At 41.0% G+C, this 57,671-nt stretch carries 47 protein-coding genes and 1 tRNA gene (2 of these 48 cut by a window edge); 20 read left to right on the top strand and 28 right to left on the bottom strand.

Translation table 11 applies throughout. The features are described 5' to 3' along the window. The 15 genes from PR809_RS07160 to PR809_RS07230 all read right to left on the bottom strand — a co-directional run. Positions 1-1,895: the 5' portion of a fimbria/pilus outer membrane usher protein gene (locus tag PR809_RS07160; protein ID WP_206276008.1), read on the bottom strand. The gene continues 616 nt to the left of window position 1, outside the view; only the first 1,895 of its 2,511 coding nucleotides appear in the window; it begins with the start codon at positions 1,893-1,895; its stop codon lies off the left edge, out of view. 26 nt (positions 1,896-1,921) lie between these two features. Next, positions 1,922-2,590: a fimbrial biogenesis chaperone gene (locus PR809_RS07165; RefSeq protein ID WP_206276007.1), complete on the bottom strand. Its 669-nt coding sequence runs from the start codon at positions 2,588-2,590 to the stop codon at positions 1,922-1,924. 59 nt (positions 2,591-2,649) lie between these two features. Then, on the bottom strand, positions 2,650-3,174 hold the full coding sequence (locus PR809_RS07170; RefSeq protein ID WP_102138834.1) for a fimbrial protein: 525 nt from the start codon (positions 3,172-3,174) through the stop codon (positions 2,650-2,652). Positions 3,175-3,748: 574 nt separating this feature from the next. Next, positions 3,749-4,069, bottom strand: a complete 321-nt coding sequence (locus tag PR809_RS07175; RefSeq protein WP_195698052.1) for a helix-turn-helix domain-containing protein — start codon at positions 4,067-4,069, stop codon at positions 3,749-3,751. 31 nt (positions 4,070-4,100) lie between these two features. Continuing rightward, positions 4,101-4,379, bottom strand: a complete 279-nt coding sequence (locus PR809_RS07180) for a helix-turn-helix domain-containing protein (RefSeq protein WP_195698053.1) — start codon at positions 4,377-4,379, stop codon at positions 4,101-4,103. A gap of 162 nt (positions 4,380-4,541) precedes the next feature. Next, positions 4,542-5,039, bottom strand: a complete 498-nt coding sequence (locus PR809_RS07185) for a fimbrial protein (RefSeq protein WP_102138837.1) — start codon at positions 5,037-5,039, stop codon at positions 4,542-4,544. A gap of 15 nt (positions 5,040-5,054) precedes the next feature. Continuing rightward, positions 5,055-5,570: a fimbrial protein gene (locus PR809_RS07190; protein ID WP_166265975.1), complete on the bottom strand. Its 516-nt coding sequence runs from the start codon at positions 5,568-5,570 to the stop codon at positions 5,055-5,057. Positions 5,571-5,578: 8 nt separating this feature from the next. Further along, positions 5,579-6,619 (bottom strand): fimbrial protein, encoded by a 1,041-nt coding sequence (locus PR809_RS07195; protein WP_229597507.1) that lies wholly within the window; start codon positions 6,617-6,619, stop codon positions 5,579-5,581. 14 nt (positions 6,620-6,633) lie between these two features. Further along, the gene (locus tag PR809_RS07200; protein ID WP_166265972.1) at positions 6,634-9,156 is read right to left on the bottom strand and encodes a fimbria/pilus outer membrane usher protein; all 2,523 of its coding nucleotides are present in this window, start codon (positions 9,154-9,156) and stop codon (positions 6,634-6,636) included. A gap of 25 nt (positions 9,157-9,181) precedes the next feature. Further along, positions 9,182-9,850 carry a fimbrial biogenesis chaperone gene (locus PR809_RS07205; RefSeq protein WP_102138840.1) on the bottom strand — a complete coding sequence of 223 codons (669 nt, stop codon included), beginning with the start codon at positions 9,848-9,850 and terminating at the stop codon, positions 9,182-9,184. A gap of 57 nt (positions 9,851-9,907) precedes the next feature. Continuing rightward, positions 9,908-10,438 carry a fimbrial protein gene (locus PR809_RS07210; protein ID WP_102138841.1) on the bottom strand — a complete coding sequence of 177 codons (531 nt, stop codon included), beginning with the start codon at positions 10,436-10,438 and terminating at the stop codon, positions 9,908-9,910. 551 nt (positions 10,439-10,989) lie between these two features. Then, a complete protein-coding gene (glnG, locus tag PR809_RS07215) occupies positions 10,990-12,462 on the bottom strand; it encodes a nitrogen regulation protein NR(I) (protein WP_102138842.1) in 1,473 nt (490 codons plus the stop codon). 9 nt (positions 12,463-12,471) lie between these two features. After that, a complete protein-coding gene (gene glnL, locus PR809_RS07220; protein WP_102138843.1) occupies positions 12,472-13,521 on the bottom strand; it encodes a nitrogen regulation protein NR(II) in 1,050 nt (349 codons plus the stop codon). A 156-nt stretch (positions 13,522-13,677) separates the two neighbouring features. After that, positions 13,678-15,087: a glutamate--ammonia ligase gene (gene glnA, locus PR809_RS07225; RefSeq protein ID WP_004262716.1), complete on the bottom strand. Its 1,410-nt coding sequence runs from the start codon at positions 15,085-15,087 to the stop codon at positions 13,678-13,680. Between the two features lie 381 nt (positions 15,088-15,468). Continuing rightward, a complete protein-coding gene (locus PR809_RS07230; RefSeq protein WP_231068102.1) occupies positions 15,469-16,293 on the bottom strand; it encodes a PadR family transcriptional regulator in 825 nt (274 codons plus the stop codon). Between the two features lie 432 nt (positions 16,294-16,725). Here PR809_RS07230 and typA point away from each other — a divergent pair, with 432 nt between their 5' ends. Beyond that, positions 16,726-18,549 (top strand): ribosome-dependent GTPase TypA, encoded by a 1,824-nt coding sequence (typA, locus tag PR809_RS07235; protein WP_102138844.1) that lies wholly within the window; start codon positions 16,726-16,728, stop codon positions 18,547-18,549. Between the two features lie 85 nt (positions 18,550-18,634). Here the strand turns inward: typA and PR809_RS07240 are convergent, their stop codons facing one another. Next, positions 18,635-19,237, bottom strand: coding sequence for a hypothetical protein (locus PR809_RS07240; RefSeq protein ID WP_102138845.1), 603 nt, complete (start codon positions 19,235-19,237; stop codon positions 18,635-18,637). Between the two features lie 351 nt (positions 19,238-19,588). On the opposite strand from PR809_RS07240, the gene yihX reads away from it, so the two are divergent. The 3 genes from yihX (at position 19,589) to fabY (ending at position 21,640) form a co-directional block, all read left to right on the top strand. Next, positions 19,589-20,203: a glucose-1-phosphatase gene (yihX, locus tag PR809_RS07245; RefSeq protein ID WP_004266093.1), complete on the top strand. Its 615-nt coding sequence runs from the start codon at positions 19,589-19,591 to the stop codon at positions 20,201-20,203. A gap of 61 nt (positions 20,204-20,264) precedes the next feature. Then, complete coding sequence (dtd, locus tag PR809_RS07250; RefSeq protein WP_166265963.1) at positions 20,265-20,702, top strand: D-aminoacyl-tRNA deacylase; 438 nt, start codon at positions 20,265-20,267, stop codon at positions 20,700-20,702. A gap of 23 nt (positions 20,703-20,725) precedes the next feature. Continuing rightward, positions 20,726-21,640: a fatty acid biosynthesis protein FabY gene (gene fabY / locus PR809_RS07255; protein ID WP_181490012.1), complete on the top strand. Its 915-nt coding sequence runs from the start codon at positions 20,726-20,728 to the stop codon at positions 21,638-21,640. A 110-nt stretch (positions 21,641-21,750) separates the two neighbouring features. Here the strand turns inward: fabY and PR809_RS07260 are convergent, their stop codons facing one another. Together PR809_RS07260 and PR809_RS07265 are read right to left on the bottom strand one after the other, a co-directional pair. Next, complete coding sequence (locus PR809_RS07260; protein ID WP_206276536.1) at positions 21,751-23,508, bottom strand: AsmA family protein; 1,758 nt, start codon at positions 23,506-23,508, stop codon at positions 21,751-21,753. Between the two features lie 125 nt (positions 23,509-23,633). Next, the gene (locus PR809_RS07265) at positions 23,634-25,022 is read right to left on the bottom strand and encodes a uracil-xanthine permease family protein (RefSeq protein WP_096863580.1); all 1,389 of its coding nucleotides are present in this window, start codon (positions 25,020-25,022) and stop codon (positions 23,634-23,636) included. A gap of 235 nt (positions 25,023-25,257) precedes the next feature. Here PR809_RS07265 and gltS point away from each other — a divergent pair, with 235 nt between their 5' ends. Next, complete coding sequence (gltS, locus tag PR809_RS07270) at positions 25,258-26,472, top strand: sodium/glutamate symporter (protein WP_102138849.1); 1,215 nt, start codon at positions 25,258-25,260, stop codon at positions 26,470-26,472. A 97-nt stretch (positions 26,473-26,569) separates the two neighbouring features. On the opposite strand, the gene recG is transcribed toward gltS, so the two are convergent. Genes recG through gmk form a run of 5 tightly spaced genes read right to left on the bottom strand, consistent with a single transcriptional unit; the run spans position 26,570 to position 32,495 of the window. Then, positions 26,570-28,651 (bottom strand): ATP-dependent DNA helicase RecG, encoded by a 2,082-nt coding sequence (recG, locus tag PR809_RS07275; protein WP_195698063.1) that lies wholly within the window; start codon positions 28,649-28,651, stop codon positions 26,570-26,572. Between the two features lie 15 nt (positions 28,652-28,666). Then, positions 28,667-29,380: a tRNA (guanosine(18)-2'-O)-methyltransferase TrmH gene (trmH, locus tag PR809_RS07280; RefSeq protein WP_206276537.1), complete on the bottom strand. Its 714-nt coding sequence runs from the start codon at positions 29,378-29,380 to the stop codon at positions 28,667-28,669. A 22-nt stretch (positions 29,381-29,402) separates the two neighbouring features. Then, positions 29,403-31,520 carry a bifunctional GTP diphosphokinase/guanosine-3',5'-bis pyrophosphate 3'-pyrophosphohydrolase gene (gene spoT / locus PR809_RS07285; RefSeq protein WP_102138852.1) on the bottom strand — a complete coding sequence of 706 codons (2,118 nt, stop codon included), beginning with the start codon at positions 31,518-31,520 and terminating at the stop codon, positions 29,403-29,405. Between the two features lie 19 nt (positions 31,521-31,539). Next, positions 31,540-31,815, bottom strand: coding sequence for a DNA-directed RNA polymerase subunit omega (gene rpoZ, locus PR809_RS07290; protein ID WP_102138853.1), 276 nt, complete (start codon positions 31,813-31,815; stop codon positions 31,540-31,542). Between the two features lie 56 nt (positions 31,816-31,871). Beyond that, positions 31,872-32,495, bottom strand: coding sequence for a guanylate kinase (gene gmk / locus PR809_RS07295; protein WP_102138854.1), 624 nt, complete (start codon positions 32,493-32,495; stop codon positions 31,872-31,874). Between the two features lie 316 nt (positions 32,496-32,811). Between gmk and ligB the strand changes: the two genes are divergently transcribed. After that, positions 32,812-34,536 carry an NAD-dependent DNA ligase LigB gene (ligB, locus tag PR809_RS07300; RefSeq protein WP_206276538.1) on the top strand — a complete coding sequence of 575 codons (1,725 nt, stop codon included), beginning with the start codon at positions 32,812-32,814 and terminating at the stop codon, positions 34,534-34,536. 27 nt (positions 34,537-34,563) lie between these two features. Here the strand turns inward: ligB and PR809_RS07305 are convergent, their stop codons facing one another. Continuing rightward, positions 34,564-35,178 (bottom strand): trimeric intracellular cation channel family protein, encoded by a 615-nt coding sequence (locus PR809_RS07305; protein ID WP_206276539.1) that lies wholly within the window; start codon positions 35,176-35,178, stop codon positions 34,564-34,566. A 122-nt stretch (positions 35,179-35,300) separates the two neighbouring features. Here PR809_RS07305 and PR809_RS07310 point away from each other — a divergent pair, with 122 nt between their 5' ends. Further along, positions 35,301-36,629 carry a DUF3748 domain-containing protein gene (locus tag PR809_RS07310; RefSeq protein WP_181490014.1) on the top strand — a complete coding sequence of 443 codons (1,329 nt, stop codon included), beginning with the start codon at positions 35,301-35,303 and terminating at the stop codon, positions 36,627-36,629. Positions 36,630-36,936: 307 nt separating this feature from the next. On the opposite strand, the gene PR809_RS07315 is transcribed toward PR809_RS07310, so the two are convergent. After that, positions 36,937-37,251 (bottom strand): YceK/YidQ family lipoprotein, encoded by a 315-nt coding sequence (locus PR809_RS07315; RefSeq protein WP_102138857.1) that lies wholly within the window; start codon positions 37,249-37,251, stop codon positions 36,937-36,939. A gap of 390 nt (positions 37,252-37,641) precedes the next feature. Between PR809_RS07315 and PR809_RS07320 the strand changes: the two genes are divergently transcribed. Beyond that, a complete protein-coding gene (locus tag PR809_RS07320) occupies positions 37,642-39,300 on the top strand; it encodes a putative transporter (protein ID WP_102138858.1) in 1,659 nt (552 codons plus the stop codon). A 320-nt stretch (positions 39,301-39,620) separates the two neighbouring features. Here PR809_RS07320 and PR809_RS07325 read toward each other — a convergent pair whose 3' ends face one another. Both PR809_RS07325 and PR809_RS07330 read right to left on the bottom strand, forming a co-directional pair. Beyond that, positions 39,621-40,877 carry a valine--pyruvate transaminase gene (locus PR809_RS07325; RefSeq protein ID WP_102138859.1) on the bottom strand — a complete coding sequence of 419 codons (1,257 nt, stop codon included), beginning with the start codon at positions 40,875-40,877 and terminating at the stop codon, positions 39,621-39,623. Positions 40,878-41,082: 205 nt separating this feature from the next. Further along, entirely contained in the window at positions 41,083-41,646 is a 564-nt protein-coding gene (locus PR809_RS07330; protein ID WP_206276275.1) for a DNA-3-methyladenine glycosylase I, read from the bottom strand. 202 nt (positions 41,647-41,848) lie between these two features. Here PR809_RS07330 and glyQ point away from each other — a divergent pair, with 202 nt between their 5' ends. From glyQ to PR809_RS07385, 11 genes are all read left to right on the top strand, one after another. After that, positions 41,849-42,757, top strand: coding sequence for a glycine--tRNA ligase subunit alpha (gene glyQ / locus PR809_RS07335; RefSeq protein ID WP_166265937.1), 909 nt, complete (start codon positions 41,849-41,851; stop codon positions 42,755-42,757). A 9-nt stretch (positions 42,758-42,766) separates the two neighbouring features. Beyond that, positions 42,767-44,836, top strand: coding sequence for a glycine--tRNA ligase subunit beta (gene glyS / locus PR809_RS07340; protein WP_206276276.1), 2,070 nt, complete (start codon positions 42,767-42,769; stop codon positions 44,834-44,836). Positions 44,837-45,056: 220 nt separating this feature from the next. After that, positions 45,057-45,133: transfer RNA gene (locus tag PR809_RS07345), tRNA-Pro, on the top strand. A 177-nt stretch (positions 45,134-45,310) separates the two neighbouring features. Continuing rightward, positions 45,311-46,903, top strand: coding sequence for a ShlB/FhaC/HecB family hemolysin secretion/activation protein (locus PR809_RS07350; RefSeq protein WP_206276277.1), 1,593 nt, complete (start codon positions 45,311-45,313; stop codon positions 46,901-46,903). Positions 46,904-47,521: 618 nt separating this feature from the next. Further along, complete coding sequence (gene dppA / locus PR809_RS07355) at positions 47,522-49,129, top strand: dipeptide ABC transporter periplasmic-binding protein DppA (protein WP_102138864.1); 1,608 nt, start codon at positions 47,522-47,524, stop codon at positions 49,127-49,129. 168 nt (positions 49,130-49,297) lie between these two features. Next, entirely contained in the window at positions 49,298-50,317 is a 1,020-nt protein-coding gene (gene dppB, locus PR809_RS07360) for a dipeptide ABC transporter permease DppB (protein WP_102138865.1), read from the top strand. 10 nt (positions 50,318-50,327) lie between these two features. Beyond that, positions 50,328-51,230 carry a dipeptide ABC transporter permease DppC gene (gene dppC / locus PR809_RS07365; RefSeq protein ID WP_102138866.1) on the top strand — a complete coding sequence of 301 codons (903 nt, stop codon included), beginning with the start codon at positions 50,328-50,330 and terminating at the stop codon, positions 51,228-51,230. Positions 51,231-51,242: 12 nt separating this feature from the next. After that, a complete protein-coding gene (dppD, locus tag PR809_RS07370) occupies positions 51,243-52,223 on the top strand; it encodes a dipeptide ABC transporter ATP-binding protein (RefSeq protein ID WP_102138867.1) in 981 nt (326 codons plus the stop codon). After that, positions 52,220-53,224 carry a dipeptide ABC transporter ATP-binding subunit DppF gene (gene dppF / locus PR809_RS07375; RefSeq protein ID WP_206276278.1) on the top strand — a complete coding sequence of 335 codons (1,005 nt, stop codon included), beginning with the start codon at positions 52,220-52,222 and terminating at the stop codon, positions 53,222-53,224. Before dppD ends, dppF begins: the two co-directional genes overlap by 4 nt. 195 nt (positions 53,225-53,419) lie before the next feature. Next, positions 53,420-54,118 (top strand): HAMP domain-containing protein, encoded by a 699-nt coding sequence (locus PR809_RS07380; protein ID WP_102138869.1) that lies wholly within the window; start codon positions 53,420-53,422, stop codon positions 54,116-54,118. A 169-nt stretch (positions 54,119-54,287) separates the two neighbouring features. Continuing rightward, positions 54,288-55,784, top strand: a complete 1,497-nt coding sequence (locus PR809_RS07385) for an insulinase family protein (RefSeq protein WP_102138870.1) — start codon at positions 54,288-54,290, stop codon at positions 55,782-55,784. Positions 55,785-55,832: 48 nt separating this feature from the next. On the opposite strand, the gene PR809_RS07390 is transcribed toward PR809_RS07385, so the two are convergent. Further along, a complete protein-coding gene (locus tag PR809_RS07390) occupies positions 55,833-56,849 on the bottom strand; it encodes a serine hydrolase domain-containing protein (RefSeq protein WP_206276279.1) in 1,017 nt (338 codons plus the stop codon). Positions 56,850-57,059: 210 nt separating this feature from the next. On the opposite strand from PR809_RS07390, the gene PR809_RS07395 reads away from it, so the two are divergent. Further along, a protein-coding gene (locus tag PR809_RS07395) for an NAD(P)H-dependent flavin oxidoreductase (RefSeq protein ID WP_206276280.1) crosses the window boundary here: on the top strand, positions 57,060-57,671 show its 5' portion. 456 nt of this gene lie beyond the right edge of the window; only the first 612 of its 1,068 coding nucleotides appear in the window; the start codon lies at positions 57,060-57,062; its stop codon lies beyond the right edge, outside the window.

A 57,671-nucleotide genomic window follows, 5' to 3' on the forward strand; every position in this document is an offset into this window, starting at 1 on the left:
TTATAAGAGGCGTTCATATTGCCGCTCGTACCTTGTTCTTGAGTGGTGAAACCCTGCTGCATGCTCCAATTCAAGCGATTATTGAGTTGTGAAGCAGAAAGCCCAATACTGCCTGTGCTTGGGCCGTTACTGCTGCTGTTACTGTTAAAGTTGTAATAGAAGGTGTTATCAAACACAGTAAACGGCACACTGACCGAGAACGCTAATTGATGGTCATCTTCACTTTTCGTGCGACTGCCGGAGCTATAGGAGTAGCTATTGGTATTTTTGTTATAGGTATAATTCAAGCTATAACTAATGCCTTGCCAACTGTTGTTGTAACCCACGGTGGCAGATTGTGTTTTACGGTCACTATTCCAGTAGTCTTCATTGATATAGCCCACGGAAATTGAACCAAAGTTATCCCCTAAGTTTTGGCTGAGCGTAATTTCACCACGATTACGGCGGCGTTCAATTTCTGGAGCATAGTTTGTATTTCTATAACCATCAAAGACTTCTGCTAAACTGTAAAAGCCTTTAGTAGAGTAACGGTAACCAGCTAATGCGATATTAGTACCAATATCGTTGATATTTTTGTTATAGCGGAAACGATATGACTGGCCTTTTTCCTTAACGTCATTACTCAGCGTTGAATTTGCATGAGTAACGTCAATGGATAATGCACCAAACCGTCCAAGGTTTTGGCCTGTACCGATGGAGTAAGATTGGTAATGCTCACTCACTTGGCTACCACCATAAGCGGTAATACCATACGGTAAACCATAGATTAAGGTGAACTGACCAAATTTTGTTTTATCAATGCTACTGTCATAAGCGCGGTATTCACCGCCCGTTACGCTATAAGAAAAATATCCTTCACGCTGCAATACGGGTAATGAGGCAAAAGGAACGATCTGATATTGCTCGCTACCATTGGATTCTTTTATTGTGACATGTAAATCACCACTTCCCCCTGTTGGGTATAAGTCATTGATTTCGAAAGGGCCTGCAGCAACCTCGGTTTGGTATATAATGTAACCATTTTGGCGGATCGTCACCTGTGCGTTACTGCGGGCAATCCCACGAACGACGGGGGCGTAGCCGCGTAAACTCTCAGGGGACATATCATCATCTGTCGCAAGCTGGGCACCACGGAATGGCACGCTGTCAAAAACCATCGAAGGTGAAACACTATCCCCCAAGGTTAACTGACTTTTGATGCTATTAATGCCACGTGATGCGTAGGTATAGATAGTATCCCATTTACCGGATTGGTCAGTGCTACTTGACCATGTTGTGTAATTGCGTAACCGCCACGCTCCAATATTTAAGCCGGGTCTTAAATTTACATAATGAGATGTATTATCCGAACCACTACTTTTGCGATCGTAATTTTTAGAGCCGTTATAGCTGTAATTTAATAGCAGTGCGTTGATCCCATTATCGATATTGGCTAAGTCAACGTAACCCCTTGGGTTTCTATCCAATGCGATTTGGGGGATGCTTAAATATAAACGTTGAGAATCGAATTCAAAATTACTTGTGGCATCAGGAATAGCTGCAAGGTTTACACAGTGACTGCCTGCGGTTTGCAATTCAGGGTATTCCGCTGTTTTGATACCAAATTCTTTAATATCAGCCAGTGATAAACACGGAACTAATTGGTTATGGTTATTTTTTTCAAATTTAAGATTTTTAGCACCAATTAAGTTAGTGTTGACATAAATATCAACATAGTAGGCACCAGCTAGTTGTTCATTATTCTCAAACTGCGACAAATCAACCGAATCTTTATTTGGTAACTCTAAAAAGTCAGGGTCAAAGTAGACATTATTTTCTGTTTTTTCTTCAGCATATAGCGATGCGGTATAGCCTAAATATAATAGTAGGCCTAGAGATATTTTATTTATTTTCATGATAAAGCCCAACTTATTTTATAATTTTATATTTTCTTTTCGAGTGCTTCTGGTGCTGCACCATAATCATTAATAACTTCCCATTTAATTGTTCCATTAGTAGTTGAGTTATTAACGTCAAAAGTTGCACTTGAGAAAGGTGCCGCATAAGAAACATCATTAGCTTTTGTTCCGTTAAAGCTGATGCTCTGGAAATTCATAAAATACGGCGTTGGGTTTTTAACCGTAATTTTATTTCCAGATTTAGACCACACTAATTTTTTTTGCTCTTCAATAAAATTAATCTCTTTTAATGCTTTAGGGCGATAAATTAATTTCATTTGCGTTTTAAAGGCAATTTGTAGTGAGTTTTCTGTTCTTTCTGTTGCTGGGATCGTTTTTATATTTAACCAGAACAATGATTCTCTATCATTAGGTAATTTATTTTCTGTTAAAAATATTCTAAGTGCATTAGTTCTATCTGCATTTAGTCTAAATAATGGTGGTGTAATAGAGAAATCAGACTGCTTTTTTTCATCTATATTATCTATCCAAGATTGAATCAAATAAGGGATTTTATCTGGATTTTCTACACTGATGCTGACATCTTTGTTTCCCTCGTTATAAATAACACGGGTTCCACCAATAATAACACCAGCATTCGCAGTGTTTATTAGTGCTAATAAGGAAATGAAAATATAGATAATAGATTTCATAATACCACCATTGATTATTATTAGATAAGGCTTAAGTCCTTTTAAACCTTATTTATTACTTAGTTATAATTGATTGTGAAAGTTGCTGTCGCATTTGCAGGACCAGGAGTCACTGTGTCAGACTTAGCAATATAACGCGCTCTGAAATCTAAATTATTTTCCACATTTTGTTGTAATGGATATGCTTTAGAGGCAGTAAATAATGGAACAATTTTATTCGTATCATCAGTAATTTGAATACCAACGCCAGTTGCAACACCCGTTTCTTCTTTTAATTTAATAACTTCATCATCACCAATATAAGAATCAGCATCAAATTTCACTGAAGCTGTTGTTACTGTAGCAGGGCAATTAATTAATTTAATTGTAAATTTAGTTGCTGCCGCTGTACTTCCTGCGTTTGGCAATGCTTTTTTAGATACTTGTCCTAAGTTTACTTTTAGTGCATCAGAGCCAGCTGCTAATTCGCATGCTTGGTCAATGATTTCACCTGTAAAGTCGATAGTACCATCTGCTGCTAATGCATTATTAACAGCAACGATTGAGGTTGCAGCAATTAATGATGCAAGTAAGTTCTTTTTCATTTGTTTTTCTCCAAAAGATAATTATTTATTTTTCATTGAGTATATAAAAGCAATAGTTACTCAATTGAAGAGTATTTTGGGACTATTTTTTAAAATAAACAAGTTTTGTTAAAATTGGAAATATATAATCAAATATTAATGAGTTTAAGTTTTTTAATTGAGTTAACACGCTATAAGAGAGGGATTGATATACTATATTGAACTAAGTCAAATATAATTTTCAATGGTTTTTTGACTAAAGTTAAATAACGATATAAAACCAAGAATAATTATAAGGAGGGATATAAGTTTAATTTATCTCTCATATGGTGATTATTTGGGGTTATACGGTTTTGACATATTAGACCACATACAGTGGATGTTGTATTTTTACTATCGAAAAATGAAATAATAGTATAGTTATCGGATTTGGTAGGTCTAAATGTGCTATATTTTGTTTTTATTGGTTAGATAAGACTAGATGTGTAGTCTTAATTTGATATGATTGAATTAAGACTACATGAGCGAAGATTATTTTTAATTGGTAAAAAAGAGCAATAGCCTAACGATATGCTATATTATTTTATTGTTAACACTATTTGTATAAATTGAAATTATGTTCTGGCGATAATAGGCTTTCAGCTTGCAATATTTTTCTTCTATTCTGTTTACTATCCATTTTGCTAACTGGTATTGGGATGGCAAAATCAATAATTAATTCCTGAATATCAAGTTCTAATATTTGAGAAATAGAATAAAGAGTATCAACATGAATTCGTATTTCTCCAAGTTCATGGCGGGATTGATGCTGTTGGCTGATCCCGAGCAATGTACTGAGTTGCTGAATACTCATGTTTTGATCTTTTCTGAGTGAGCGGATCCGTGCTCCGACAATTTTAGATGTGTTTTTTTTCATACTAATAACCAATAATGATTAAGTAAAAATACTATAAGGGGAATGATTTTTTAATTTCATTACCATTTTTAATTTTTATTTTTTCATCTTCATTAAATGAAAAAAAATAACTAATATTGACATCAAAATAATTGGAATACTGCTTTAGTCTGTCTATTGATATTCGGTTATTTCCCCGTTCATAGCGTAATTGCTGTTGTTCACTAATGCCAATGTTTTTAGCAAGGGCTATAAGAGATAGCCCTTTATCTTTACGCAATGATTTTATTTTATGGCCAATAACCGCAGAGACAGGGTAATAATTGCTCATTATTCAACCTCATTGATTTTTTATTCTTAATAAGTAAAAGAATGCCTTGTACCTTCAAGATATATCTATCAGGTATTATGGTTTCTATCTTGATTTAAATCACACGCATTCGAACTATACAGTTTTTATTTGGATATTAGTCAAGATAATAGCCAGACTTTGTTAATGATAAACAAATGTAAAATCAAGATGGCTATTAAATGAACCACTTGTCATGCCTGAGCCATAGCCTGCCATTCTCGCTGATAGCGGAATATCAACTTTGCGGGTTTGTTCATTAACGGGCACCATAATTTTTTCACCGTTTTTTATCGTGGCTTTATTTGCATGGTGGGCTAAGTTTAATGCGACGTTTTTAGCACTACCGGTATTAACAAAATAATCCGTTGTGGTTGAATCTGGTGTGCCTTTAATCTCCATAATGGCTTCCTTGGTACCCATAGGGCAATTTTTCAATTTAATTGAGAAATCAACCCACGGTGAAGTTTGTGTATCCCGAATATTCCAAGCATTGACTTTTTTCAGGTCAATGACATGATTGATGGTTTCTAATTCGCAGGGCATAACTGCGACATAACCATGTACATTGATATTAATTTGTTGGTCTGCTGCCAATGCGGGGCTGGAAGCAAGACAGAATAAAAGCACCATTTTTTTCATATTATAAGCTCCAGTTTATAAATAGGTGATGGTAGCGGTGACATTGGCTGAAATAGATCCAGCCACGACATTACCTGCCATGCTAAAAGCCCGCGCACGCAGTGGAATAGCGATATCAGATTGCCCATTTAAGGGCACTTGTAATATTTTTTGATTGCCTAACGGTGTGGCACCATCACCACTTTGTAATTGCACAGCTATATTTTGAGCAGTACCTAGGTTTTTATATAAGCTAGTCGTATCAGCCGTGTCCGCAGTACCTGCAAATGTCAGTTTGATTTGGTTGATAAATGACGAACAGTTATTTAAATGAATATCAAAATTTCTCCAGTCGGATCCTGTCTGCGCGCCATTAAATATATCAATCGGTAAACGTTTTAAGTCAATATCAATATTGTTGCCGCCAGAGATATTACAGGTAGCGGCTTTGATATTGCCTGTGAAATTTAGTGTTACAGTATCAGCTGCATTAACCAATAAGGGTTGATAAAAAATATTTATAGTTAATAGTGTGAATATTATTTTTTTCATGAAAGCCTCTATTCGTAGCGAATATTAACGGTGGCTGTTGCATTCGCACTTCCGGGAGTAATTTTGTCTGCTGTTTTAATATAGCGAGCTTTCCAGCCAAAAATATAGTCGCTTTCAGGCACATTATTTTGTTGTGTCCACTGAGTATTTAGAGGGATGGGGTTACTTGCGTTATCTAATAATTGTACTGCAACGCCTGTAGCTTTATTCGAACCACGTAAACTTAATTTACCTGTTGGTGCATTATCTATCGCGTCAGATGTGACATTGACTTTAATATTAGTGCCTGCAGCACAAGATAATTTAATTGGAATATCTATATTGCTGCTGGTATCACCGACTTTTTTAAACTGGGTATCATACCAATCACCTAGATTAATATTGTAGGTACCCTGTTTTAAAGAACAGTTAAGCACATTGATATAGATAGAGTTTGGTCTAATTGCCAAGGTTGCCGTTTTATAAAAAGTAGATCCCGCGGCTTCATTGCGATTGGATTTTGTCGCTATTATTCCACTATCTATATATCCAGATTTAGTTACCGGCCCTGTTTTGACTAGTGTGAGGGTAAAGTGACCAGCTAATCCAGCGTTAAACGCACCAAATTTAGCATTTTTGCTAATATAGTTATAGGCTGTCCGTGGAAACTGTATACTGGCAGGACATGAAGGGCAACTATCAGCCACAAATCTTACATATTGAGATATTCCATGCACATTTGTAACGAGAGGGGTTTGAGATGTTTGCCTATTAGCATAAGCATATTGGTAGTAGACCGGACCAATATTTGAGTTGTAAGAATCTAAACCGTTACACTGAGGATTGAAGTCTTTGCCTATATTATTAACATACATATCTAATGGAGCACTAGAATTTGCAATAATTGTTTTTAAGTCCCCTGTAAATGTATTGTCAAATGGAATGTTAATAATATGCTTGCCATCTATAAACGCTTCTCTAACAGGTTGACCGATAAAACAGTTGTAAGCTGCATTAGCTTTACCTGCTATTAAAATAATAGTTGTGGTGAATAACACTATAAATTTCATTACGTATTTCCCTCTTATCGGCATACCGCAGTAGTTTTATATAACCCCATATAATCCGAAACACCGGCTAAGTTATAATTAACCTGACACTGTTGTTTCTCGTTATATTGAATAATAAAGTTCCCACTCTCAGTTAAACCGGATAAATAAACTTCGCCATTATTACCCACTAGATTATTTAATTGTGGGTTATCTTTAAATATGGCTTGTGCGCCGAATGGTACGGGCTTCCCATCTGCAAAATTCAATACCATAATGGCGCGATAACCGACATTGGCAGTGAAACTGGATTTCACTAGCGCTCCACGGCTTGGGGAGACAGACTGGCTAGTGAGTTCCATTTCTGTGTTGTCAGGTAACGCCGAGGTATCAATATCGATGGTATTTTTGCGGTAAGCGGTGACGTACGGCACTAACGCATAACCTTGGTTATTGGTTACTACACCCGCTTGGTTTAATATGGGAACATTCCCTGCATCAGGCACTTCTACCAGCGCAGCAGTCTCACCCAGTTGTTGCCCTAACACTAACCCGCCCGGGTGAGCGACAAGGCTGCCGTTAGTTCCGTAGTACAGGTTATAGTTATCTTTGCTATAGCTAGCACCACCAGAAATTTCACCATACCTGCCTTTATAGGTGGAGTTCGCATTACCAGAACTGCCTTGCCCCTGATCGGCTAAACTTTGTTGCATGCTCCAATTTAAACGGTTGTTCAGGTGAGATGCTGATACACCGATGCTACTCGAACTGGAGTCTCGGCTACTGTGGTTACTGGCAAAGTTAATGTAGGCGGTATCTTCAAACAAACTGAACGGAATATTGACCGAAAAAGTAAATAAATGGTCTTCATCACTGTATTTTTTTGCCCCAGCACTCTGCGAATAGCTGCTGGTATTCTTGTTATAGGTGTAATTCAGCCCGTAACTGATCCCTTGCCAGCTATTGTTATAGCCAAGGGTTGCTGACTGTGTTTTGCGGTCACTATTCCAATAATCCTCATTAACATAACCCATTGAAATAGAACCGTAAGCATCTCCTAGGTTTTGGCTGAGGGTGATTTCACCGCGATTACGGCGGCGTTCGATTTCAGGGGTGTAAGTGGTATCACGGAAGGTATCAAACACCTCGGATAAACTGTAATACCCTTGGGTCGAATAGCGGTAGCCTGCCAAAGCAATATTGGTGCCGATATCATTGAGGTTTTTGTTATATCTAAAGCGGTAAGACTGCCCACGTTCTTTGCTGTCATCACGCATTTTGGCGTGAGATTGGGTAATATCAATAGACAGTGCCCCGAAACGCCCCAAGTTTTGCCCAGCACCTATCGAATAAGATTGGTATTTTTCACTAAACTGACTCCCTCCGAACATAGTGATGCCATAGGGTAAACCGTAAACCAAAGTGAACTGACCAAATTTGGTTTTATCTACATGGCTATCATATGAACGGTATTCACCTGCGGTGGTGCTATAAGATAAATAACCCTCACGCTGTAGTACAGGGAGTGAGGCAAAAGGCACAATTTGCACTTGTTCGCTGCCGTTTGATTCTTTTATCGTCACATGTAAGTCACCGCTGCTGCCCGTTGGGTAGAGATCATTGATTTCAAAGGGGCCTGCTGCCACATCGGTTTGGTAGATGGTGTAACCGTTTTGGCGAATGGTGACCTGTGCGTTGCTGCGGGCTATCCCACGTACAACTGGCGCATAGCCGCGCAAACTTTCAGGGTACATATCGTCATCGGTAGCGAGCTGCGCCCCACGAAATGGCACACTGTCAAACACCTCTGACGGAGAAACGCTATCCCCCAAGGTTAGCTGGCTTTTTATGCGGTTGATCCCACGGGAGGCGTAAGTATAAATAGTATCCCACTTATTGGACTGCCCTGTGCTGTTGGACCACGTGGTATAGTTGCGCAGACGCCATGCCCCAATATTTAAGCCGGGGCGTAAATTGACGTAGTTTGAGGTGGTGTCTTCTCCACCTTTACGATCGGTATTTTTAGAACCGCTATAGCTGTAATTCAGTAATAGAGCGGTAATACCGTTATCGATATCTGCAAGGTCAACATAACCCCTCGGGTTTTTCGCCAGCGCGATTTGCGGAATACTGAGGTATAACCGCTGTGAATCAAATTCAAATTGGCTTGTTGCGTCAGGAATGATTGCTAAATTGACGCAGCCTGTTTGGCTATTTTGTAGCTCAGGATAATCTGCAATTTTAATGTCGAAGCTTTTTAAATCATCCAGTGTTAAACAGGGAACAAGTTTATTCTCGGTATTTTTATCAAACTTTAAACTTTTTGCTCCGATTAAGTTGGTATTGACATAAATATCAACGTAATAATTACCAGCCAATTGTTGGTTATTTTCAAATTGGCTTAAATCGACCGCATCTTTATTGGGTAACTCTAAGAAATCAGGATCAAAATAGATATTTCCCTCTGTTGTATTATTGCCGATGGCATTTTCAGCGTATAAAGGTACCGTATAGCCTAAATAAATAAGTAGGCTAAAGCATATTTTATTTATTCTCATTTTAACAACCTAAATCAATTTTGGGCTATATTTTCGCTTCAGCCAGTTCAGATGCAGAGCCGTAGTCATTAATGACTTCCCATTTCACCGTGCCATGAGTGGCAGCATCGTTAATCTCAAAAGAAGTGCTAGAAAACGGTGCAGCATAAGAGACGTCATTCGCCTTTTTACCGTTAAAGGTTATGCTTTGGAAATTCATAAAATACGGCGTCGGGTTTTTTACCGTAATCATATTGCCTGTTTTTGACCAAGTTAATTTTTTTTGTTCTTCAACAAAATCAACGTTTTTAATTGCAGAAGGACGATAAATTAATTTCATTTGTGTTTTAAAGGCAATTTGTAATGAATTTTCCGTGCGCTCTGTTGCTGGGATCGTTTTTATATTTAACCAAAATAATGATTCTTTATCTGTCGGTAAGGTATTCTCGGTTAAAAATATTCTTAACGCATTGGTTTTATCTGCATTTAATCTAAATAATGGTGGTGTAATGGTAAATGCGGATTGCTTATTTTCATCAATACCATCAATCCATGATTGAATTAAATAAGGAATTTTATCAGGGTTTTCGACACTAATACTGACATCTTTATTTCCCTCATTATAAATAACACGGGTGCCGCCAATAATAACGCCTGCATGGGCTAAATTAATCAATAAAAATGAAGAAATAAAAAAATAAACTAAGCGTTTCATATTAGTACCATTGAATAGAGGAATAAGGTTTAAATCCCTTTAAACCCTAAAAGCCAATTAGTTATAATTGATAGTGAAGGTTGCGGTTGAGTTTGCTTGACCAACGCCAACGCTATCAGACATTGCAATATAACGAGCAGTAAAATCTAAATTATTTACTGTCTTTTCTTTTAATGCATACGCACTAGATTCAGTAAATAACGGAACGGTTGTTCCGGTGACGTCCTGAATTTGAATACCAACGTTTTGTGCTGTTGTCGCAGCAGTAGGGTCGGTTAACTGGAGTACACTATTATCACCTGCGTAACTGGTGGCATCAAATTTAACCGTTGCGCTAGTCACGGTTTGCGGGCAGTTTTCTAATTTGATAGTAAATTTAGTTGCTGCTGCCGTGCTACCTGTACTCGGTAATGCCGTTTTAGCGATTTTTCCTAAGTTCACGGTAAATGCATCAGAACCAGTTGCAAACTGACAAGCCTGGTCGGTAATTTCACCCGTAAAATCGATAGTTCCATCAGCCGCTAATACATTATTAATGGCAAAAACAGACGATGCCGCAATTAAATAGGCAAAGACATTTTTTTTCATTTATTACTCTCCAAGAGGATATTTATATGATGAGATTGAGTCAGTGAATATATTCAATTACTCAACTGGTGAGTATTTTGGCTTTTATTTTAAAAATAAACAATATGAGAGTAATTTAGGTTTAATGCCCTTTTGAGGTGTCATTTTTATATCTTGTATTTGATATTCACATTATAGGTTGTGGGTTTTTTGTGGATATTTTAATAAATGTTGGTTTTTCAATATTGGGATTTTTTCTGAAGATAAAAATAAAAATTAAATAATTAAATTAGTTTTAAGTTGGTGTTTTTTTGTTATTACTTAACGCATGATGTGTTTTTGTGGTGTTTAATATCATTACATTATTTTAATTTTTTTATTTTAAAGTAAAAATAGTCTAAAATGTACTGTAATAAAAGTATAATCTTAAAACTATCATCATTAATAGTAATTTATTTAACGTTTAAATATCTTTTTCTGATGCGAGTTAGTTTGGAATTATTGAATATTAAGATAAGCATGAAATAATAAATTAAGTCACGCTTATCTTAATAGGATAGTCAATTGGGGGGTTATTCAATTCCTAGCTCTTTTAATTTACGAGTTAGTGTATTTCTTCCCCAGCCTAATAAACGGGCGGCTTCTTGTTTATGGCCATTGGTGTATTTTAACGCGCAATTTAGCATTGTACGCTCAAGTAAGGGGATGGTTTGTGCAAAGAGATCTTCTTTACCCTCCATTAATGCGTTATCAGTCCACTCTTCAAGTAGTTCAAACCACTGAGCAGCAGAACTAGGATTGTGTGATGATAACGATTGTGTTGGTATGGCGTCGGTTTGCGATGATTTTACCACTGTATTTTGTTGTGGATGCTCTTCAAGCAAATCATCGGGCAAATCTTGCGGTAAGATTTCTTGGCTTGCTGCCATCACGGTTAACCAACGGCAGACATTCTCCAATTGGCGAACGTTACCCGACCAGTAATAGCGTTGAAGAATTTTTTCGCTGTCAGGGTGGAGAACTTTAGCCTCGACACCGAGTTCTTTCGCCGTATTTTGTAGAAAATAATTGGCGAGACGTGGGATATCTTCAGTGCGTTCACGTAATGGCGGTAATTGCACTCGAATGACATTTAACCGGTGAAATAAGTCTTCACGAAATAAGCCTTCTTTAACACGTTTTTCAAGGTCTTGGTGGGTGGCGGCAATAATCCGCACATCCACATTAACTGGGGTATAACCGCCAATACGATAGAATTGGCCTTCCGCCAGAACGCGTAATAAGCGAGTTTGTACATCAAGTGGCATATCACCGATTTCATCTAGAAACAGAGATCCATGGTTAGCTTGCTCAAATCGCCCTTGACGTACTTGATTCGCACCCGTAAATGCGCCTTTTTCGTGGCCGAATAGCTCAGATTCAATTAAATCTTTGGGAATGGCGGCCATATTTAATGCAATAAAAGGGGCATCAGCACGGGGGCTGTGCTGATGTAGTGCGTGGGCAACTAACTCTTTCCCTGTTCCTGATTCACCATTAATAAGCACACTAATTGATGAGCGCGATAAACGACCAATAATGCGATAAACCTCTTGCATAGCCGGTGCTTCTCCGATCATGGTCGAAGAGACAACAGGAGCGGGCTGTTTAGCTTCACGGCCAGTATGGTTTTGTTCACGGCTATGATTCAGAGCGCGTTCGACTAATGCGACGGTTTCATCAATATCGAAAGGTTTTGGTAAGTAATCAAAGGCACCTGACTGGTAGGCATTTACGGCAGCATCAAGGTCAGAGTGTGCTGTCATGATAATAATCGGCAGGAGGGGATATGATTGTTTGATGGTATTCAGCAGTTCAATACCATTTGTGCCTGGCATACGGATATCAGATAACAACACATCAGGGAGTGAATTTTCTAATGCGGCGAGTACAGCGTCCGCACTGTCAAAGCAGGTGCAAGCGAACTTTGCATTATCTAATGCACGCTCAAGTACCCAACGGATGGAGCTATCGTCATCAACCACCCAAATTTTTCCCTGCGTCATGGTTATCTCCTATTTCTTAATTGGTAGATAAATGGAAAACTCAGTGTGACCTGGCCAACTGGTGAACTCGATTTTTCCTGCGTGTTGGTCGACTAAACTGCGGGCAATTGATAGGCCAAGTCCGGTCCCATCAGGCCGTCCACTCACCATGGGATAAAACAACGTATCCTGAATTGCCAATGGAATACCGGGACCGTTATCTTCAATATCAATACGTGCAGCTAATCGATAACGCTCGCCTTGCAGTGTGACTTGAAAAGCAGTTCGTGTACGCAAGGTGATATAACCCCCCGTTTCAGCGAGAGCTTGTAATGCGTTTCGGGTGATATTTAGAAGCACTTGCTCGATTTGGTCTGGGTAATACTCTAATTCGGGCAGGCTTGGGTCATAGTCACGAATTAATGTCACGTTATCGGGTTTTTCTAATGACACCAACCGCGTTACATTTTCCATAATATGATGGATACTTTGCTGTGTTTTTGGTCCTGGATATTGTGGGCCAAGCAGCCGATCAACCAGTGCTCGCAGGCGGTCAGCCTGTTCGATAATCACTTGAGTATATTCATTTAATTGTGGGTCAGGCAGCGCTTTAGATAGCAATTGCGCAGCGCCTCGCAAACCTCCGAGAGGGTTTTTGATTTCGTGAGCAAGCCCACGGATCAGTTCGCGGGCGGCCAATTGCTGGGCATTCTGTGCGAGTTCTTGGCTCAAGCGCCGTTGGCTATCTAATTGCGAAAGCTCAACTAAAATAAATTGCTCTGAAAAAGGCTGTGCGCTGAATGACATCACATGGGAATGGTTGTTAAACACTAAGGTGACTTCATTTTCGGTAAAACTATGGCCTTCTTTTAAGCTATTGAGCATGAGTTCATCATTGAGTGAACAATAACTGAATAACAGTGGTAGAGGCGTACCGTATAGCTTGCGCTGGCTTTGGGTTAAGATCTGGAGTGCAGCATGGTTGGCGTAATGGATAACCAAATCGTAATCCAAAATTAGCACGCTATTAATGAGGGAGTCGAGAATGTGTTCCGGTGCTGGCAAATGTTCGGTTTTCATGTAATGTTGCTCCTGCACTATTTTGGTGCATTATACCTGATAGACCAAACAACCGATATTTGATTTTTGTTGCGTAAATACGTTAGAGATAAAAGGCCCCATCAAAAGATGGGGCAAGTGCTTCACGGCAACAAAGACTAACAGTGGAACGGCGTGTTACACACTGTAGTACATTTCAAATTCGAGAGGGTGTGGTGCCATACGAACACGCTGGATGTCGGCACGGGTTAATTCAATATACGCATCGATAGCGTCATTAGTGAATACACCACCACGGGTTAAGAATTCACGGTCTTTATCTAATTCCGCTAACGCTTCGTCTAAAGAGCCTGAAACAGTTGGAATTTCTTTGGCTTCTTCTGGTGGTAAGTCATATAAATTTTTGTCCATCGCATCACCAGGGTGGATCTTGTTAATGATGCCATCAAGGCCTGCCATTAACTGAGCAGCAAACGCTAAATATGGGTTAGCAGCTGGGTCTGGGAAGCGAACTTCAATACGACGTGCTTTCGTGCTCGCAACGACTGGAATACGAATCGAAGCAGAGCGGTTACGTGCAGAATATGCCAACATTACAGGTGCTTCAAAGCCCGGAACTAAGCGTTTGTATGAGTTAGTTGTTGGGTTTGTAAATGCGTTCAGCGCACGTGCATGCTTAATAATACCGCCAATGTAATACAGCGCCATTTCGGATAAACCACCGTATTTGTCACCTGCGAACAGGTTAACACCGCCTTTAGATAAAGACATATGGCAGTGCATACCAGAGCCGTTATCACCCACTAAAGGTTTTGGCATAAAGGTCGCTGTTTTGCCGTAGGCATGGGCAACATTGTGAACAACATATTTATAAATCTGGGTTTCATCCGCTTTTTTAGTCATGGTATTAAAGCGGGTTGCGACTTCGTTTTGCCCAGCGGTTGCCACTTCATGGTGGTGAGCTTCAACAACCAAGCCCATCTCTTCCATAGTGGTACACATAGCTGAACGCAAGTCTTGTGATGAATCAACTGGTGGAACTGGGAAATAACCGCCTTTTACTGCAGGGCGATGGCCTTTATTACCACCTTCGTATTTGGTTCCCGTATTCCATGCCGCTTCGATATCATCGATATGGTAGTAACTACCGTGCATGTTGTTGCCAAAACGAATGTCATCAAAAACGAAAAATTCAGGTTCTGGCCCAAAGAGAACGATATCGGCGATCCCACTTGAGCGCAGGAAATCTTCTGCACGTTTTGAAATTGAACGTGGGTCTCTGTCATAACCTTGCATAGTGCCCGGTTCTAAAATATCACAGCGTATAATTAACGTAATATCTGCAAAGAACGGGTCTAACATTGCAGTTGATGGGTCTGGCATTAATACCATGTCTGACTCATTGATGCCTTTCCAGCCACCAATAGATGAACCATCAAACATCTGGCCTTCTTCAAAGAAGTCTTCGTCAACTTGATGAGCAGGGATAGTGATGTGTTGCTCTTTACCTTTAGTGTCGGTAAAACGCAGATCAATAAATCTAACATTGTGCTCTTTAATTAACGATAAAACATGTTCAGCGGACATCTCGGCTCTCCTGGTCGGGTCTAATCAACAAATCACAAGCTATCATTTGACAGTATGTCTGTTGTTTGTCTGGCGTGTTAGTTATATAAAATGAGTTATATAAAAATAGTTAGCACGCGCTCTATAAATAGATAAGCGAAAAGCGTGCCAACTTTTTAATTATAGTAAATACTGATTGTTACGTGTGGACGAAGGGAGCCATCTAGCTTTCTTTATATGTAATGCACTAGTTTGGTGCTAATGGTTCTGTTTTTGCACCAAATTGGTGCGAATGGCGTTTATAGATGAGAATTCAAATAAAAAATTAGCATTGTGCTCTGCTAGAGCACAATGCTGACGAGATAAAAAAGAAATAAGGTTGCTCAAGGTGAAACAGCAACATTAATCTTCATCGCTATTTGTTAATAACGTATTCACTTCTTCAATTTGTTTTACTGCATCATTGATAATTGAGGCAATTTGGCGAGTTTGTTCTTCATTTAGCTGTTTTAAAACCATTTTGTGACGTAATAATGCTTTAAAGCGACTAACAGCCATTTCAATGTCTTCCGCCAAATTACTGCCTTGTTGCATATCACGCGCTTTTGCTAGTTTGCGAGCAATAACAGCTTCAATTTCTTTATTTTGAGCTAGATGGGCTGCTCCCTCAGGAGTAATGGTAAAACTTTTGCGATTACGCTCAACAATCTGAGACTCTAGGAAGCCTTGTTCTTCTAACAGTGTTAGAGTTGGATAAATAACACCGGGACTAGGCACATATAAGCCATTTGAGGCTTCTTGAATATCTTTGATAATTTCGTAGCCATAGCTTGGTTTTTTAGCGACTAACGAAAGTACCATAATATGAAGATCACCATGGTCGAATAAACGACGCAGCCCTTTGCCTCTTCCACGGCCTCTTTGGCGGTCATCGCCGTGGCAGCGCTCACCGTGCCCGTGGCCATGACGGCCTTCACCGTGGCAGCGCTCACCGTGCCCGTGGCCATGACGGCCTTCGCCGTGGCAGCGTTCACCATGTCCGTGGCCATGACGGCCTTCACCGTGGCAGCGCTCACCGTGCCCGTGGCCATGACGGCCTTCACCGTGGCAGCGCTCACTGTGTCCATGACCATGACGGTCATCATTGTGGCAACATCCACCGTGGTGGCCACGTTGATTTTCATCGTGGTGTGCATAATATACATGACGACAAGATTTAATTAGCATATAGTTACTCCTTAGCTTGTAACTTTAGATATATCGAATTTATTTTATGGGTTTACTATATTTAGATATATCTAATTAGTCAATTTAGATATATCTAAATAACACAAAAAGATATTTAAACTGGCAGTTAAGAAAGAAAGTCTATTTTTTGTTCTTTTTTTGGGCTGCTAATATTAAGTTTTTAGCGTATTATTCTGTCACTTTGTGATTTCACAGTGCTGATAGGCCTATTTTTATTAGGTATTTTGGCTCAGTCTCGCAACTGAATGTTTTTTCGTTAAAAACTTTTTATACAGTGATGGGTTTCACATTTATTCCACTTGTGCGGAAAAACGTGTAAAATAACAGCAAATTAACGTAGAAAGTATGTTTGGGTAATTAGAATGCCGCAAAAAACATATTCCTTTCCTGTCAATTAAACGGTAAAAATCCTTGTCAATTCAAAACTTAAGAAACATCGCCATCATCGCTCACGTTGACCATGGCAAGACCACACTGGTTGGTAAATTATTGCAACAGTCAGGTACGTTCGGCGAACGTGAAACTGTCGATGAGCGTGTTATGGACTCCAACGACTTGGAGAAAGAGCGTGGTATTACCATTCTTGCTAAAAATACTGCAATCCAATGGAATGGTTATCACATCAATATCGTAGACACCCCAGGCCACGCCGATTTCGGTGGTGAGGTTGAGCGCGTAATGTCTATGGTTGACTGCGTTCTGCTGGTTGTTGATGCGATGGACGGCCCAATGCCACAAACTCGTTTCGTAACGCAAAAAGCGTTCGATCACGGCTTACGTCCAATTGTTGTTATCAATAAAGTTGACCGCCCTGGCGCACGTCCTGATTGGGTCGTTGACCAAGTATTCGACTTATTCGTGAACTTAGGTGCAACGGATGAGCAACTCGATTTCCCTATCGTTTATGCCTCTGCATTAAACGGTATCGCAGGTCTTGAGCACGAAAACATGGCTGAAGACATGACCCCACTGTACGAAGCTATCGTGGAACACGTTGCACCTCCAGCAGTTGACGTTGACGGTCCATTCCAAATGCAAGTTTCGCAATTGGATTACAACAGCTATTTAGGTGTTATCGGTATCGGTCGTATTAAGCGCGGCGTTGTTAAGCCTAACCAACAAATAACTGTTATCGATAGCGAAGGTAAAACTCGCAACGGTAAAATCGGTAAAGTGTTAACTCACTTAGGTTTAGAGCGTATCGATTCACAGCAAGCGGAAGCGGGTGATATCGTTGCGCTGACTGGTTTAGGCGAACTAAACATTTCTGACACTATTTGCCAAGTGGGTAGCGTTGAAGCACTGCCTGCGTTAGCGGTTGATGAGCCAACAGTTAGCATGTTCTACTGTGTTAACACCTCACCATTCTGCGGTAAAGAAGGTAAATTCGTGACTTCACGTCAGATCCTTGACCGCCTGAATAAAGAACTGGTTCACAACGTTGCACTGCGTGTTGAAGAAACTCAAGACCCAGACGCATTCCGTGTATCTGGTCGTGGTGAGCTGCACTTATCTGTTCTTATCGAAAACATGCGTCGTGAAGGCTTCGAATTAGCCGTATCTCGTCCAAAAGTTATCATTCGTGAAATCGATGGTCGTAAACAAGAGCCGTTCGAACAAGTGACTTTAGACGTTGAAGAACAGCACCAAGGCGACATCATGAAAGCTTTAGGTGAGCGTAAAGGTGACCTGCGTGACATGATGCCAGACGGTAAAGGCCGTGTGCGTCTTGACTACATTATCCCAAGCCGTGGCTTGATTGGCTTCCGTACTGAATTCATGACAATGACATCAGGTACGGGTTTACTGTACTCAACATTCAGCCATTACGATGATGTTCGCCCAGGTGAAATCGGTGGCCGCCAAAACGGTGTTCTGATCTCCAACGGTCAAGGTAAAGCGGTTGCTTATGCTCTGTACAGCCTGCAAGATCGCGGTAAATTGTTCTTAGGTCACGGTGCTGAAGTGTATGAAGGCCAAATCATTGGTATTCACTCACGTTCTAACGACTTAACCGTTAACTGCTTAACCGGTAAAAAACTGACTAACATGCGTGCATCAGGTACTGACGAAGCAACAACGCTGTCACCACCAATCAAAATGACTCTGGAACAAGCTCTTGAGTTCATTGATGATGACGAGTTAGTTGAAGTGACTCCGCAGTCTATTCGTCTGCGTAAACGTCACTTGACTGAGAACGACCGCCGTCGTGCAAGCCGTTCTAAAGAAGACTAATTACCATTACGTGATGTTGTTTATTACGTTATTGTAGTGATGTGTGTAGTAAGGCGCCGAAAGGCGCCTTACTTATTTATGAGATTTATAATGACTTGTCTTTCTTCATAAAATACAGTGATGAAATAAACAGTCCGATAATTAAAGGGATTTCGTACAATTCTTCAATAAGGCTTTGTAGCTCAGAATGATGTAGAAAAATGGAACTCAGAAATCGATGGTGTTCAACACTATCTGAAATCAAGAAAGCACAAAGAGTCAGTAGTAAGCTCCAAATTGGAATCGCTGTATTTTTTAGGTGAAAAACAATACTTTTTCTTAATGAAGAAGCACATAGCATCAAAACTAAGCCGCCAATCAAGACGATAGAAATTATCCTAAAATAGGTGTGATCCAGATTAGGAAAAAATTCGCGCCCCCAATTTGTTCCTCTGCCAAATAATGTTACCCACCAGATAGTTGCCCATAACCAAAATAGTTTCATTCCTTGGTTTTTTTGTTGTAATGGTTTCATATAAAACCAAGTAAAAAAGGCACAGAAAATTAGAGTAATTGATTGAAAATGTTCAATAATTTTTGTTGTGAGGTCGATATTGAAATTCAGGGGGAGATTGTTAAATAATGGAATTAAAAATAAGCTTCCCCAGAGAATAACAATCGGCCAAGAGATTGTTTTATCTATTTTCATAGTATGACTTTTATATTTTAAGATTTATTTATTACTGATATCGCATAGATATCAGCTCACATTGCTTGTGGTATGACTTGCTACGTAAAAACTATTATGCAAAAAGCTTGTGGAGGGACTTAACATTTAGTATCAAAAACCGATAGTGCTAAGTGAAATAGCACCTTTGGGATAAAAAGCGTTTTCTCATTAACGGAGCAAATCGTTCAGTTTGTTGCTCATTAATTGCGCTAAGTGTGGATTGCTTAATCGATAAATTGACAAAATAACGTGAATTATCACTAATTAGGGCTGTTCAGTTGCCCGAATAATGATTAAAGTAAATTTAGTGAATAACAATGAGGAAAATTTATGCTGTATATCTTCGATATGGGTAATGTGATTATTGATATCGACTTTAATCGTGTATTTGATAAATGGTCTGAACTGAGTGGTACACCAAGTGAAGAAATCAAATCACGTTTTACTTTTGGTAATATCTTTCAATTACATGAGTGTGGAAAAATTTCAGACATCGAGTTTGCTGAGCTGCTTTGTGAAGAAATGGACATTACACTAAGCTTTGAAGACTTTGCTGAAGGCTGGCACGCTATTTTTATTTCGTTACGACCTGAAGTCATTGATATTATGGAGCGCCTTCGTGAACAAGGGCACCGAGTGGTCGTTTTATCGAATACCAACCGTCTACATCTAGACTACTGGCCAGCACACTACCCAGAAATTGCAGCTTCCTCTGATTTCCTATATCTCTCCCAGGATTTAGGCATGCGTAAGCCTGATCCAGAAATTTACAAATATGTGCTGCAATCAGAAGAGTTTGATGCTGCGGATGCTATTTTCTTTGATGACGTCGAAGAAAATATAAAAGCCGCAGAAGCTCTTGGTATTCGCAGTATTCATGTCGTGAATAAAGACACCATTCCTGAATATTTCCGCACTTACGATTTCAGTGCTGAAGTTGAATAACATCCTGATTTTATCGTGGAGCAACGTTTAACGTTGCTCTATCGTTTTGTAAAGAGCCATCATGATTGCATTAATCCAGAGAGTCACTCAAGCGAGTGTGGTTGTTGATCAGAAAATAGTAGGGCAAATAAATACCGGGTTGTTGGTTTTGCTTGGCGTTGAAAAAGATGATGATGAGCAGAAAGCCAAGCGTTTGTGTGAAAAAGTATTAGGCTACCGTATTTTTAGCGATGAACAAGGGAAAATGAATCTCAATGTTCAACAAGCGGGAGGCAGCCTATTGGTGGTTTCTCAATTTACTTTAGCGGCTGACACCAAAAAAGGTATGCGGCCGAGTTTTTCAGGGGGAGCAGAACCTGAGAAAGCAGATACCTTGTATCAATACTTCGTTGAACAAAGCCGGCTAAAAGGGATTGAAACACAAACTGGTGAATTTGCTGCTGATATGCAAGTGAATCTAACCAATGATGGCCCTGTTACTTTCTGGCTACAAGTGTGAGTCCATTTTTAAAGGGGGAAGCGATGTACCATTTACGTACACCGAAAGATGATATTGAATTCGCAACTTATTACCATTTTCGCTGGGAAATGTTACGAAAACCGTTTAATCAGCCCCTTGGTTCAGAAAAAGATGGTTATGATTTAACCGCACACCATCAAATGGTCGTGGATGATAAAAACCGTATTCTTGCTATTGGCCGCTTATATATCAATGCCGATAACGAAGGGGCTATCCGTTTTTTAGCCGTTAACCCTGTCATGCAAGGTAAAGGACTTGGCAAATTAATTATCATGGCCTTGGAGTCTGTTGCGCGGCAAGAAGGCGTAAAACGCATTGTGTCGAGCGTTCGTGAAGAAGCCGTACCATTTTTCGACAAAATGGGTTTTGAGAACCGTGGCCAAGTTGCTGGGCAGTTAAAAACGCCAGTACGCCACTATTTGATGATTAAACCCATAGAGACGCTAGACCAAATATTACATCGTCCAGATTGGTGTGGTGAGCTACAGCAAGCCTGGTATAAGTACATTCCATTGAGTGAGAAAATGGGGGTCCGAGTCGACCAATACACGGGGACTCGTTTTATTACCACCATGCCGGAAGCGGGCAACCAAAACCCTCATGAAACAATATTTGCAGGAAGCCAATTTTCATTAGCTACCTTGACAGGATGGGGGCTGATTTGGCTGTTAATGCAAGAACACCAGCTTGGTGGTGATATTGTGTTGGTCGATGCCAGTATTCGTTATGGTAAGCCTGTAAGCGGTAGGCCGACAGCGACAGCGGACTTAGCAAATATGAGCGGTGACCTTGACCGTTTAGCGCGAGGTAGCAAGGCGCGAGTAAAGCTGAAAGTCGAGGTTAGTAACCCTGATGGCAAAGTGGGCGCAGTATTCAGTGGTGTCTATATGGTGTTACCAGTAGAAGCAAAAAAATAAAGTTATCCATTGAATATTAATTATCCATTGAATATTAAAAAGAAAGGCAGGTTTGATTGACCTGCCTTTTGTGTTTTTATTGATTGTTAGCTTTTATTGAACGCTGGTTTTTATTGATTACTAAGTGCGGGAAGCGGTTCTACTAACGAAGGCTCAATTGGTTGTAAGTCAGCATCGGACTCCACCGATGAGGTGACAACCCCGTTTACAACGGTACGGAATAGGCGTTTGCCTTGCAATGGGACTGCCATCAATTCCCCATTCAGACTTTTTGCCACAGATGGGGCGAGTAAATCCCCTTGTAATGTCGCATCAAAATCACCGATGACTTGAGCTGGAAAGCCTGCCCAACCCCATTGGTTTAAATCAACGAGATCAATATTCGAACCCGATGCTCTCAGTAAGAAGGGGACTTTTTTCGGTTCTTGTTTTACCAGCAGGCCAATCTTACTGATGCCTTTATCGGTACTGACTGTTAAGCTCGCTGCAGCTGAAGATTTACCACTTTGACGCACTTCAATAAACGGGCGGCGTACTAGAACTTGGTTGATTGTGCCGCTATCTGCAGTGAATGTCGCTTTACCGCTCCAAATTCCCCACTGCTTTTGTTTAATCAAATCGATATTTTCAATATTGCCACTGAGCGCGGTCAGTTCGAAAGGAAACTGCGGTTGGATATTCATCAAAAGTGATTGGGAAAGGGTGAATTTTTTGATACTTAAACCGGATAACCAAGCTGGTGTAGGCTCTGCAAAGAATGATAGCCAAGTTTCAGGCAGTGTGTATAAGATACCCGCTAGTTTGCCTTCGTCGATAGTCAGTACTCGATCATTGCGCTGCCAAGACCCACTGAGGTTAAAGACGCCTTTATTATAGTAACCCGATAACTTGTTGATACTCAGGTTGTCACCGTTAATTTTCAGGTCACCAATTAAGGTACTCAGTTGCTGGTCTTTCACGACAAATTGGTCAACATTAAAGCTAATGTTGCTTTCGGAACTCGTCCAGCTCCCTCTCGTGAAGCTGAGTTGGTCAATTTCGGTGCTCAGGCCAGAAAGTGCCCAATCTTTACCTTGAATATCAACATTGGTTAGTTCTACCTTTTTGACCTGCAATGATTTTTCACTCGCTATTGCATCAAATAGTGAATCGAAATCAACTTTATTTTCCCAGCCGACTTTATTCATGGTGAGGGAGTCAACCATGATAGAGCCATCGTCAAGTACCTTTCCAGCACCCGCAATATAGCCGTTATTTAAGTAGGCACTTGCTTGGCTTATTTCTGTTCCTTGCTGCTGTAATTTACCCGTAATGGCAACATTCTTGAATGAAAGGTCATTGAATTTTAATTGGTTAGAGGTAAATCGAAAATCACCGTAACCAAAAGGCGTGTTCTCGGTGGGTTTCCAAGGGGTAATTCCCCCCGTGAAGCCTGTGACTTGCACGGTATCATCACCTTTTTTAAGCGTGATTTGGCTATTTTCAAATTGCAAAATATTAGCGGAAATAGGTAGCAGTATCGTATCGGGTGTGACTGTTGTAGATAATGTTCCTTGAGTGATAACCAAACGTTTGATAGCGGTGCCGCTAAATATATTTTGCCAGTTAACATCAAGCACGACTTGCCGTGAGTCTAAAGATAGATCACTGTTTTTAGCAGCTAATTTGACATCTTGGAAGATGAATTCACCGGGGTTAGAAAATTCATGCCCCATAATTCCTACATCAATATCGTAATTGGTGAATTTACTTAAAAATTGACTGGAGTAGGATGCACCCCAACGGGTTTGCAGCCCGATATAAGTAAAAATAAACAATAGCAGCAGTAACAAAAGTGCATAGGTAGTAAATTTGATTAACCATTTCACAGTTTACTGCTCCTTTGGTTTGTTGACGAATAGACGCAGGAAGAGACTGCCTAATATAGCGACAATTTAAGGATAGCATACAGAAAAACCGCCAGAGTGTTCAACACTGGCGGCTAGAATGAAGGTTATTTTTCGAGAGGGAAGACTAAATTCAGAACAATTGCAGTTAAACCACCTGCAGCAATACCGGAAGAAAACAAGGTTTTTAGCCAATCAGGGGCGAATTGCAAAATCAAGGGTTGCTGTGAAACGCCCATACCCACTGCGAGGGAAAGCGCAATAATCATGATGGCGCGGCGATTGAGTGGTTCACGAGATACAATGCGCACACCTGAAGCGGCAATGGTACCAAACATTACAATTGTTGCTCCGCCTAATACGGGCTCTGGAATTTGTTGCACAAAGCCTGCAACCGCAGGGAACAACCCTAATAACACTAACATTAAAGCGACAATGTAGCCGACATAGCGACTTGCCACCCCTGTTAATTGGATAACACCGTTGTTTTGCCCAAAGCAAGAGTTAGGGAAAGTATTAAATACCGCAGAAACCATTGAGTTCAACCCATTAGCAAGTACGCCACCTTTTATACGTTTCATGTATAAAGGGCCACGAACAGGTTGCTCAGATACATCAGAAGTGGCGGTAATATCACCTATCGTTTCTAAGGAAGTCACCATAAAAATGAGAATTAATGGTATCAACAGGTTCCAATCGAAGGATAAGCCATAATAGAAAGGCTCAGGGACAGTAATAATTGGCTGGTTGGCTTCCATTGGTTGCGCATTTGGCAACATGTCCATCCACCAAGCAGCAATATAGCCAACAGCCATAGCAATGACTAAAGATGCGACACGTAAGTAAGGGTTTTTCTGCCGATTAAGTAAAATAATAACCGCTAAAACAACCCCAGCTAAAATCAAATAATCAGGGGAACCAAAAGTGTTGTCACTAATTGCACCATAGCCACCGCCAATGGATGTTAACCCGACTTGAATCAAGGATAGGCCGATAATCATGACAACAACACCTGAAACTAGTGGTGTAATGACTCGACGGGCTAGATGTAAGAATCGAGAAAGAATCACTTCGGTGAGTGCCGCAACTAGCAATGTGCCGAATAAGGCTGCCATCATCGACGGAATATCAGCGCCACCTTGCTTAAGTGCAACACCACCCATGATTAAAGGTGCAACAAAGTTAAAACTGGTTCCTTGAATCGAAAGCAAGCCTGACCCAATAGGGCCCCACGCACGAATTTGAATTAAAGAAGCAATACCGGAGGCAAATAAAGACATACTAATGATGCGCTGGGTGTCGTGAGCTGGTAGTCCTAATGCCTGGCAAATCAGCATCGCAGGGGTAATCACCGCAACAAACATCGCCAGAAGATGTTGCCCAGCGGCAAACAAGGCTTGCGGCAGCGGTGGGCGGTCTTCTAATTTATAGATGAGTTCGCTTTGCGTTTGTATGGTCGCTTCAGTAGTTTGTTTTTCAGACGTCGCAGTATTCATTGCCTTCATTTCTCGCCAACAAAAAACGCATTGTAATGTGTCGAAATTAAAAAGCAATCGTTTGCGCGTAAAAAACATTGATCAATGTTAAATAAGGCTGTCACATTTTTATATCTTTTAACTTGTATTTATAACAGTTTTTTTTTCTAATCCTATAACCTGCTTTTGGCGTTTTAAGGAAGAAATTAACGTCTTACTAGTTTTTGATAATTTTAACAACAGACGAGGTACGTGAATGTATCATCTCGATGTCTACGGTACACTGGTAGCTGCTACTTTAGTACTATTGCTTGGGCGTAAACTGGTCAAATCAGTCCCTTTCCTTGAAAAATATACAATCCCTGAACCTGTTGCAGGTGGGTTGTTAGTTGCTTTTAGTCTTTTATTGCTTAAACAATTATTTGACTGGAGCCTTTCTTTTGACTTATCACTGCAAGAACCTATGATGCTGGCATTCTTTGCCACAATTGGTCTTAATGCCAACCTTGCTAGTTTGAAGGCAGGCGGTAAAGCATTGTTTATCTTCATTTTTGTGGTTGTTGGTTTATTGCTTGTCCAAAATACAGTAGGGATTGCTCTTGCTGAATTATTGGGATTAGACCCTCTCATGGGGCTATTAGCTGGTTCAATTACCTTATCTGGTGGTCATGGAACTGGCGCGGCATGGGGGAAAATTTTCACTGAAAACTATGGTTTCCAAAGTGCAACAGAAGTTGCAATGGCTTGTGCTACATTTGGACTTGTTCTTGGTGGTTTAATCGGTGGACCTGTTGCACGTTTTCTAACGCGTAATATTCCAACGCCAGGAACGGCTGAAGATGATAAAGACGTTCCAACAGCATTTGAGAAACCACAATCTGGACGCATGATCACTTCAATGGTTTTAATTGAAACTATTGCACTGATCGCTATTTGTCTATTGGTGGGAAGTTTTATTGCAGGCCAATTAGCCGATACTCCTTTCGCATTGCCTAAGTTTGTCTGCGTACTTTTTGTTGGTGTAATTTTAAGTAACAGCTTATCACTGCTTGGTTTTTACCGAGTATTCGACCGCGCTGTTTCTGTCATGGGTAACGTGAGCCTCTCATTATTCTTAGCAATGGCACTCATGAGCTTGAAACTGTGGGAATTAGCATCACTTGCAATCCCAATGATTATCATTCTTGCTGTACAGGCTTGTGTGATGGCAGGATATGCTATTTTTGTGACTTTCCGCGTGATGGGCAAAAACTATGACGCTGCAATCTTAGCTGCAGGTCACTGTGGGTTCGGTCTTGGTGCGACACCAACAGCTATTGCGAATATGCAAGCTGTTACGGATAGATTAGGTCCATCTCACTTAGCATTCTTGGTTGTACCAATGGTTGGGGCATTCTTCATTGATATTGTTAATGCGATAGTTATTAAACTGTATCTAATGCTGCCATTATTCCCAACGATTGCTGGTTAACCTTCATTTAATAATAAATCAAGTAAAGCAGGTATTGCCGTGAAAATATTCACGGCAATTTTCATTTTAGGGAACGAATAAAAAGAAGATATAAGACTTAAGCGTGGCTGTACTGCTCTCGCTCAGGTAACCAACGCTCAATAAGTTGTTGTGCATTTTCAGGGTAATTTTGTTGAATATGGCGAGCAAGGCGTTGCACTTCTGGCAACATATATTGGTCACGCAACAAGTCTGCGACTTTAAATTCTGCATTTCCTGTTTGTCTAGTGCCTAATAATTCCCCTGGCCCGCGAATTTCGAGATCTTTTTGTGCGATAACGAAGCCATCATTACTATCCCGTAATACTTGTAGTCTTTGTTTAGCGGTATGGGTTAACGGTGTCTTGTACAATAATACACAGTGAGATGCGATAGCCCCGCGGCCGACTCGCCCTCTTAGTTGGTGCAACTGAGCTAGACCAAGGCGCTCAGGGTTATCAATAATCATTAAACTTGCATTAGGCACATCCACACCGACTTCAATGACCGTTGTAGCAACAAGCAGTTGAATTTCATTTCGTTTGAAAGCCGCCATAATGCTTTGTTTTTCAGCAGGTTTCATTCGGCCATGGACTAAGCCTACTTTTAATTCAGGTAGTGCCAGTGCAAGCTCTTCGCTGGTCACTTGAGCCGCTTGCGCTTCTAATAATTCAGAGTCTTCAATGAGTGTACAGACCCAATAGGCTTGGCGGCCTTCTTCAATACAGGCTTGGCGAACGCGTTCAATAATATCGTTACGGCGAGTGTCCGGTATGGCGACAGTGGTGACGGGTGTTCGTCCTGGAGGTAGTTCATCGATGACAGAGGTATCTAAGTCTGCATACGCTGTCATCGCCAGCGTCCGTGGGATTGGCGTAGCGGTCATGATTAATTGATGAGGGTGGTAACCTTGCTGCTCACCTTTTTCACGCAGAGCGAGCCGCTGATGAACGCCAAAGCGATGTTGTTCATCAATGATAACAAGCCCTAGTGCTTTAAAGCTCACTTGCTCTTGGAAAATAGCGTGTGTTCCAACAACCATCGCGACTTCTCCACTTGCGATGGCATCTTGCTGAGCCTGACGTGCCTTACCCTTTTGTTTACCCGCGAGCCAACCTACTTTGACGCCTAAAGGTTCTAACCACTGTTTGAAAGTATTGGCATGTTGCTCTGCAAGAATTTCAGTGGGAGCCATCAGTGCCACTTGTTTGCCATTCTCGATGGCACAAACGGCCGCTAAGGCTGCAACGAGAGTTTTCCCTGACCCGACATCCCCTTGAATCAAACGCATCATAGGGGCGTTTTTAGCGAGGTCTGCTTCAACTTCGCTAACAACACGGTTTTGTGCGTTTGTTGGTGAAAATGGTAATTGTGCAAGTAACTGAGATTTTAATTGACCACTTGCGACTAACGGCTGGGCATATAGGCGTTCATTACCTGCGCGGATAGCTAACATGCTTAGATGGTGAGCGAGTAATTCTTCGAGGACTAGCCGCTTTTGTGCGGGATGATGGCCTTTTTCTAGCTCGCTCAGTGCTACATTCGGTGGTGGGTTGTGTAATAAGCGAATGGCATCTGGCAAACTTATCATTCCACGGCTAAGTTCTTCAGGAAGTAATTCTTTTATTTCCCCGCTATCAAGTAACCCGAGTGCTTGCTCCATGACTTTGCGTAAAGTCGCTTGGCGAACACCTTCAGTGGTTGGGTATACTGGTGTTAAATTCTCTTGCAAGCTGATATTGCTGGTTTCTTTAGATACTTTATATTCAGGGTGAATGATTTCCGGCCCTGTATTTCCTCTGCGAACTTCCCCATAGGCGGTAACCTGTCTTCCTTCCGCTAAATTATTTTTCATTGCCGCTGAAAAATTGAAAAAACGTAAGGTGAGGTTGCCTGTTCCATCGGAAATTAAGCAGGTCATCATTCTTTTTCGGCCGAAGACGACTTTAGTTTGCAGGACTTCGCCTGTGATTGTTGCTGTCGTGCCGGGAAGGAGATCTTTTATTTGATATAAACGAGTATGGTCTTCATAGCGTAAAGGGAAATGAAGAAGAAGGTCTTGAACGGTGTTCAAACCGATTTTACGCATTTTTTCTGACTGACTTGCACCAACACCATGCAATGAGGTCAGTGAAATGGTATCAAGTAGCCCATTATTCATGTTATTTCCTTCTATTTAACCCAACTGCCGTCTTTTCATTTTTTCGGTTAATTGCATTTGTGCCCACCACGAGTCATCAGCTTCAATTTGCCCTTGGCTATTGATAAATGGGCGAGGAAGCCCCTTACGTTTAGCAACTTCAGCGAGTACAGGGTAACCACCTTCGAATAACCAAGCTTGTTGTTCATCTGGTGAAAGTAAGCAGTGTTCACGATCGTACATCCCCGCTTGTTGCCGCTGCCTTTGGGCTTCATATAAAATTAGTGCAGAAGCGACGGAAACGTTCAAAGATTGCACCATACCAGCCATTGGAATAATAATGTGCTTATCAGCCAGTGCGAGGGCTTGTTGTGAAATCCCTGTTTTCTCTTGCCCCATCATAATACAAGTTGGCAAAGTATAATCAATTTCACGAAAATCAACGGCATGTTCTGACAAGTTAGTTGCCAAAACCTGCATGTTTTGTGATTTTATTTGGGAAATTGCTTCTTTGGTCGATGCATGTGAAATAATTTTAACCCAGCTATTACTCCCCGCTGCAGAAGATACGGACAGTTTGACTTGTTGGTCAGGCCAAATAGCATGAATTTGGTGGATCCCTACGGCATCCGCACTGCGTACAATGGCAGAAACATTGTGCGGTTTATGAATTTTTTCGAGGCAGAGAGTTAGGTCAGGCTGCCGCATCGCCATCATTTGGCAAATGCGGCGGTAGCGGCGTTCATTCATAGTGATTAATTAAATATGGTCGTTAATTACGGTTTCGGCTAACACGTAGAACGTCAGGCATAATACGGATTTTCCGCATCACATTTGCCAATTGAACACGGTTTTTAGTTGTAAGGCGAATAAAGGCACAATATACACGGCCATCTTTTTCTTCTGTATTCATACTTTGAATACTTGAGTTAGCGTCATTAATAGCAGCGGTTAAATTCGCTAAAGCGCCTTGATGGTTAATCATATCCACTTTAATTTCAGCGATAAAGTCGGTGTCGGTGTCATTGTCCCATTCAACCGCCATAAATTTATCGGGTTCTTTTTGATAACCACGGATATTTCGGCAGGATTCATGGTGGATAACCAGACCTTTTCCAGGACTAATATGTGCAACAATTGGGTCACCGGGAATAGGGCGACAACATTTTGCAAAGGTGATTAAAACGCCATCTGCACCTTTGATAGACAGTTTATTTCGGCTTTCAACTAACACTTGTTCTTCAGGTGCATTTTGTGGATTGTTTTGTAGGTTTCGTGCGACAACCACACTCATTGCGTTACCCAACCCAATTTCAGCAAGCAAGTCGTCTATAGAGTGCAGCTTCATGCGTGCTAATTCTGCATCAATATTGGCTTGAGGGATATCAGTGAGTTTATTTCCTGTCCCTAGTGCATGGTTGAGCAAACGGCGACCTAAGTTAATAGAATCTTCGCGTTTCAAGTTTTTCAATAATTGGCGGATCTTGGCTCGCGCTTTCGAGCTGACAACAAAATTGAGCCATGCTGCATTTGGACGAGCACCTGGCGCAGTAATAATTTCAACAGTTTGGCCACTCGTCAGGGATTGCGAAAGTGGATAAGGCTGACGGTCAACACGAGCCCCCACGCAAGCATGGCCAATATCTGTGTGTACCGCATATGCAAAATCAACAGGTGTTGCACCCGTAGGTAATTCAACAATACGGCCTTCTGGGGTGAAAACGTAGATTTCATCTGGAAATAGATCCGACTTAACGCTTTCAATAAATTCAAACGAGCTACCTGCACTTTGTTGTAACTCAAGTAGGCTTTGCATCCAACGTTGAGCTCTAACCTGTGCCGTTGTACCTTGTTCACCTTGCTCTTTATAGGCCCAATGTGCAGCAACCCCCATTTCAGCCATTTGGTCCATGTCTTCTGTGCGAATTTGCACTTCTACAGGAACGCCATGTGGCCCAATAAGTGAGGTATGTAGCGATTGATAGCCGTTGGCTTTAGGGATAGCAATATAGTCTTTAATACGCCCCGGACGCGGTTTGTATAAACTGTGCATCTGGCCTAAAACGCGGTAGCAAGTATCCACATCTTTCACAATTACCCTAAAAGCATAGATATCCATGATGGAGTGGAAACGTTGCTCTTTTTGGTGCATTTTGCGATAAATGGAATAAAGATGTTTTTCTCTGCCGCTGACGCGACAAGGAACACCCGCCTCGGTAAGCCTACCGTCAATTTCCGAGAGAATTTTTTGGATCATCTCTTTTCGGTTACCGCGAGCCGCTTTGACGACTTCTTTAATAACACGATAACGGTTGGGATATAACGCTTCAAAACCAAGCTCTTCAAGCTCTGTTTTGATGTGGTGTATACCTAGCCTGTGGGCTAACGGGCTATATATTTCAAGGGTTTCACGTGCAATACGCCGACGCTTATCGGGCCTAAGTGACCCTAGCGTGCGCATATTGTGAGTGCGGTCTGCCAGTTTTATCAAAATGACACGGATGTCTTTTACCATCGCCATGATCATTTTGCGGAAGTTTTCTGCTTGAGCTTCTTTTTTGTCGCGAAAATTGAGCTTGTCTAGTTTGGATACACCTTCAACGAGACCGGCGACGGTGGTGCCAAACAATTCTTCTATGTCTTGAAATGTCGCTGGAGTATCTTCAATCACATCATGAAGTAGCGCTGCCATTAGTGTTTCATGGTCCAAACGCATTTCAGCAAGAATACAAGCAACAGCAACTGGATGAGTAATATAAGGCTCACCACTCGAACGGGTCTGTCCTTCGTGGGCATCCCGTGCAACAACATAGGCTTTTCTTAGTAATTCAATTTGTTCTTTAGGAAGATACTTTTGAATGACTAAATTAAGGCTTTCAAACAGATACAAGGCAGACCCACCTTAGTGATTAGCGACGACCTTCAGCGATTGCAGAAACCGCTTGCATTTCAGCCGCATCTTGCTCTTGCTGTTCTTGGCGCTCACGCACATCTAAAATGTGACCGTTGATTAAACCTTCTTCTACTTCACGCAATGCGATAACAGTATATTTATCATTTTCTTCAGGAACTAAAGGGTCTTTTCCACCCGTTTGTAACTGACGAGCTCTACGTGCCGCAACCAATACGAGGTCAAAACGGTTACCAATTTTTTCTACTGCGTCTTGAACAGTTACGCGTGCCATAAGTGTGCTACTCCAAAGAAATAAAAAAATGACCTGATATGATACTGAAACTATTCTCAGTCTGCTAGTAATTTGCTGATTAAAGCATCATGTCGCTGAATCTGACGCGCTAACTTTAAACGCTCAGTACGGATAATAGATTGTAAATCGCTTAGCGCGGTATTGAAATCATCATTAACAATAAGGTAATCATACTCGTTGAAATGTTCAATTTCACCTACTGCTTGTGACATACGCTTTTCTATAACTTCATCGCTGTCTTGCCCACGTCCACGTAGCCTACGATAAAGTTCATCTTTTGATGGTGGGAGAATAAAAATACTGCGTGCTTCAGGCATTTTATCCCTAATTTGCTGGGCTCCCTGCCAATCGATATCAAGAAAAACATCTACACCACTATTTAATACATCTTCAATGATGGGTTTGGACGTCCCATAATAATTCCCAAAAACACAGGCATGTTCTAAGAACTCGCCTTTGTCGACCATTTGTAAAAAATCAGTTTCAGATACAAAGAAATAGTGCTCGCCATGGGTTTCTCCTGGACGTGCAGCTCGAGTTGTATGAGAAACGGAAACCTGTGTGTCATACAATGGTTGTGTTTTTAATAAAGCCTGAATCAGACTTGATTTCCCTGCACCACTAGGGGCAGAAACAATATATAACGTGCCTTGTATCATGATGATTTCTTGAATAGTCGAGGATTAAACATAAAAGATGGTGATAAACCCGACATAGTATACACGTACTTGCATCAACATGCAGCGATATCAATAAATCATGAATTTTAATTAAATGAATTTGATTCATAACTAAATTGTGAACGGGCTCGAGAAATTAACTTATTACTCATGAAAGCAACATTCGTTTTGCGAAGCTTTTTGCAAATAATTTCTTTTGGGGATGAAGGCAGAGAAAAGGTGTTTCATGCTTAGCGAATGAGGAAAATGCTTTAAAGATTGCATTACAATGGATTAGTAATAACAAGGAATAGTTATGATTCATATTTTGTATGGTTATTGGTTAGCGTTCGCTTATAGGTTGAGCGGGTTAATTTTGGGAGTAATGGTATGTACTAATATTGCCCAAGCCGCGCAGCAAAGCGCTATTAATGAACAGTGTGAAGAACAAAATAGTAAAATAATTAGGCAGGAGAGTTACCGGTTAGGGAAACAATTACAACAGTGGAACCAAGCTTACCGTTTGGCGGGTAGCAGTTCGATTAGTGATGAAGCTTATGACCAGCTATTTAATTTATGGCGTTTTTTGCAACGATGCCAGCAACTCCCCGAAGAATTGCCGGAAGTGCTATTACCTGAAAAATCACAGCTAACTACGCATCCAATTCCTCACACAGGGTTGAAGAAACTTAATGAATTAGAAGTTCATAGTTGGATAGAAACACGTAAAAATATTTGGTTGCAACCTAAAGTTGACGGTGTTGCGGTAACGCTGGTTTACAAGAATGGCAAGCTTGTTTCCATGATCAGCCGAGGAAATAGTGTTGAAGGAATAGAGTGGCGAGCAAAAGCAGATTTCATTCCTGCAATACCCAAACAAATCAAATATTCAGGTACGTTAGTGCTTCAAGGGGAACTATTTTGGCGTATGAATGGGCACATTCAAGCTAAAAGGGGGGGAGTAAATGCGCGTAATAAGATTGCTGGGTGGTTAATGCGAAAAAGTGCACCAACGGCCCCTGAAGAAAATATTGGTGTTTTTATCTGGGCGTGGCCTGCGGGAGATGCTAATCCAAAAACACAATTAACATTACTTTCTGAGATAGGTTTTCCGCTTGCTGAGCAATATAGCCATAAAATTGAAAATAAAACCCAGGCTAAGGAATTAAGGGAATACTATTACCAAGGTCAATTACCGTTTGCTACCGATGGCATAGTACTTAAAAATTTTCCAGCACCAGCGGCATCAGCTTGGCAATCAAAACAAAATAGCTGGGCGATTGCATGGAAATACCCATTGCGCAGTGTGTTATCAGAGGTAACTAAATTCAAATTCAATATAGGCAGAACAGGAAGAGTCAGTGTCGTTGCCGAAATCACTCCCGTCAATATTGACTCGAAAACTATTTCAAAGGTAAATGCTGGCTCACTATCATCATGGGAAAAGCGAAATTTACTTGTTGGAGATAAAATACTTGTCTCTCTTTCAGGTCTCGGAAGTCCAAAAATTGAAGACATTGTTTGGCGGCGAGAGAAACGTGAATATCCAGATACATCAAGCTTAAAGCAGTTTCACGCGCTCAGCTGCCTGACTTATACGAAGTCTTGCTCACAGCAATTTGTAGCGAGGTTAACATGGTTAGGCAAACAACTCGGTATTCGAGGGATAAATGAAGCCACATGGCACCAATGGGTAGAGAACAATAACCTTACTCAACTAACAACTTGGTTGTCAGAGCAATGGCAAAACGATTTACCTAAGGGGAAAAAGCACCAACTGTTAGTAAAGCAACTGAGAATGGCAAAGGCTCAACCTATTTGGTTTTGGTTAAAAGGTTTGGCAATTCCACTGCCTAAGGTACAAGTAGGAAAAGTGACTGACATAGGTATGCTGTATGACCCCTCATGGGTTAACAGTATAAATTTGACAGAATTACAAAGGAAAAAATTGGCTAATTGGTTGGCGGAACCGGAAATCCAATCTATTTTAGGTATTTTGTCTGGTATGAAAGCTATTCAGCCATCAATAGTAAATTATTAATGGCTGAATAGCTGTTGCTGAATTAGGTTAATCTTGGTTTTCGTAATTGAAAATAGGTAGACCAAGACGATAACGAATGGCTATTAGCCTTGCGCTTAAACCAACAACGAGTGTGATAATTACCACGATATCTTTAGGCAGAGGAGCTTGTAATAGGCCAATATAGATCCAAGCGGCAGCGAAAGAGACGCCAGCATAGACCTCTTTTTGGAAAACTAAAGGGATTGTATTACATAGCATGTCTCTTAACACACCGCCAAAAACGCCAGTAATTACTGCTGCAATGGCAGCGATGATTGGGCTGTAGTGCATATCGAGGGCAATTTGGGCACCAAGTATAGAAAACACAATTAGCCCGATAGCATCTAATATGAGGAACAATCGACGTAAATGTTTCATCATCGGAGCTATCCAAATTGTCACAATAGCAGCGCCCGCAACTGTCAGGATATACTCAGGGTGTTCCACCCAGCCTAAGGGGTAATGGCCAAGTAACATATCACGTACGGAACCACCGCCAATCGCTGTCGCAGACGCAATAATGATGACACCAAAGACATCCATTTTTCGCCTGCCAGCGGCAAGCGCACCCGTCATGGCTTCTGCGGTGATACCAATAATATAAAGTACACTTAATAACATGGTAGTTTTGTTCAGGACTAAGGTTGTTGCTAAAGGGTAATATTACTTGTGAAACTTCTCGACTGAGATTTTCTAGTGTTGATTAAACTAGATTAGTTAAAGTAATCCGATAGCGATATTAAATGATGTCAAAGGATAACAGATTGAATAATAAATTGCCCTATAAAGAAACACGTTTAACGTACGATGAGCGAAGCCATCAACTAACGAACATTAATGTCTGGACACCAGATAGCCAGTGGCTAGCGTACGATATAAGGCCAAATGGTAGTTCTTTTACAGGTTTATCTATAGAAAAAATTCATGTAAAAACACAACAGGTCGTTGAGGTTTACCGTGCAAGTCATGGGGCTCACGTTGGGGTGGTAACTGTAAGTCCTCAACCGCCAATTCAATATGCGTTTATACATGGCCCTGAGTACCCAGATGATCAGTGGCAATATGATTTTCACCACCGAAGAGGGGTGTATGTTAAAGACGAACAATTAAACGTCGTTCACCCCATTGATGCTATGTGTATTACTCCGCCTTATTTAGTGGGGGCGTTACGTGGGGGCACTCATGTTCATGTTTTTAGTCCAGACGGAAAGTGGCTGAGTTTTACATATAACGACCATGTAATGCATGAATTAGATGTGCAATTAGACCAACGGAATGTTGCGATTGCTGTACCTATCGGGCCTGTCAATGTAAATCCCAAAAAACATAACCGAGAATACAATGGCGACTATTTTTGTTGTGTTGTGACCCAGACTACACCGCAGCCTAAACCTTGCAGCGATGAAATTAGCCGTGCATACGAAGAGGGCTGGGTAGGTCAAAAAGGCTATCAAAAACAGAGTGGGGAGTGGCAGGAAAGAGCACTGGTATTTATTGGCGATACTCATTCTACAAATGGAGAAATTATCCCTGAGATCTACATTGTTGATTTGCCTTCACAGCTTGAGGATTACATGATTGCAGGGGAATTTCCCATCCAAGGAACAGAATCGAGCATGCCTTCTCCTCCAATGGGGATACAGCAAAGGCGTTTAACTTACACACAGGATAAAAAATTTCCTGGTTTAGCAAAACAACCACGACATTGGCTTAGAACTTCGCCAGATGGTAAATCGATCGCTTGTTTGATGAATGATGATGACGGCAACGCTCAGTTATGGTTAGTTGATACGCTAACTGGAATGCAAAGGCAAATAACGCATGGCTCTTCACCGCTTCAGTCTGCCTTTAACTGGGATAGTAAAGGTGAGCATATCTGCTTTATTCGTGACAATAGCGTTATGTATTGTCATGTTGTGACTGGGGTTATGCAAAAATTAACAGAATGGACTGAGCCTGCTCCTGTTGCTGATGCCATTGTATTTTCACCTAATGATGAATTGATCGCATTCATGCGTGATATTGATGGATTTAGGCAGATTTATACAGTAGAAACGGGTTTAAAGCGGTAAATAAAATAATTAGGTTTCTATAATTATGGATAAAAAAGTTCGGATTAACTTTTTTATTCGTAATTATTTTTATTACACTCTAATTAAAATTCTAATCATTTAATTGTTAATTATTCGCATGTCGAGTATGGCGATGTTTACAAATAGAATATTTAAGTTAAGAAAGGCTATTGTCATAAAAAATTAATAATTAAAGTAATATTACATAAATGATTTGCCAGATCTTAGTTAGGTTAAAAATAATGTATTAATAAATACATTTAGTACACAATGACATTTTAATTATAAACGTTTGATTGATCCTAAATTACTTTTTCGTTTTATCTTTCTTTTCAAGTTCTTCTATACGTTTTTTGGGTGAATCAGCTTTATCATCATTACCCGATTTAGCGTAATCTAAAGGAATTAAAAGAGTATCCATAACAACAGAAAAAGGTAAATCAATAGCAAGTAAAGGTTTAACGACCCAACCAGTTTCATCATCTTTTATCATTTTAATACTATTTTTAGAACCAGGGTAATAACCTTCTGATGGGCCCGCATGGGTCATAATACTCGAGCAACCACTCAAAATAAGAGGTGCGATAAGGAAACAGAATCGTATTGAAATTAAACTCGGCATAGACGTTGTTAACCTGTATTTAGTTTGTTATTCCTAATATTGACTTATAATAACGAAAAACAAGAAATTCACAATAATGGCGTCATATTATTATTTTATTTAACCGTATGTATTTTTTTAGTTAATAGTTTCCTTGTAGCTATTAACTAAAAATGTTTACCTTCAGTATCTATTCGATGAATGGTAAATAACGTTAAGAAATAAAGACATACTATTTTATATTTGTTATCAGTTTGAAAATTCTAAAAAAATAGGTCACTTATTCATTCTGAACTGTGCTCTATGGCACATATTACCCTCAGGCTATTTGGCATAATCGATTCAGTAGTCTGTTTTATCGCCTATTTGGGTGTGTTTAATGGGTAACTTGTCGTCAAAAGGATGCGGTCTATGAGTGAATTAGCTCTTACTGTAAGTTTGTTGGCGTTAGCTGCTGCTTTAGGATTATGGATTGGTAATTGGAAGATCCGTAGTGTTGGGCTGGGTATTGGTGGTGTCCTATTTGGGGGGATCATCGTTGGGCATTTTGCCCAAAGTTACGGCTTACAACTGAATAAAGACATGCTGCATTTTATTCAAGAGTTTGGCTTGATACTGTTTGTATACACGATTGGTATTCAGGTCGGGCCTGGTTTTTTCTCTTCTTTACGTGTTTCTGGCCTGAAACTAAATGGTTTTGCGCTGATGGTGGTTGTCTTAGGTGCGGTGGTAACGGCAATTATATATAAAGTTGCGAATATCCCATTACCTATTATTTTAGGTATTTTTTCAGGTGCAGTCACGAATACCCCATCTTTAGGTGCTGGTCAGCAAATTTTATCTGATTTAGGCTCTGATCCTAACCTTGTTGACCAGATGGGAATGGGTTATGCCATGGCATATCCTATGGGGATTTGTGGCATATTATTAGTAATGTGGTTAGTACGCATTATTTTTAGGATCTCAGTAGATAAAGAAGCTTCCGCATTTAATAGTTCTAATTTTCAACAGCGCGATTCTCTGCAGACCATGAATATTGCCATTCGTAACGCTAATCTTGATGGCTTAATGATGCAAGACATCCCACTACTTGGTAGTGAAGCGATTGTTTGTTCAAGATTAAAACGTGGAGATATGCTTGTTGTCCCTCAGCCCACAACAGAGATCCATTTAGGGGATCTATTGCACGTTGTTGGTTTGAAAGACGATTTAAATAAAGTTCGCTTAATATTAGGTGAGGAAGTTGATGCATCCCTTTCGACATCAAGCTCTATTTTGCATTCCGTTCGTGTAGTAGTAACGAATGATGCCGTATTAAGTAAAAGGCTTAAAGACTTAAATTTAAAACAAAAATATGACGTTGTTGTTACACGATTAAACCGTACGGGTATTGATTTAGTGGCTAATAACAATTCAGTTTTACAATTTGGCGATATTTTAAATATTGTTGGGCGTCCTGAGTCAATTGAAGCTGTCACCGCTTTGTTAGGCAATGCGAAACAAAAACTACAGCAAGTTCAAATGTTACCTGTGTTCCTTGGAATAGGGCTTGGGGTTGTACTGGGGTCAATACCTGTTTTTGTTCCAGGTTTTCCTGCAGCGCTAAAACTTGGATTAGCGGGAGGCCCACTAGTTGTTGCATTAATTCTAGGTCGTATAGGGACTATCGGGCGTTTATATTGGTTCATGCCTCCGAGTGCAAATTTGGCGTTGAGAGAGTTGGGGATTGTCATGTTCCTCGCTGTGGTTGGGCTCAATTCTGGTGGTGGCTTCATTGATACTTTAATTAAAGGCGATGGGCTGACGTGGATTGGCTATGGGTTATTGATCACGTTTGTGCCGCTATTTATTACAGGTGTTGTAGCTCGAATTTTTGGCAAAATGAACTATCTGAGCCTTTGCGGGGTGCTAGCAGGTTCCATGACGGACCCTCCTGCATTAGCATTTGCAAATAATATTCATGCGACCAGCGGTGCTCCCGCATTATCTTATGCAACAGTTTATCCATTAGCGATGTTTTTAAGGATTATTTCTCCTCAATTACTCGCCATTTTATTTTGGGCCGTTTAGTTAAATGTGATAATCCACTTGATGAAGAACTAACACTGTTTAAGGCTTGTTTTTCAATTGGATAGGTGAGTATTCATGATGGATATAGAAGAAGGCCATTAAAAAGTATCACGATATATAGGGGCAAAAAGTGCTTTTGTTCAAGCAATAACCAAATAGAAAAGATGTTCTAATGGTTCTGAATGATATTCGTATTGAAAAATTAATTTGATTTCAATTACGGAGTTCTCGCTAATTTTTAGCCCTTTCTGCATGAAAGGGCTTTTTTTTACCTAAAAATTGCAATTAAAGGGCTTAAAAGCCCTTTGTTATTTTGCAACCTAACAGGTTACTTCTTGATAAGCTTTTTCTAGTTCTTCAGCTAATATCTTGATCCCCTGTTCAATTTTTTCTGGTTCAGGGACATAGTTCATGCGCATACATTGATGTGCATGTGGCCAATCTTGTTCGATACCGGGAAAGAAGTAGTGGCCAGGAACCATCAATACACCGCGTTTCTTTAAGCGTTGGTATAATTCTAAGCAATTAATTGGTAAGTCTTTAAACCATAACCAAAGGAAAATGGCACCTTCAGGCTTATGAATCAAACATTTATCTTCTGGAATATAGCGGCGAATAATTTCGATGGCTTCTTCCACACGTTGCTTATAAAAAGGGCCAATTATATTCTTAGATAATGAGATAAGATCATCTTTTTTGAGCATTTCTAAAGCAAGGGCGGGGCCTATGCCACCAGGCGCAAGGCTAATGATACCATTCATATTACTAACGGCTTCAATGATTTCTTCATTAGCGATGATAATGCCGCATCGAGTTCCAGGTAAACCAAGTTTAGATAAACTCATACAAAGAATGACATTTTCGTTCCAAAATGGCGTAGCTTCGCTGAAGATAATGCCAGGAAAAGGAACACCATAAGCATTATCTATTAATAATGGGATATTATGTTGTTTAGCTAATTGATCTAAATGCTCAACTTCTTCATCTGTAATGACATTACCGGTTGGGTTTGTTGGACGAGACACACAAATAACACCAATGTCATCAGTAACTTCTAATGTGTTGAAGTCCACCCGGTACTTAAATTGGCCATTAGGTAAAAATTCAATTTGTGGTTTGTTCGCGACGAATAAGTCATCGTCAAGCCCTGAGTCCGCGTAACCGACATATTCAGGGGCAAGAGGGAAGAGGACTTTACGGGTGATACCATCTTCAAAGCGACCGGCTAACAAGTTAAATAGATAGAAAAAAGCGCTCTGGCTGCCGTTAGATAGGGCAATATTTTTCGCGCTAATGTTCCAACCTAGTTTTGCTTTTAGCGTTGCTGCAAGCGCTTTCAACATGGCATCTTTACCTTGAGGACCATCATAATTACATAAAGTGTCCGTCAACTGGCCATTAGCACACATTTCAGCTAATAGATCTTGGAAATATTTATCCATTTCAGGGATATGAGCTGGATTTCCACCCCCTAACATAATGGAGCCAGGGGTTCTTATGCCTTCATTCAAATCTTTCATTAATAATGAAATACCTGAATTTTGAGCAAATTTATTACCAAATTTAGAAAATATCATCGCATTTATTCACATATATTTATTAGATTGTTAATGGAATTTAAAACATACTCTGCTACTTCTCAGAGTTCAACCACCCATTCACATCTTTTTTTAATGTAAAATATCGAAAATTTCTAATTTATCGAGTTAAAATATCGCAATGTTAATGCCTTGGTGGTTTATTTTTCTTTTTCCTTGGTAAGTTACGCCGATAAAAACTAATTTATTTAAATTGGCAACAATTCACTAAATGGTCATTAATCATGCCAGTTGCCTGCATAAAGGCATAACAAGTGATCGAACCGACAAATTTAAACCCACGTTTTTTGAGTGCCTTGGAAAGAAGCTTAGAAGTTTCAGTTTCCGCAGGGACTTGTGATGGTTTTTCCCAACCATTGACAATGGGTTGACCATTTACAAATTGCCAAATAAAAGTGGAAAAATCTTCACCATTGTCTTTCATCGCTAAATAGGCTTTTGCATTCGCGATAATCGCATTAATTTTTAGTCTGTTACGGATAATTCGAGTATCTTGCATAAGTCGTTCAACATCATTATCACTCATTAATGCGATTTTTGTAGGATCGAAATGATGAAATAAGTCACGATATCCTTGGCGTTTTTTTAAAATGGTGTACCAAGAGAGCCCGGCTTGTTGGCCTTCAAGGCAAAGCATTTCAAATAATGCTAAGTTGCCATAAGTGGGTTTACCCCATTCATGGTCGTGATAAGCGATATATTCAGGATCTTGATTAACCCAATGGCAGCGTGTCAGGGAAGTATCCATTTTTCATCCTTTTTACAGTTTCGATAACCTTGTTTCAAAAAACAAATTATTTATACTGTATAAATAACCAGTTTAAAAGGGGTGAAAGTATTTTTTTTTATTTTTAGAATAAATACAGACGTATTCAATGCTGTATATCTTGCGGTCAAAGGGTATACTGGCGTACTTTCATTAAATTTTACGTATCGCGTGCGGATCTAACATGCAAAAGTTTGATACCAAGACCTTCCAAGGTCTAATCCTGACATTACAGGGCTACTGGGCGCGTCAAGGCTGTACCATTGTTCAACCATTGGACATGGAAGTCGGCGCCGGAACTTCTCACCCAATGACGTGTTTGCGTGCATTAGGCCCTGAGCCTATTGCTGCGGCTTATGTTCAACCATCTCGTCGACCTACTGATGGTCGCTATGGTGAAAACCCAAACCGTCTACAACACTATTATCAGTTTCAGGTGATCATCAAACCATCACCCGATAACATCCAAGAATTATACCTTGGTTCTTTAAAAGAATTAGGTGTTGACCCAACCGTTCACGACATTCGTTTTGTTGAAGATAACTGGGAAAACCCAACACTTGGTGCTTGGGGACTAGGTTGGGAAGTATGGCTTAACGGGATGGAAGTGACTCAGTTTACTTACTTCCAGCAGGTCGGTGGTCTTGAGTGTAAACCGGTAACGGGTGAAATTACATACGGCCTAGAACGCTTAGCCATGTATATTCAAGGCGTGGACAGCGTGTATGACCTTGTCTGGTGTGATGGTCCATTGGGTAAAACCACCTATGGTGATATTTATCATCAAAACGAAGTTGAGCAATCAACCTATAACTTCGAATACGCAAATGTTGATTTTCTGTTCAAATGTTTTGACGAGTATGAAAAAGAAGCTCAACACTTGCTGGCTTTGGAAACGCCACTTCCACTACCTGCATACGAACGTATCTTGAAAGCGGCTCACACTTTCAACCTACTAGATGCACGTAAAGCCATTTCTGTTACTGAACGCCAACGCTATATTTTACGTATTCGTACCCTAACTAAAGGGGTTGCAGAAGCGTACTATGCTTCTCGTGAAGCGCTTGGATTCCCTATGTGTCATAAGAACTAAGAGGCTGTCATGACTCAACAGACTTTCCTTGTGGAAATCGGCACCGAAGAGTTACCGCCGAAGGCTCTTCGTTCATTAGCTGAATCATTTGCTGCAAATTTTACGGCTGAACTTGATGGTGCTGATATCGCTCATGGTGCAGTAACGTGGTTTGCTGCCCCTCGTCGTCTAGCACTTAAAGTCGCTGATTTAGCGGCTTCACAGCCAGACCGTGAAGTTGAAAAACGCGGCCCTGCTATCTCTCAGGCGTTTGGTTCAGATGGCCAACCGACTAAAGCCGCTGAAGGCTGGGCTCGTGGTTGTGGTATTACCGTTGATCAAGCTGAGCGTTTGACGACCGATAAAGGCGAATGGCTACTGTATCGTGCTCAAGTAAAAGGGCAGGCTGTCAGCGAATTATTGGTTGATATGACTAGCCGCGCGCTCGCAAAACTACCCATTCCTAAATTAATGCGCTGGGCTGATAAAGACACTCAATTCGTTCGTCCTGTTCATACCGTCACATTACTACTAGGTAGCGATGTTATTGATGGTGAAATCTTAGGTATCAAGAGCGGGCGCACGATTCGTGGTCACCGTTTCATGGGTGAAGCTGAGTTTACCATTGATAATGCTGAACAATATCCAGCCATTTTACGTGAACGCGGTAAAGTCATGGCGGATTACGAAGAACGTAAAGCGGTGATTAAAGCGGATGCAGAAAAAGCAGCTAAGGCTCTTGGTGGCCAAGCTGACTTAACGGATAGCTTGCTTGAAGAAGTGACGTCATTGGTTGAATGGCCAGTCGTTTTAACAGCTAAATTTGAAGAGAAATTCTTAGAGGTTCCTTCAGAAGCGCTCGTTTACACCATGAAAGGGGACCAAAAATATTTCCCAGTTTATGATAAGGCTGGCAAGCTAATGCCTAACTTTATCTTTGTGGCCAATATTGAGTCTTCTGATCCTCAGCAAATCATTTCAGGTAACGAAAAAGTCGTACGTCCACGTTTAGCGGATGCCGAATTTTTCTTTAAGACTGACCGTAAACAACGTTTGGAAGATAACTTACCACGCTTAGAAACTGTATTGTTCCAGAAACAATTAGGCACATTGCGTGATAAAACAGACCGTTTAGAAGCATTAGCTGGCTGGGTTGCGAGCAAAATTGGTGCGGATGTAAATCATGCAACACGAGCTGGTCTATTAGCAAAATGTGACTTAATGACTAACATGGTGTTTGAGTTCACAGACACTCAAGGTGTTATGGGAATGCACTACGCACGCCATGATGGTGAGTCAGAAGATGTTGCATTAGCTTTAAAAGAGCAGTACCAACCGCGTTTTTCAGGGGATGCACTTCCATCGACTGACGTTTCAGCTGCATTAGCACTGGCTGAAAAAATGGATACGCTTGCGGGGATTTTTGGTATCGGCCAACATCCTAAAGGCGATAAAGACCCATTTGCTCTGCGCCGTGCTGCGTTAGGTGTCTTACGCATTATTGTTGAGAAAGGCTATCAGCTTGATCTCGTTGAGATGACAGAAGAAGCGGCTCGCTTATACGGTGATAAATTAACCAATGAAAATGTGGTTAGTGACGTTGTTGAGTTCATGCTTGGTCGTTTCCGTTCTTGGTATCAAGAATTAGGCTATAGTATCGATACCATTCAAGCGGTATTAGCTCGTCACCCAACACAACCTGCTGACTTTGATGCGCGAGTGAAAGCAGTTACTCACTTCCGTTCATTAGACGAAGCACAGGCACTTGCAGCGGCAAATAAACGTGTTTCCAATATTCTGAGCAAATCAGAAGAAAAACTTGCGGACAACGTTTTAGCCTCTGTTCTAAAAATGCCTGAAGAAGTCAAACTGGCGACTCACGTTGTGGTATTACAAGATAAGCTTGCGCCAATGTTTGCAGAAAGGAATTATCAAGAGGCTTTAGTTGAATTAGCTTCTTTACGCGATATCGTGGATGAATTCTTTGCAAATGTGATGGTAATGGATGAAGACCAAGCGGTTCGTATTAATCGTTTGACACTATTAAGCCAGTTACGTGAGTTATTCTTAAGAGTAGCGGATATTTCTTTACTGCAATAGGCTTAAAATTGAGTTATTAGCGTGTTGTTAATGCTATTTTTATAAACTCTAACCTGTTTGATAAATAAGCACTAAAATATTTTAGTGCTTATTTTTTGCTTTAAATAAAGCGACTTGCATATAAACCTTACCATTTTGGTGGTTTTATCGGCAAACGAACAGAATTGGCGAAAAATGGGTTGACGACCTCCGTTCTTGGCAGTATTATTCACACCGTTTTCGGCGAGTAGCGCAGCTTGGTAGCGCAACTGGTTTGGGACCAGTGGGTCGGAGGTTCGAATCCTCTCTCGCCGACCAAATTCTAAAACCCACCTCATTGAGGTGGGTTTTTTCGTTTTTACTCCTTCCTATTTTTCACCCCAACTATTTCAGACTAACTTGGCTTGCACTCAATAACCTATCTCTGTTGATATATAAGCTGACTCACTCATGTTGTTTTAGGTAAAAACGCTTTTTCATTACAAGGACTCGTTAATGAAAGTTGATAACGTTTTATCGATACATCTTTGCTGCTTCTTATTCAGTTTTTGTACCATTATTGGCTTTAAAGCTTATAGCACGCCTATAGCGCCTCCAAATGGTATTACCCAAGTCCCCTCTACTTGTATCATGATGAATCAAGTACATTTCATTGGGCTTGAGCAAGTAAAGGAAATCGCTCGTAGCCAAGTGAATAGATGGCGGCAAAAGATAGAAGGCCAGTGCATTGATGAACAAGGCTTGCTTAAATATGCGGATGACATTACGGCAGAGCTAGTTCATGCAGGCTATTTAACCTCTTACTTGTATTACCCAGAGCAAACTTTTCTATTTGGTATCCTGCAAGCAAAAATAATAGCAGGAACAGTTTCTTCAGTGATTTATCAACATGAGCAGGCAGAAGATAAATCACTTCAACATATATTTCCTTTTCAGCTAGGGGATGCGCTTAATCTGCGACAAGTTGAGCAAGATTTGTACAACTTACAAAATGCATCTTTAATCCCTTTTCAAGTCAAATTAATTGCAGATGATAAGCATGAAAACGCCACTCAAATTATAGTGCTAGGCCAGCATCGGCGCGAATTTCAAGGTACTCTCTCCTTTGAGTCACACTCAATGGCCCATCAGGTAGGCAATACAAATACAGTTGGCCATACTTTTATGGTTGCTAATCCTTTGTTATTAAATGATTTTTTATATTCAAATATTAGCCGTCAATTTAGTAACACCGAAGAAACCGAAGTCAAATCAGCCATGCTGTTTTATTCTCTTCCTTATCAATACTGGTTGTTTTCAATATTGAGTGGATACCAGAAAAATAAAACGGTCATTGCCAGCAATGATGTTGTTCTACCACTGAAGCAGCATAACAGTTTCTTATTATTACAAGCCGAGTATTTATTAAAGCGAACAGAAAACGCGATGACTTCATTAAGCCTAGGGTCTGAAAGCCAAAGGAGCGACACGTTTTTGTCCAACCTACACTTACAAACACAACAACGTTTGGCTCATTACATTATTGGTGAGCTGACTCATCAGGTTAACTTCTTACAGGGTAGCGCTTTAATTGCATTAAAGTATAAACAAGGAACTAGCTGGTTTGGTGCAAATGCACAGCAAGTTACAGGTTTAAATAAGCCACAGGTTTTACAAGTTTCGGCTTCTGCAATGAGGGTGGCCTCTCCTTTTCAATATGAAAGCCAACTTGATGTGCAACTAAGTCGTGATAAGTTAGATGTTTTATTAGAGCAAGAGTCATTTATTGGTTTTGGAGGCGTTAGCGGTTTTATTGGAGGAGCCGAGTCCTTTGATATGGGAGATAATAGTTTAAAGCTACAAAGTGAGGTCCTCTGGCAGAGCCCATGGTCATATATGGCTTTATATACCTCGTTAGGTTTAGGAACAACATCAAATGATAGGGGGACCTTTTGGAAAGAAAATCTATTGCTGGGTGGTAGAGTCGGAGCTAAAGGCCAAATAGGGCGTTTGTCATATCATTTATTTACGGAGACTCCAATTTGGCAAACTGATCAGCTGTTGGTGAATTCAATGAGTACGGGTCTTCAGGTAAGGTTTCATTATTAGTTAAATCATAGGGTTAAGATAGACAATTGCATCATTGAGGAATGACCGAATTAATACTAGGTAATTGTAGCTTTTATCGTTGGTATTAAAGCATATTCTGTATTTGGGCAAATAGAATACAAACCCTTATCAGTGTTATTTTATTCTTTAAGTTATCAGTTGGTTAAAATTTTGTTTAGCATAGTCAGCTGAATGTTTTTTATTTGCTTATAAAACAAACTAAATTATTACATACTAAAATAATTTCCATATCAATTCTCTTTAGTGTTTTATTTCGCACTACACCAACAAAAGCACTATATTCGTTCGGTAATTCAGCACTTAATCACAAATATAAAAATAAATAACCTCAACATAAAAACCTATTCACTACTGATTATATGGTTATAACACCTGCATCTTGTCCTCTACTGTGAAATTTTAAGCTAAATTGCAGTGCTAATTGTTTCTGATATGTTACATAGATTGTGGGTGAGTCATAAATGCGGCTATTGACGAAGTGAGTAACAGTTGATTAATTGCACAATGAATAACAAAAAATACAGATACTACATCTGTCGCTTTTATGACGGATTTAGGCATCAAGCAAAACAACATGAACACCATAGGAGCATACAGATGCGCTCTATTAAAAAGACAGGTCTACTGACTGTAGGGCTTACATTGGCAGCATTAGCAGTATCAGCATCAGTACAGGCAAAAACGTTAGTTTATTGTTCAGAAGGCTCCCCTGAGGGCTTTAACCCACAGTTGTTCACGTCAGGAACAACCTATGATGCAAGTTCAATTCCACTGTATAACCGCTTAGTGGAATTCAAATTAGGAACGACGGAAATCGAACCGGGCCTAGCGGAAAGCTGGGAAGTGAGTGATGATGGTAAAGAATATACTTTCCATCTACGTAAAGGTGTCAAATGGCACTCGAATAAAGAATTTAAGCCAAGCCGTGATTTGAATGCGGACGATGTAATCTATACATTTATGCGTCAAAAAGATGCAAATCACCCATACCATAAAGTTTCAGGTGGCAGCTATGAATACTTTATGGGAATGGATATGGATAAAATTATCGATAAAGTTGAAAAAGTCGATGATAACACAGTAAAAATTACGTTAACTCGTCCTGAATCTCCATTCTTAGCGGATATGGCAATGGATTTCGCATCCATTCTTTCTGCTGAATATGCAGACCAGATGTTGAAAGCGGGTACGCCAGAAAAAGTAGACTTAAACCCAATTGGAACAGGCCCATTTGTTCTGCAACAGTATCAGAAAGACTCCCGTATTCTTTATAAAGCCAACGACCAATATTGGGGCACAAAACCTAAACTTGACCGTTTAGTCTTCTCTATCACGCCAGATGCTTCCGTTCGTTATGCAAAACTGCAGAAAAATGAATGCCAAGTCATGCCATATCCAAATCCGGCTGATTTAGAGCGTATGAAGCAAGATAAAGACATTACGTTAATGGAGCAACCAGGCCTAAACGTCGGTTACCTCTCTTATAATGTCGAGAAAAAACCGTTAGATAATCAAAAAGTTCGCCAAGCGCTGTCTATGGCGGTGAACAAAGATGCAATTATTGAAGCGGTTTATCAAGGTGCAGGCCAAAAAGCGAAAAACCTGATCCCACCGACAATGTGGGGCTATAACGACGCTGTAAACGACTACGAATATAACCCTGAAAAAGCAAAAGCCCTATTAGCAGAAGCAGGTTTCCCGAATGGCTTTGAAATTGACTTGTGGGCGATGCCTGTTCAACGACCGTATAACCCAAATGCACGCCGTATGGCTGAAATGATCCAAGCAGACTGGGCTAAAGTTGGCGTTAAATCAAAGGTTGTCAGCTATGAGTGGGGCGAATACCTCAAACGTGCGAAAGATGGCGAGCCACAAACGGTAATGATGGGTTGGACGGGTGACAATGGGGACCCTGATAACTTCTTTGCAACCTTATTTAGCTGTGCAGCAAAAGAGCAAGGTTCTAACTACTCAAAATGGTGTAATGAAAGCTTTGAGAACTTGATCCAACCAGCACGGCAAACAGCAGATCACGACAAACGAGTTGAACTGTACAAGCAAGCGCAAGTTGTGATGAATGAACAGGCACCAGCCCTCATCATTGCACACTCCACGGTGTTTGAGCCGGTACGTAAAGAAGTCAAAGGCTATGTGGTTGACCCACTAGGCAAACACCACTTCGAAAACGTCGATATTGAGAAGTAATCGTATCTAATCTGTCTATGCCCTTCGTTGCTGGTTTAGAGCGGAGGGCGTTTTCTTCTCTAGAAGAAGCGGAAAAGTTAAGTTGTTTGTGAGCACCCGGAAAAGCGATTTTCTGAGTAGCCAAACGGACTAAGAGCCGTCAACGGCATTATTAAAGAGATTCAGGATATGTTGCAATTTATCCTCCGACGATTGGGGCTTGTGATCCCCACGTTTATCGGTATTACATTATTAACCTTTGCTTTTGTCCACATGATCCCGGGTGACCCGGTGATGATCATGGCAGGTGAAAGGGGATTATCCCCTGAAAGGCATGCTTATTTAATGGCTGAACTAGGGCTTGATCAGCCACTTTGGAAGCAATATCTCCATTACATCAATGGGATATTTCATGGTGATTTAGGGATTTCCCTAAAAAGCCGTATTGGTGTGTGGGAAGAGTTTTTACCTCGTTTTTTAGCGACCGTCGAACTGGCCACTTGCGCCATGATTTTTGCGGTTTCTGTTGGGATCCCTGTTGGGGTTTTAGCGGCAGTAAAACGTGGGTCAATTTTTGACCATACTGCAATCGGCCTTTCTTTAACGGGTTACTCAATGCCTATCTTCTGGTGGGGGATCATGCTCATCATGCTAGTGTCGGTGCAGTTAGACCTCACTCCAGTAGCCGGCCGAGTCAGTGACACCGTTTTTCTTGATGACTCCCAGCCTCTGACCGGTTTTATGCTAATTGATACCCTAATTTGGGGGGAGGATGGTGACTTTATTGATGCAGTAGAGCACTTAATATTGCCTTCTATTGTTTTAGGTACGATCCCATTAGCCGTTATTGTGCGCATGACTCGCTCGTCAATGTTGGAAGTATTGGGAGAAGACTATATTCGGACTGCTCGTGCCAAAGGTCTTGGCCGCGCGCGCGTCATTTTAATTCACGCATTACGCAACGCATTATTACCAGTGGTCACGGTAATTGGCTTACAGGTTGGGGTGATGCTAGCAGGGGCTATTTTAACAGAAACTATTTTCTCATGGCCTGGGTTAGGACGCTGGTTAATCGAAGGACTACAGCGCCGTGACTACCCTGTAGTACAAGGGGGCGTCCTGCTGGTTGCTACACTGATCATCCTCGTAAACTTAGTGGTCGACGTGCTGTATGGCATTGTAAACCCACGTATTCGCCATAAGAAATAAGGAGCGCTAAATGTCTCAATCTACTGAGCCAACTGTTGTCAGCGCCCCGCAGCCGATGACACCATTACAAGAATTTTGGCACTATTTTAAACGTAACAAAGGGGCCGTTGTCGGGATGTTCTACATTATCCTGATGGTGCTGATTGCGATTTTTGCGGGAGTATTAGCTCCGCATGCCCCAGATGAACAATTTCGTGATTTTTTACTTGTTCCACCTGTTTGGCAGGACGGGGGAAGTTGGCAATTTATTTTAGGTACTGATGATATTGGGCGTGATTTACTCTCTCGCTTAATGTATGGCGCTCGTTTATCGCTGTTAGTTGGCTGCTTGGTGGTCGTATTATCACTAATTGCGGGTGTTACCATCGGAGTAATCGCAGGTTATTTTGGCGGTGTCGTTGACGCATTAATTATGCGAGTTGTTGACATCATGCTGGCATTACCAAGCCTATTATTAGCATTGGTGCTGGTGGCCATTTTCGGCCCGTCCATTGTTAACGCTTCTATTGCTTTGACGTTTGTTGCCTTGCCACATTATATCAGGCTGACGCGTGCGGCAGTACTGGTGGAAGTCAACCGTGATTATGTCACTGCCTCCCGAGTTGCGGGTGCAGGAGCGGCTCGTCAAATGTTTGTCAATATTTTGCCTAACTGTTTGGCACCTTTGATTGTACAGGCCTCTTTAGGTTTTTCGAATGCCATTTTAGATATGGCTGCTTTGGGTTTCCTCGGAATGGGCGCACAGCCACCGACTCCTGAATGGGGAACGATGCTGTCTGATGTGTTGCAATTTGCACAAAGCGCATGGTGGGTAGTGACTTTTCCTGGATTAGCAATTTTATTGACGGTGCTTGCGTTCAACCTGATGGGTGATGGGTTACGTGATGCATTTGATCCAAAACTCAAGCAGTGATGAGGTAACCAAATGGCATTGTTAAATGTAGAACAACTTTCGGTACATTTCGGAGACGAAAAAGCACCGTTTCGCGCCGTTGACCGCATCAGCTATAGCGTTGATAAAGGCCAGGTCGTTGGTATTGTTGGTGAGTCGGGTTCAGGTAAATCGGTGAGTTCACTCGCGATTATGGGGTTGATCGATTACCCCGGGAAAGTAATGGCAGATTCATTAAAATTTGATGGACGTGATTTGCTGTCGATCCCTGAAAAAGAACGCAGGCAGATTGTTGGTGCCGATGTTGCGATGATTTTCCAAGATCCGATGACCAGTTTAAACCCTTGTTTTACCGTGGGGTATCAGATCATTGAAGCATTGAAAGTGCATCAAGGCGGGAGCAAAAGTACACGCAAACAGCGGGCTATCGACCTGTTAGATATGGTGGGGATCCCTGACCCACAATCACGTTTAGATGTGTATCCTCACCAGTTGTCAGGAGGAATGAGCCAGCGTGTGATGATTGCTATGGCGATCGCATGTCGACCTAAATTATTGATTGCAGATGAGCCGACAACAGCGCTAGATGTCACTATTCAGGCCCAAATCATTGAATTGTTGTTGGAATTGCAGCAACAAGAAAATATGGCATTAGTGCTTATCACTCATGACCTCGCTTTAGTGGCAGAAGCTGCACATCATATTATTGTGATGTATGCGGGGCAGGTGGTTGAGTCCGCCAAAGCAAGTGATATTTTTAAACATCCACGCCATCCTTATACACAAGCACTATTACGTGCCTTGCCGGAATTTGCGACGAATAAGTCCCGTTTAGCCTCGCTTCCTGGTGTGGTACCGGGAAAATACGATAGGCCAGTGGGCTGTTTATTAAACCCACGTTGTCCGTATGCAACGGAGATATGCCGTCAAGAAGAGCCAATGTTACAAACCGTTGGTGATCGCCAAGTCAAATGCCATATGCCGCTGGATGATATGGGGAGGCCAACACTATGAGTGACAAACAACACACTCCATTGCTCAAAGCGGTGGATTTGAAAAAATATTATTCTGTCAAAAGAGGGGTTTTTGCTGCCGAGAAAACCTTAAAAGCATTGGATGGGGTCTCTTTTGAACTAGAAAGAGGTAAAACACTGGCAGTGGTTGGGGAGTCCGGTTGTGGTAAATCGACATTGGGTCGTTTATTAACCATGATTGAGCAACCTTCTGAAGGCGAGTTGTATTATCAAGACCAAGACTTGTTAGTAAAAGATAAGTCTGCGGAGAAATTGCGTCGCCAAAAAATCCAAATTGTGTTTCAAAACCCTTATGGCTCGCTGAACCCACGTAAAAAGGTGGGGCAAATTTTGGAAGAGCCGCTATTGATTAATACTTCGTTATCGAAAGAGCAACGCAAAGAAAAAGTATTATCCATGATGGCTAAAGTGGGTTTGAAAACAGAGCACTATAGCCGATACCCCCATATGTTTTCTGGTGGCCAACGTCAACGTATCGCGATAGCTCGTGGTTTAATGCTTGACCCTGATATCGTGGTTGCAGATGAACCCGTTTCCGCACTGGATGTGTCTGTTCGTGCTCAAGTATTAAATCTGATGATGGATTTACAGCAAGATTTAGGTTTGTCTTATGTCTTTATTTCACACGATTTATCGGTGGTAGAGCATATCGCTGATGAAGTCATGGTGATGTATTTAGGCCGCTGTGTGGAGAAAGGGACAAAAGAGCAGATTTTTAATAACCCTCTTCACCCTTATACCCAAGCGTTATTATCCGCTACACCGAGATTGAACCCAGATGCTCGGCGCGAACGTATTAAGTTAACGGGAGAGTTGCCAAGCCCTTTGAACCCGCCGCCGGGGTGCGCATTTGCAGCGCGTTGTCGTAGAGCATTCGGTCAGTGTACGCAATTCCAGCCAACACTGAAGGAATATAACCAACAGTTGGTTGCGTGCTTTGCGGTTGATGAAAATGAAAAACAGACGATTGTTATGAGTTAATGTGTGAAACGGTAGAAAAGGCTGATTTTCTACCGTTTTTTATTCAAGTGTGCCTTTAAGCTATTTTAACGTGTTGTTTGTCCTAAATACCCAATCTTTCTTTTTAAGCTACTCTTTTGCAGATAAAATCAAGTATACTGGCTGACGTTTCCGTTTTCTTTAAAAAAGCTGCTTGATTAGAAAGGTTGTGGCCAAATGAATACCCGAGTCCAACGCTCACTAACATTAAAAAGTATGGTCGTATTCTTTATGATTACGTTGCTATCACTTGCGCTTTTTTTAGCTATTCAATTCAGCTATTTAGTTGACCAACGTAAGCAAGATTATTTAGACCAACTTAGTAACGCTGTAGTGCAAATTCAAGAACCATTAACTGATTCATTGTTAAGTTCTGACCTTAACGAAGTCAAACGGCTACTGATAAGCTTAAAAACATCAGGCATTATGGGAAATGCGATTATTACGGTTGATGGCACAACGGTAATGAATCTAAGCTTTGCAACGCCTAAGCCGATACCTGATTGGGTAACGCATTTTGTGGGGATACCTGTCGAAATGACCGTGCCGCTGTATGCATACGGCAATGTTGTGTTGCAAGCGAAGCCTCAAGGGTATTTAACATTACAGGTTGACCCTAACCGTGTTTATCGGTTCGCGCTAAACACACTCGCATTGATGACAACCACTTATTTGCTGTTGGTGCTCATTATTGCTATTGGAATGACGTGGTGTGTCAGCCGAATGATAATAAGGCCACTGCGTAAAATCGCAATTGAATTACAGACAAATTCTGAAGTTAATCAAATTACTGTGTCTGAATATCATCGTGACGATGAGCTCGGTTTACTTGCAAAAGGGTATAATCGTCAAAGAAAACAGCAAAAATCAGACTAAGCCATGAACATGAACTCAGCTTTATGGTCTAATATCGTTATAGTGGTGACAATGAAAAATGGAATAAAGCCAAACTATATCGTTTAACCCGATAAGTTCGCGTTTTTCGTTAATTTATCTGTCGTTATTCGCGGTTAAATATAAAGATATAAAACACATAGGGGTTTACATGCAGGGCTTGAAAGTTCGGTATATCATTGGTGTTGTATTATTCTCCGTCGCGCATTTAGCGGGGGCTGAGTCCTTACAACCCGATCCAGCATGGCAGCAAGGGAAGCTAGAAAATGGCTTTAGCTGGCAATTATTACAAACACCACAACGTCCAAATGACCGTATCCAGCTCAGGTTAGCAATTAAAACAGGCTCATTAACAGAAAAAGCGAGCGAGAAAGGATACAGTTACCTCATTCCTAAAATGGCGTTGTTTCATCAAACAGAAGCGTTTCCAACTGCAACATTACAAGAATTCTGGCGTCAGGCAGCAGACCCTGACATGCCAATTCCACCCGCTGTTGTTTCCTATGACTACACTATTTATAGCTTAAGTTTACCCAATAATCGCCCAGACCTAATCAAGCAAGCGCTAAGTTGGTTAGCAACTTCTGTTGCAGGTGCTGAGTATACAGAAACGACATTGCATAATGGTTTGACGGCACAAAATGTCCCAGTTGCAACACTGCCTTTAAATGCCAACGATCCCGTTTGGCGAGCGCGTTTAAAGGGATCAACAATGATGGGGTACGACCCAGGCCAAAAACCGAATGGTGCTGTGGCGCTTGAAAGTGTGAATTCTTTTTATCAAAAATGGTATACACCGGATGTCATGACATTGTATGTCGCGGGCCATGTGGATGCTCGAATGTTATCTGATTCAATTTCACAAAATTTCTCTTCATTAGAAGGTCGGCGCTCTGAACCGGTTTCTGTTGCCGTGTTATCGTCAGTAAAACCACAATCTATTGATATCTTGCAGGAACAACCTGCACAGGACACGCTTTCATTAATTTGGGATATTGATTGGCTACCCATTAAAGACTCAAATGTCTTACTGCGTTATTGGTCCAGTGACTTAGCGCGTGAAGCAGTTTATCGCTCCTTGCAAAAAGCGTTCAATCAAAAATTTAATCAAGGGGAAGTCGTTCCGGGGTTAGATTGTCGTGTGCAATATCAAAAAGCCAGTTGTACATTAACGGTCACGGCAGCGCCTGAAAAAATGGCAGCGGTGACAGACATTGTCGCGAGTGAGCTTGCATCGATTAACCAAAATGGTATTGCAGCTGAGTTATTTGACGACATGCTCAAAGAGAAACAGGTGCAGTTATCGCAGTTGTTTGCCGCTTATGCGCGTACGAGTACCGACGTTCTGATTAGCCAACGTTTGATTTCCCAACAAAATGGGGTCGTTGATATCGCTCCTGAACAGTATCAGCGGTTAAGGCAAGCCTTCTTGGCGTCACAGAGCCTTGAACACGTTAATATGGAAGCCCGCAGGTTATTATCTCAAGAAGCTGCTTTTGTATTAGCGCAGCCAAAAGATAAGCAATTGATGGATGCGGAACAAATTCGCCAGAAATTTACCAAAGTGCTATGGCCTCAGATTGCAGCGCCAGTATCAACAGAAGCTGCACCTGCTTCACCTGTAGAAGAAAAATCTACTGCACAATAAATATGAAAAGATAGTTATATGAAAAGATAGCCATTGAATATCCAGTGGTTATCTTTTCATTTCATGTTGTTGGCTTAATAGCGATTCAATAACGTGGATCAGCGTCTCTCGTGACTCTCTGTCATCAACAAACCCCGCCGCACTGATTTTTGCTTTTGGTGCGTAATAGGCTACAGAGCCCCAAAAACCTAAATGGGAATACAGGGTGATGCCATTGACAACATTTACCATGATGCCCAATCTATAATTTTCTGCGCCATCGTGAGAACCCATACTTAGCATAGTCTCTAGCGTATTTGGTGATGAAAAAATATTTCCCTCAAACAGCGCTTCTAGAAATATCGCCATTTGTTTCGAGGACATAACTAAACCACCACCGCCATAGGCATCCATGGAGGCATGAATATGTGTGCCATCCCATTTACCTAAATATTGACGAGCCCGTGGTGTCGCGATTTCCGGTGGTTGTTCTAATGACTCCCAATATGCGCTTTCAAGACCAATAGAGTCGAAATGCAAAAGCTCCCTAACAGCTAGGCCAAGAGATTGTCCCGTAATTCGTTCAATAATATTACCGAGCAAAATATAACCCGTATCTGAATAAATAAAGGATTTAGAAGGCGAAAACGTTGGAAATTGTTTACGCATGTACATTTCGACTTGCTCTGTTCGGCTCCAAACATAATTAGGCTGCTTAAGAACGGCTTTGAGGTAGTCACCATCAGCATGGTCTAGTAGGCCACTGCTGTGCTCCAGTAAATGGCGAATGGTGATAGTGTGAGTGTTATATTGGGTACTGAGTAGCGCATTATATTGTGGGTCAATATATTCAGATATTGCATCATAAATACTAAGTTTCCCCATTTCAGCAAGACGTAAAATTGCAGCCGCAGTAAATGTCTTTGTATTACTGGCAATTCGCAGCGGTGTATCAACAGTGAGGGGCATACCTTCAAGATCTGCTCCTCTAGCGCAGAAGGTTCCCACGCTATTTTGGGATTGATTATGGTAGTAAAGGACGACACCACAAGTTAAATTTTCGAGTTGTTGAATAGAGCTGGTCATAATAATCTCATTATTAAATGATTAAGATGAGGATACATGCCATCTTAATCATATTCATACGAACCAATGTACGCTTTAAATGCGCTGAAAGTAGTAATATGGCAGCCATACTATGGTAAGTGTTTTTTCTTTTTATATAAATTTGGTGCTATGTTTGTTCTCAATATAAGAACATAAAATGTACCCAGATATTGATGTAAAGGAAATAGCATGAACAACTCGAATACATTTCTACAACGGTTAGGCTTGCGTTATCCCATTATACAAGCTCCGATGGCAGGAGTTTCCACCCCTGCGCTAGCCGCTGCGGTTTCAGAGGCGGGCGGGCTTGGCTCACTAGGCCTAGGTGCAAATTCAGTGGAACAAGCTCGCCAATTGATCACTCAAACGCAAGCACTGACAAGTAAAGCATTCAATGTCAATTTATTCTGCCATTTACCTGCGAAACGTCATCCTGATAATGAACTGGCATGGAGCCAGTATTTGGCGCCTTATTTTGCTCAATTTAATGAGACTCCACCTTCCTATCTCAATGAAATTTATGACACTTTTTTAGATAACTCAGAAATGTTATCTATGTTACTTGAAACAAAACCTGCAGTAGTGAGTTTTCATTTTAATATTCCATCCATCAAGGTAGTCCAGCAATTGAAACAACATGGTATTTATACCATGGCGACGGCAACGAACTTACAAGAAGCGCAACAAGTTGAATTGGCTGGAATTGATGCTGTTGTCGCACAAGGTATTGAAGCGGGAGGGCATCGAGGCATGTTTGATTTGCAGGCTTTAGATGAAGAACTGACCACTTATGAATTAGTG

The organism is Providencia sp. PROV201, assembly GCF_028479545.1.
GTDB classification, from domain to species: domain Bacteria; phylum Pseudomonadota; class Gammaproteobacteria; order Enterobacterales; family Enterobacteriaceae; genus Providencia; species Providencia huaxiensis.

Excerpts from the sequence above, each read along its gene's own strand:
- PR809_RS07165 (WP_206276007.1), bottom strand. The coding sequence starts at position 2,590 with ATGAAATCTATTATCTATATTTTCATTTCCTTATTAGCACTAATAAAC.
- PR809_RS07170 (WP_102138834.1), bottom strand. The coding sequence starts at position 3,174 with ATGAAAAAGAACTTACTTGCATCATTAATTGCTGCAACCTCAATCGTT.
- PR809_RS07175 (WP_195698052.1), bottom strand. The coding sequence starts at position 4,069 with ATGAAAAAAAACACATCTAAAATTGTCGGAGCACGGATCCGCTCACTC.
- PR809_RS07180 (WP_195698053.1), bottom strand. The coding sequence starts at position 4,379 with ATGAGCAATTATTACCCTGTCTCTGCGGTTATTGGCCATAAAATAAAA.
- PR809_RS07185 (WP_102138837.1), bottom strand. The coding sequence starts at position 5,039 with ATGAAAAAAATGGTGCTTTTATTCTGTCTTGCTTCCAGCCCCGCATTG.
- PR809_RS07190 (WP_166265975.1), bottom strand. The coding sequence starts at position 5,570 with ATGAAAAAAATAATATTCACACTATTAACTATAAATATTTTTTATCAA.
- PR809_RS07195 (WP_229597507.1), bottom strand. The coding sequence starts at position 6,619 with ATGAAATTTATAGTGTTATTCACCACAACTATTATTTTAATAGCAGGT.
- PR809_RS07200 (WP_166265972.1), bottom strand. The coding sequence starts at position 9,156 with ATGAGAATAAATAAAATATGCTTTAGCCTACTTATTTATTTAGGCTAT.
- PR809_RS07205 (WP_102138840.1), bottom strand. The coding sequence starts at position 9,850 with ATGAAACGCTTAGTTTATTTTTTTATTTCTTCATTTTTATTGATTAAT.
- PR809_RS07210 (WP_102138841.1), bottom strand. The coding sequence starts at position 10,438 with ATGAAAAAAAATGTCTTTGCCTATTTAATTGCGGCATCGTCTGTTTTT.
- glnG (WP_102138842.1), bottom strand. The coding sequence starts at position 12,462 with ATGACGCAGGGAAAAATTTGGGTGGTTGATGACGATAGCTCCATCCGT.
- glnL (WP_102138843.1), bottom strand. The coding sequence starts at position 13,521 with ATGAAAACCGAACATTTGCCAGCACCGGAACACATTCTCGACTCCCTC.
- glnA (WP_004262716.1), bottom strand. The coding sequence starts at position 15,087 with ATGTCCGCTGAACATGTTTTATCGTTAATTAAAGAGCACAATGTTAGA.
- PR809_RS07230 (WP_231068102.1), bottom strand. The coding sequence starts at position 16,293 with ATGCTAATTAAATCTTGTCGTCATGTATATTATGCACACCACGATGAA.
- PR809_RS07240 (WP_102138845.1), bottom strand. The coding sequence starts at position 19,237 with ATGAAAATAGATAAAACAATCTCTTGGCCGATTGTTATTCTCTGGGGA.
- yihX (WP_004266093.1), top strand. The coding sequence starts at position 19,589 with ATGCTGTATATCTTCGATATGGGTAATGTGATTATTGATATCGACTTT.
- dtd (WP_166265963.1), top strand. The coding sequence starts at position 20,265 with ATGATTGCATTAATCCAGAGAGTCACTCAAGCGAGTGTGGTTGTTGAT.
- fabY (WP_181490012.1), top strand. The coding sequence starts at position 20,726 with ATGTACCATTTACGTACACCGAAAGATGATATTGAATTCGCAACTTAT.
- PR809_RS07265 (WP_096863580.1), bottom strand. The coding sequence starts at position 25,022 with ATGAATACTGCGACGTCTGAAAAACAAACTACTGAAGCGACCATACAA.
- gltS (WP_102138849.1), top strand. The coding sequence starts at position 25,258 with ATGTATCATCTCGATGTCTACGGTACACTGGTAGCTGCTACTTTAGTA.
- recG (WP_195698063.1), bottom strand. The coding sequence starts at position 28,651 with ATGAATAATGGGCTACTTGATACCATTTCACTGACCTCATTGCATGGT.
- trmH (WP_206276537.1), bottom strand. The coding sequence starts at position 29,380 with ATGAATGAACGCCGCTACCGCCGCATTTGCCAAATGATGGCGATGCGG.
- rpoZ (WP_102138853.1), bottom strand. The coding sequence starts at position 31,815 with ATGGCACGCGTAACTGTTCAAGACGCAGTAGAAAAAATTGGTAACCGT.
- gmk (WP_102138854.1), bottom strand. The coding sequence starts at position 32,495 with ATGATACAAGGCACGTTATATATTGTTTCTGCCCCTAGTGGTGCAGGG.
- ligB (WP_206276538.1), top strand. The coding sequence starts at position 32,812 with ATGATTCATATTTTGTATGGTTATTGGTTAGCGTTCGCTTATAGGTTG.
- PR809_RS07305 (WP_206276539.1), bottom strand. The coding sequence starts at position 35,178 with ATGTTATTAAGTGTACTTTATATTATTGGTATCACCGCAGAAGCCATG.
- PR809_RS07310 (WP_181490014.1), top strand. The coding sequence starts at position 35,301 with ATGATGTCAAAGGATAACAGATTGAATAATAAATTGCCCTATAAAGAA.
- PR809_RS07315 (WP_102138857.1), bottom strand. The coding sequence starts at position 37,251 with ATGCCGAGTTTAATTTCAATACGATTCTGTTTCCTTATCGCACCTCTT.
- PR809_RS07320 (WP_102138858.1), top strand. The coding sequence starts at position 37,642 with ATGAGTGAATTAGCTCTTACTGTAAGTTTGTTGGCGTTAGCTGCTGCT.
- PR809_RS07325 (WP_102138859.1), bottom strand. The coding sequence starts at position 40,877 with ATGATATTTTCTAAATTTGGTAATAAATTTGCTCAAAATTCAGGTATT.
- PR809_RS07330 (WP_206276275.1), bottom strand. The coding sequence starts at position 41,646 with ATGGATACTTCCCTGACACGCTGCCATTGGGTTAATCAAGATCCTGAA.
- glyQ (WP_166265937.1), top strand. The coding sequence starts at position 41,849 with ATGCAAAAGTTTGATACCAAGACCTTCCAAGGTCTAATCCTGACATTA.
- glyS (WP_206276276.1), top strand. The coding sequence starts at position 42,767 with ATGACTCAACAGACTTTCCTTGTGGAAATCGGCACCGAAGAGTTACCG.
- PR809_RS07350 (WP_206276277.1), top strand. The coding sequence starts at position 45,311 with ATGAAAGTTGATAACGTTTTATCGATACATCTTTGCTGCTTCTTATTC.
- dppA (WP_102138864.1), top strand. The coding sequence starts at position 47,522 with ATGCGCTCTATTAAAAAGACAGGTCTACTGACTGTAGGGCTTACATTG.
- dppB (WP_102138865.1), top strand. The coding sequence starts at position 49,298 with ATGTTGCAATTTATCCTCCGACGATTGGGGCTTGTGATCCCCACGTTT.
- dppC (WP_102138866.1), top strand. The coding sequence starts at position 50,328 with ATGTCTCAATCTACTGAGCCAACTGTTGTCAGCGCCCCGCAGCCGATG.
- dppD (WP_102138867.1), top strand. The coding sequence starts at position 51,243 with ATGGCATTGTTAAATGTAGAACAACTTTCGGTACATTTCGGAGACGAA.
- dppF (WP_206276278.1), top strand. The coding sequence starts at position 52,220 with ATGAGTGACAAACAACACACTCCATTGCTCAAAGCGGTGGATTTGAAA.
- PR809_RS07380 (WP_102138869.1), top strand. The coding sequence starts at position 53,420 with ATGAATACCCGAGTCCAACGCTCACTAACATTAAAAAGTATGGTCGTA.
- PR809_RS07385 (WP_102138870.1), top strand. The coding sequence starts at position 54,288 with ATGCAGGGCTTGAAAGTTCGGTATATCATTGGTGTTGTATTATTCTCC.
- PR809_RS07390 (WP_206276279.1), bottom strand. The coding sequence starts at position 56,849 with ATGACCAGCTCTATTCAACAACTCGAAAATTTAACTTGTGGTGTCGTC.